The organism is Kluyvera cryocrescens NBRC 102467 (genome assembly GCF_001571285.1).
In the GTDB taxonomy this organism is placed as follows: Bacteria; Pseudomonadota; Gammaproteobacteria; order Enterobacterales; family Enterobacteriaceae; genus Kluyvera; species Kluyvera cryocrescens.
Map to the genome: position 1 here is coordinate 1 of NZ_BCTM01000032.1, position 46,336 is coordinate 46,336.

General features: G+C 53.1%; 45 protein-coding genes and 4 pseudogenes. 18 read left to right on the forward strand and 31 right to left on the reverse strand.

Features of this window, described 5'->3' with window-relative positions:
- Positions 1–489: 489 nt before the first annotated feature.
- The 7 genes and pseudogenes from KCR01S_RS19120 to KCR01S_RS24420 form a co-directional block, all read right to left on the reverse strand.
- Complete coding sequence (locus tag KCR01S_RS19120; protein WP_061284657.1) at positions 490–879, reverse strand: tail fiber assembly protein; 390 nt, start codon at positions 877–879, stop codon at positions 490–492.
- Positions 876–2,720 carry a hypothetical protein gene (locus KCR01S_RS19125; RefSeq protein WP_061284658.1) on the reverse strand — a complete coding sequence of 615 codons (1,845 nt, stop codon included), beginning with the start codon at positions 2,718–2,720 and terminating at the stop codon, positions 876–878. Before KCR01S_RS19125 ends, KCR01S_RS19120 begins: the two co-directional genes overlap by 4 nt.
- A 47-nt stretch (positions 2,721–2,767) precedes the next feature.
- Positions 2,768–6,367: a TipJ family phage tail tip protein gene (locus KCR01S_RS19130; RefSeq protein ID WP_244886219.1), complete on the reverse strand. Its 3,600-nt coding sequence runs from the start codon at positions 6,365–6,367 to the stop codon at positions 2,768–2,770.
- 55 nt (positions 6,368–6,422) lie between these two features.
- A complete protein-coding gene (locus KCR01S_RS19135; protein ID WP_061284659.1) occupies positions 6,423–7,022 on the reverse strand; it encodes a tail assembly protein in 600 nt (199 codons plus the stop codon).
- Entirely contained in the window at positions 7,010–7,741 is a 732-nt protein-coding gene (locus KCR01S_RS19140) for a C40 family peptidase (RefSeq protein ID WP_061284660.1), read from the reverse strand. The genes KCR01S_RS19135 and KCR01S_RS19140 overlap by 13 nt, the downstream gene beginning before the upstream one ends.
- Before the next feature lie 12 nt (positions 7,742–7,753).
- Positions 7,754–8,212 carry a phage minor tail protein L gene (locus KCR01S_RS19145; RefSeq protein WP_420883589.1) on the reverse strand — a complete coding sequence of 153 codons (459 nt, stop codon included), beginning with the start codon at positions 8,210–8,212 and terminating at the stop codon, positions 7,754–7,756.
- Positions 8,213–8,952: 740 nt separating this feature from the next.
- Positions 8,953–9,099: pseudogene (locus KCR01S_RS24420) on the reverse strand (bacteriophage antitermination protein Q); the annotation flags it as partial.
- Between the two features lie 849 nt (positions 9,100–9,948).
- Here KCR01S_RS24420 and KCR01S_RS25385 point away from each other — a divergent pair.
- From KCR01S_RS25385 to KCR01S_RS19175, 6 genes and pseudogenes are all read left to right on the forward strand, one after another.
- Positions 9,949–11,304 (forward strand): annotated as a pseudogene (locus KCR01S_RS25385) (PD-(D/E)XK nuclease-like domain-containing protein); the annotation flags it as partial.
- A pseudogene (locus KCR01S_RS19155) lies at positions 11,279–12,425 on the forward strand (RecT family recombinase). The pseudogenes KCR01S_RS25385 and KCR01S_RS19155, both read left to right, overlap by 26 nt.
- 34 nt (positions 12,426–12,459) lie before the next feature.
- Positions 12,460–12,888, forward strand: coding sequence for a PerC family transcriptional regulator (locus KCR01S_RS19160; RefSeq protein WP_167348840.1), 429 nt, complete (start codon positions 12,460–12,462; stop codon positions 12,886–12,888).
- On the forward strand, positions 12,885–13,127 hold the full coding sequence (locus KCR01S_RS19165) for a DUF4060 family protein (RefSeq protein ID WP_061284662.1): 243 nt from the start codon (positions 12,885–12,887) through the stop codon (positions 13,125–13,127). The genes KCR01S_RS19160 and KCR01S_RS19165 overlap by 4 nt, the downstream gene beginning before the upstream one ends.
- 61 nt (positions 13,128–13,188) lie before the next feature.
- A complete protein-coding gene (locus tag KCR01S_RS19170; protein WP_061284663.1) occupies positions 13,189–13,461 on the forward strand; it encodes an excisionase in 273 nt (90 codons plus the stop codon).
- Positions 13,430–14,515: a tyrosine-type recombinase/integrase gene (locus tag KCR01S_RS19175; RefSeq protein ID WP_061284664.1), complete on the forward strand. Its 1,086-nt coding sequence runs from the start codon at positions 13,430–13,432 to the stop codon at positions 14,513–14,515. The genes KCR01S_RS19170 and KCR01S_RS19175 overlap by 32 nt, the downstream gene beginning before the upstream one ends.
- Before the next feature lie 335 nt (positions 14,516–14,850).
- Here the strand turns inward: KCR01S_RS19175 and KCR01S_RS19180 are convergent, their stop codons facing one another.
- The 3 genes from KCR01S_RS19180 to yobA are packed head-to-tail and all read right to left on the reverse strand — an operon-like array spanning position 14,851 to position 16,448.
- Entirely contained in the window at positions 14,851–15,186 is a 336-nt protein-coding gene (locus KCR01S_RS19180; RefSeq protein WP_061284665.1) for a YebY family protein, read from the reverse strand.
- A gap of 15 nt (positions 15,187–15,201) precedes the next feature.
- Entirely contained in the window at positions 15,202–16,071 is an 870-nt protein-coding gene (gene copD / locus KCR01S_RS19185; protein WP_061284666.1) for a copper homeostasis membrane protein CopD, read from the reverse strand.
- Between the two features lie 2 nt (positions 16,072–16,073).
- On the reverse strand, positions 16,074–16,448 hold the full coding sequence (gene yobA, locus KCR01S_RS19190; RefSeq protein WP_061284667.1) for a CopC domain-containing protein YobA: 375 nt from the start codon (positions 16,446–16,448) through the stop codon (positions 16,074–16,076).
- Positions 16,449–16,586: 138 nt separating this feature from the next.
- Between yobA and KCR01S_RS19195 the strand changes: the two genes are divergently transcribed.
- The 3 genes from KCR01S_RS19195 (at position 16,587) to exoX (ending at position 18,257) form a co-directional block, all read left to right on the forward strand.
- Complete coding sequence (locus tag KCR01S_RS19195; protein ID WP_061284668.1) at positions 16,587–16,817, forward strand: DNA polymerase III subunit theta; 231 nt, start codon at positions 16,587–16,589, stop codon at positions 16,815–16,817.
- A gap of 88 nt (positions 16,818–16,905) precedes the next feature.
- Positions 16,906–17,574 (forward strand): carbon-nitrogen hydrolase family protein, encoded by a 669-nt coding sequence (locus KCR01S_RS19200; RefSeq protein WP_061284669.1) that lies wholly within the window; start codon positions 16,906–16,908, stop codon positions 17,572–17,574.
- Positions 17,575–17,597: 23 nt separating this feature from the next.
- Positions 17,598–18,257 (forward strand): exodeoxyribonuclease X, encoded by a 660-nt coding sequence (gene exoX / locus KCR01S_RS19205; protein ID WP_061284670.1) that lies wholly within the window; start codon positions 17,598–17,600, stop codon positions 18,255–18,257.
- On the opposite strand, the gene ptrB is transcribed toward exoX, so the two are convergent.
- Together ptrB and KCR01S_RS19215 are read right to left on the reverse strand one after the other, a co-directional pair.
- Positions 18,258–20,309: an oligopeptidase B gene (ptrB, locus tag KCR01S_RS19210; RefSeq protein ID WP_061284671.1), complete on the reverse strand. Its 2,052-nt coding sequence runs from the start codon at positions 20,307–20,309 to the stop codon at positions 18,258–18,260.
- 82 nt (positions 20,310–20,391) lie between these two features.
- Positions 20,392–21,033 (reverse strand): tellurite resistance TerB family protein, encoded by a 642-nt coding sequence (locus KCR01S_RS19215; protein WP_061284672.1) that lies wholly within the window; start codon positions 21,031–21,033, stop codon positions 20,392–20,394.
- A gap of 180 nt (positions 21,034–21,213) precedes the next feature.
- On the opposite strand from KCR01S_RS19215, the gene purT reads away from it, so the two are divergent.
- Positions 21,214–22,392, forward strand: a complete 1,179-nt coding sequence (purT, locus tag KCR01S_RS19220) for a formate-dependent phosphoribosylglycinamide formyltransferase (protein ID WP_061284673.1) — start codon at positions 21,214–21,216, stop codon at positions 22,390–22,392.
- A gap of 76 nt (positions 22,393–22,468) precedes the next feature.
- Here purT and KCR01S_RS19225 read toward each other — a convergent pair whose 3' ends face one another.
- The 3 genes from KCR01S_RS19225 to zwf all read right to left on the reverse strand — a co-directional run bounded on the left by KCR01S_RS19225 (position 22,469) and on the right by zwf (position 26,669).
- A complete protein-coding gene (locus tag KCR01S_RS19225) occupies positions 22,469–23,110 on the reverse strand; it encodes a bifunctional 4-hydroxy-2-oxoglutarate aldolase/2-dehydro-3-deoxy-phosphogluconate aldolase (protein ID WP_061284674.1) in 642 nt (213 codons plus the stop codon).
- A 39-nt stretch (positions 23,111–23,149) separates the two neighbouring features.
- A complete protein-coding gene (gene edd, locus KCR01S_RS19230) occupies positions 23,150–24,961 on the reverse strand; it encodes a phosphogluconate dehydratase (RefSeq protein ID WP_061284675.1) in 1,812 nt (603 codons plus the stop codon).
- Positions 24,962–25,193: 232 nt separating this feature from the next.
- Entirely contained in the window at positions 25,194–26,669 is a 1,476-nt protein-coding gene (gene zwf, locus KCR01S_RS19235; RefSeq protein WP_061284676.1) for a glucose-6-phosphate dehydrogenase, read from the reverse strand.
- A 385-nt stretch (positions 26,670–27,054) separates the two neighbouring features.
- Here zwf and KCR01S_RS19240 point away from each other — a divergent pair, with 385 nt between their 5' ends.
- Together KCR01S_RS19240 and pyk are read left to right on the forward strand one after the other, a co-directional pair.
- Complete coding sequence (locus tag KCR01S_RS19240) at positions 27,055–27,924, forward strand: MurR/RpiR family transcriptional regulator (protein WP_061284677.1); 870 nt, start codon at positions 27,055–27,057, stop codon at positions 27,922–27,924.
- A gap of 112 nt (positions 27,925–28,036) precedes the next feature.
- Positions 28,037–29,479 (forward strand): pyruvate kinase, encoded by a 1,443-nt coding sequence (gene pyk / locus KCR01S_RS19245; protein ID WP_061284678.1) that lies wholly within the window; start codon positions 28,037–28,039, stop codon positions 29,477–29,479.
- A 98-nt stretch (positions 29,480–29,577) separates the two neighbouring features.
- Here pyk and lpxM read toward each other — a convergent pair whose 3' ends face one another.
- From lpxM to znuA, 3 genes are all read right to left on the reverse strand, one after another.
- A complete protein-coding gene (gene lpxM, locus KCR01S_RS19250) occupies positions 29,578–30,555 on the reverse strand; it encodes a lauroyl-Kdo(2)-lipid IV(A) myristoyltransferase (protein WP_061284679.1) in 978 nt (325 codons plus the stop codon).
- Positions 30,556–30,685: 130 nt separating this feature from the next.
- Complete coding sequence (mepM, locus tag KCR01S_RS19255; RefSeq protein WP_061284680.1) at positions 30,686–32,005, reverse strand: murein DD-endopeptidase MepM; 1,320 nt, start codon at positions 32,003–32,005, stop codon at positions 30,686–30,688.
- Between the two features lie 12 nt (positions 32,006–32,017).
- The gene (gene znuA, locus KCR01S_RS19260) at positions 32,018–32,977 is read right to left on the reverse strand and encodes a zinc ABC transporter substrate-binding protein ZnuA (RefSeq protein ID WP_061284681.1); all 960 of its coding nucleotides are present in this window, start codon (positions 32,975–32,977) and stop codon (positions 32,018–32,020) included.
- Between the two features lie 77 nt (positions 32,978–33,054).
- On the opposite strand from znuA, the gene znuC reads away from it, so the two are divergent.
- Both znuC and znuB read left to right on the forward strand, forming a co-directional pair.
- Entirely contained in the window at positions 33,055–33,810 is a 756-nt protein-coding gene (znuC, locus tag KCR01S_RS19265) for a zinc ABC transporter ATP-binding protein ZnuC (RefSeq protein ID WP_061284682.1), read from the forward strand.
- Positions 33,807–34,592, forward strand: a complete 786-nt coding sequence (gene znuB, locus KCR01S_RS19270) for a zinc ABC transporter permease subunit ZnuB (protein ID WP_061284683.1) — start codon at positions 33,807–33,809, stop codon at positions 34,590–34,592. The genes znuC and znuB overlap by 4 nt, the downstream gene beginning before the upstream one ends.
- Before the next feature lie 110 nt (positions 34,593–34,702).
- Here the strand turns inward: znuB and ruvB are convergent, their stop codons facing one another.
- The 6 genes from ruvB to aspS all read right to left on the reverse strand — a co-directional run bounded on the left by ruvB (position 34,703) and on the right by aspS (position 39,975).
- A complete protein-coding gene (gene ruvB, locus KCR01S_RS19275; RefSeq protein WP_061284684.1) occupies positions 34,703–35,713 on the reverse strand; it encodes a Holliday junction branch migration DNA helicase RuvB in 1,011 nt (336 codons plus the stop codon).
- Between the two features lie 8 nt (positions 35,714–35,721).
- A complete protein-coding gene (ruvA, locus tag KCR01S_RS19280; protein WP_061284685.1) occupies positions 35,722–36,333 on the reverse strand; it encodes a Holliday junction branch migration protein RuvA in 612 nt (203 codons plus the stop codon).
- Positions 36,334–36,414: 81 nt separating this feature from the next.
- Complete coding sequence (gene ruvC, locus KCR01S_RS19285) at positions 36,415–36,936, reverse strand: crossover junction endodeoxyribonuclease RuvC (protein WP_061284686.1); 522 nt, start codon at positions 36,934–36,936, stop codon at positions 36,415–36,417.
- Between the two features lie 34 nt (positions 36,937–36,970).
- Complete coding sequence (locus KCR01S_RS19290) at positions 36,971–37,714, reverse strand: YebC/PmpR family DNA-binding transcriptional regulator (RefSeq protein ID WP_052283456.1); 744 nt, start codon at positions 37,712–37,714, stop codon at positions 36,971–36,973.
- A 28-nt stretch (positions 37,715–37,742) separates the two neighbouring features.
- On the reverse strand, positions 37,743–38,186 hold the full coding sequence (gene nudB, locus KCR01S_RS19295) for a dihydroneopterin triphosphate diphosphatase (protein WP_061284687.1): 444 nt from the start codon (positions 38,184–38,186) through the stop codon (positions 37,743–37,745).
- A gap of 1 nt (position 38,187) precedes the next feature.
- Complete coding sequence (gene aspS, locus KCR01S_RS19300; RefSeq protein WP_061284688.1) at positions 38,188–39,975, reverse strand: aspartate--tRNA ligase; 1,788 nt, start codon at positions 39,973–39,975, stop codon at positions 38,188–38,190.
- A gap of 266 nt (positions 39,976–40,241) precedes the next feature.
- Between aspS and KCR01S_RS19305 the strand changes: the two genes are divergently transcribed.
- The 3 genes and pseudogenes from KCR01S_RS19305 (at position 40,242) to KCR01S_RS19310 (ending at position 41,401) form a co-directional block, all read left to right on the forward strand.
- The gene (locus tag KCR01S_RS19305; protein ID WP_061284689.1) at positions 40,242–40,808 is read left to right on the forward strand and encodes a hydrolase; all 567 of its coding nucleotides are present in this window, start codon (positions 40,242–40,244) and stop codon (positions 40,806–40,808) included.
- Positions 40,805–40,900 (forward strand): annotated as a pseudogene (locus tag KCR01S_RS25690) (hypothetical protein); the annotation flags it as partial. The gene KCR01S_RS19305 and the pseudogene KCR01S_RS25690, both read left to right, overlap by 4 nt.
- 261 nt (positions 40,901–41,161) lie before the next feature.
- On the forward strand, positions 41,162–41,401 hold the full coding sequence (locus KCR01S_RS19310) for a DinI family protein (protein WP_000497460.1): 240 nt from the start codon (positions 41,162–41,164) through the stop codon (positions 41,399–41,401).
- Positions 41,402–41,486: 85 nt separating this feature from the next.
- Here the strand turns inward: KCR01S_RS19310 and KCR01S_RS19315 are convergent, their stop codons facing one another.
- On the reverse strand, positions 41,487–41,897 hold the full coding sequence (locus tag KCR01S_RS19315; RefSeq protein ID WP_048217473.1) for a hemerythrin domain-containing protein: 411 nt from the start codon (positions 41,895–41,897) through the stop codon (positions 41,487–41,489).
- Positions 41,898–42,088: 191 nt separating this feature from the next.
- Entirely contained in the window at positions 42,089–42,421 is a 333-nt protein-coding gene (locus tag KCR01S_RS19320; protein ID WP_003841689.1) for a hypothetical protein, read from the reverse strand.
- 78 nt (positions 42,422–42,499) lie between these two features.
- On the opposite strand from KCR01S_RS19320, the gene KCR01S_RS19325 reads away from it, so the two are divergent.
- Complete coding sequence (locus tag KCR01S_RS19325) at positions 42,500–42,742, forward strand: DinI family protein (RefSeq protein ID WP_008323361.1); 243 nt, start codon at positions 42,500–42,502, stop codon at positions 42,740–42,742.
- A 133-nt stretch (positions 42,743–42,875) separates the two neighbouring features.
- Here KCR01S_RS19325 and KCR01S_RS19330 read toward each other — a convergent pair whose 3' ends face one another.
- The 5 genes from KCR01S_RS19330 to KCR01S_RS25490 all read right to left on the reverse strand — a co-directional run.
- Positions 42,876–43,265, reverse strand: a complete 390-nt coding sequence (locus tag KCR01S_RS19330) for a tail fiber assembly protein (protein ID WP_061284690.1) — start codon at positions 43,263–43,265, stop codon at positions 42,876–42,878.
- Positions 43,262–45,118, reverse strand: coding sequence for a hypothetical protein (locus KCR01S_RS19335; RefSeq protein ID WP_061284691.1), 1,857 nt, complete (start codon positions 45,116–45,118; stop codon positions 43,262–43,264). Before KCR01S_RS19335 ends, KCR01S_RS19330 begins: the two co-directional genes overlap by 4 nt.
- 72 nt (positions 45,119–45,190) lie before the next feature.
- Positions 45,191–45,832: a hypothetical protein gene (locus KCR01S_RS19340; protein ID WP_061284692.1), complete on the reverse strand. Its 642-nt coding sequence runs from the start codon at positions 45,830–45,832 to the stop codon at positions 45,191–45,193.
- A gap of 1 nt (position 45,833) precedes the next feature.
- A complete protein-coding gene (locus KCR01S_RS19345) occupies positions 45,834–46,103 on the reverse strand; it encodes a hypothetical protein (RefSeq protein WP_061284693.1) in 270 nt (89 codons plus the stop codon).
- A partial coding sequence (locus KCR01S_RS25490) for a hypothetical protein (RefSeq protein ID WP_218007478.1) occupies positions 46,078–46,336 on the reverse strand: 259 nt, incomplete at its 5' end. The genes KCR01S_RS19345 and KCR01S_RS25490, both read right to left, overlap by 26 nt.

A 46,336-nucleotide genomic window follows, 5' to 3' on the forward strand; every position in this document is an offset into this window, starting at 1 on the left:
AAGTGGCACGAGGTAAAGAAAAACCCATAAATCTGACCATGTATCACTGATATCTTTTAGCTTATGAGATATTAGCGCGATTTCTTTGGTGGTGAATTGGCTCATTTTTCAGACTGTTACTTTTTCATTCTAAATTCGCAATGACATATAACATATAACATATAACATATAACATATAACATATAACATATAACATATAACATATAACATATAACATATAACATATAACATATAACATATAACATATAACATATAACATATAACATATAACATATAACATATAACATATATTACATCAATGAGTTACATTTCACCCCTATGTCAAATGGCGGGTCGCTTTCAGATTTACGTTCCGCCAGTGCCTCAAGTATTACTTTTCTACTATACCGATTTAGCGTATTGGCGTTGGAGGTGACCAGGTTTCCCTCAGTGCGAAAGCATGGGGAAAGCCATTATGATGGCGGTTCGGCAGAGTAAAGCGCTGTGGCGTTAATTTTCCGGACGCGGTGGCCACTCAATATCCGGCGCAGCGTCCAGTTCCAGCGCATCCAGCGCTTTCACATACAACCGCCAGGCTATTAGCTTTTGCTTATCCTCGTCGCTAATCAACCCCAGATTCAGATCCAAAATCCAGCCAGACATGATTTCTTCAGCCTCGGCTTTAAGCTGATTACGAACGGCCTCTGCATCGTTTACATCATCCGCATGAGTACGAACATATGCAGGATCCATCACCCACTCATCAGTAAAGCGATTATGCGTCATCGCGCCACCAGTGAAATCATCAGGAACAACCGCTGGGTAGTTCAGACCGCCGAATGATGAAGATGATGTGCTCCAGCTACGATTATCTTTCTGGCTTACGTAGATTGTTTTCATGCGGTGATCTTCCTTACATGGACACGTACAGGCAGGTTGTTCTGTGAAGTAGTTGCCGTAACTTGGTGTGCAGAACCAGTCTGGGTGCTAGTATTGCCCATCGATACATTACCGCACTGAACAACAATCCCCTGCCCTTCAACATAGCTTGCCAATACTCCGTAACCACCGTTAGCGTAAATCCAGCCTGAATTAGCCCATACGGGACCACCGGTAAGATCCACGCGCTGAATTTCAGCAATCACTTCAACTGGCTGGTTAATACCAAAGGGGTTATCAATTACCTTACGTTGGGATAGCGCCATCGTTCCGAAATCAAGCATTGCGTAATCCATACGAGCATTTGTAGCTATGATTTTCGCAAGTAATTCAGCATCACCAGCAGCGATGGCTGTCGCCAATACCAGAGCATCAATACTGCCACCGTTGGTGGCTTTCGCCGCGTAACGCACAGTCCAGCAACCTTGTACACGGTTGGGACGGATTTCTGTCACACCGTCCTGATACATTTTTTCATTACGATTCAGGTTTAAATCAAGGTCGGAACCGTAGTTAGCGTCTGCATTGTTCGCGCCGTATTGGTTTTGTCCATTAACCTGCGTATTTCGGCCAATATTAAGTGCATTTGTCGTTTTGGTATTATTCCCGTCCGTATTGCCTGCGGTTGGTGGGGTAAGCCCTCCAAGGATGCTATACCCATAGATATGCCCCTTCACGTTTGGCAGCGCAGACGCCCCCATTTTACCGTTATTTGCGGCAACTCCCCCGTCGCCAACATGCACAGGAATTTTTAAGGAGCCAGGCTGTACGCCATTATCGTCCGGCAGGCGCATTTTCCCCGGTGAAGATGTCAGCACATAGCAACCACGTTTTAATGGGTCCGACTGCCATTCTGCTTCGGTACATGTCGGGAGTTTACCGGCCACAGCTTTCGCGTACAGGTCGGCAAAGATGCCTGTCTGGTCTACTTCCTGCCCGTCGCGCGGCGCCGTGCCAGGCTCCAGCGCGGTGCGCATTTCCTGCCAGTCAATCTGGCCCAGAAAACCCGGCAGCATGTCGGCAATTTCTTCTTTCGAGAATACGTCCAGATTCTGGCGGGCCGCTGGTTTGTCGGTCAGGTCATCAAGATTGTTGGCATTCTGGAGCAAATTTTCAGGATGAACGGAAGCTGCCGAATTTGCTGCCTCCGTCGCTTTCAGGGCTGCTGTAGTGGCAAATTCCTCAGCATCGCTGGCGTGTTGCGCCGCCGAAACGTTAGATCTTCCAGCACCGGACTCTGCCGTCTCAGCTGCTAACTTGGCGGCCTGAGAATCAATTTTAGCCTGTATAGCTGTCTCGGATGCCTGTGTCGCAGTGTTCTTGTCTGTTGTCACTTGCTCGGCGTCGTTGTGAACCTGAGTCGCTAGCGCTTGCAGCGCAGACTCATCAATCGCCTCCAGCAGATCGGCAATTTTCTTCCATGATGGCCCAGAGAAGCTCGATCCGTCCGCCATTTTGATGGTTACATTGCCGTTTACTTCCAGCAGCTGATACCAATTATCAATTTCCAGAACGCGCTGACGTATAGCATAGGCCGTATCCGCTGCAATCTGCGCACTAATGCGGTTCAGCGTGTCCCGCGGCATTGCCGTCCATGCGCCGGCAGTGACTGCCGGGCCATTGTAGTTTCGTGCGAGAGTCAGCGCGGTATCGCTCTCAATCGTCTTTACCGGCAGTGTATATGTCACGCCGCCAGCCTTCGCCACAATAAAGTCACCGGCAGCCAGTTCGTTGTTAAAGGCGGTTCCGCTCCCCGTCACGGCTGCGGAGTTGTTTGTCAGGGTTAGGGTTCCTGCGCTCATGATTTCCTCACGTTATTCAAATTTGGATTTGTGACTGTTCTACCGCCTCACGCTATGACAACCCTTCCCGCGCGACTGGCTGCAACCCTTGTCCCTGAGACCTGGTACTGGAATTGAGTTTGAGTACTTCGTGGAGTCTTAACCGCCATCCTCAGGTACACCTTCTCCTCCCTTGTGGTTGTTGCCGGGATGGTGTAACCACTAAGATTGATTGGTGAAACCTGCCCACCGTTTGTGTACGAATAGCCAACCTGCTTGACTACAGTCCCGTCCTCAAGCACCAGTTCAAGTCTGATTTCAATGTATTCAGGGGAATTAACGCCTCGCAGGACCATATCTGAATCAATAACTCGCTCAAATAATTCACCGCTATAAGCGTAAATGTTGTAGTAATGCCAGGAGTTCCAGTTGACGGCGACGACAGTTGGCGAGATGGTCCGCGGGTTCATCTGTAGCGCATAAATATCCCCCTCAATTCTGTTGGCGTACACAGTGCCTTTAAACCATCCGTCAGTGCCGTAAATCGTCCCGCGGATCGTCATGTTGTTAAATTCAGCGTCACCATTCTTGTCAATATTCCATCCAGCTTCGCCAGGAGCCCAATTATCGGATCGGATGTACTGACCAATCTTCGTGTTGGTAATGCTTGCATCCCTGATAATTGCCTCACTCAGGAACGTCTGCCCGTTAATCACTGCAAACGGTGAAAACTGAGCATCCCCCTCGCCGCTCAGCAGAACAAACTGGTTAGCGTTAAACCCAATACGCGTTACAACCGGCTGCCCCGCTTCGGCGACGACCGCTACCGACATCCCCGCGCCATAGTACACATCATCAATGCGGACCCCGACTTTCAGCGTGTGAACCGCCGATGCACCATCGGCATCAACCACAGCCGTCAGCTTATCTTCCAGTGTCGCCGTCATGTTGCCGAGTTCGGCCTGCACGGTGGTAGACAGTTCAGCCATGGCGTTATCGACTTCGGCAATCGTCGTTTTCACAATCAGAATGTCCGCGCGAACTTCACCAAATTGCGCCCACTGATGCTCAATCGTCGCATTGTTAGCCAGCGCGTTTTGCAAAATACCTTCAATGTTCTGATCGATCTGGCCGGTCAACGCATCACCGTCTTTCGAGGTCATGAAATCGCCGGTAATGTCGCCCAGATAATCATCGGCGTTATCGTTCGCCATTCCCCTGATCCAGCTCGTCCAGTCGCTTTGATTGCCAATGCGGTCAACTAATCGCGCCCGGAACCAGAATTCTTGTCCTACTTTCAGCCCTAACTGGGTATATGTGTGTTGAGGGTAAGGAACACCTGCAAGCAGCAGCGGGTTATCGCCATTGCTATTCACTGAATACTGCAGTTCAGTTTGAAGAGTATCGCCACTATCTGCGGGGAAAGACCAGTCAAGCTGAATGCCCCAATTGATAGCGGTGGTACGCAGCCCAACAGGGATCGGTACATCACCAGTTCGCCCATTAAGGTGCGTTAATGCTGAAGTTGCCCATAGGCTGGATGCACCACCTGAGTTAATGGCCCGAACACGTACGAGATAATCACCTTCAAAAACATCTGGCACTTCAATATTTCTAAGGCCAGTATCGGGAAGGTTAATCCACTCATTATCTCCGCGACGCCACTGCACACGATATGAAACAACATCAGGCTGAGGTTTACCGTTTTCATCAAGGGGGGCATCCCATGTCGCAACCAGAGTAGCGGCGCGCTGCCCTTGACGCACTGAATCGTAACTCGACACACCAACATTACCTGGTTGACCAACAACACCAGTCGGTATCAGGCTGATAGGCGGCGTGTCCAGACGCGCATTGTTATCGACGGCATCATATTTCGAAGAGTTGTACTCTGCGCCGGTGATGCTGAAGGTGTTTTCCTCGTCGTTGAACGCCAGATTGGTCACACGGAAATACTGCAAACGCAACTGCCCCGCATCGATAACGAACACGGCGTTAGGCTGGGGTTGTGCAGTGAATGGCATACTCACTACAAGTTGTGCGCCGTTGACTGTCTGAATAACTCGGCTTTCAACGATGCCACCCAGAGTACGGATCATTAGCGTATCCCCAGCAACCGCACTGGTACCGCGGTCAGTCGTTACCGACCTTAGCGCAGCATCGTAGGCAACAACGCGGCCACCGTAAACTCTGCCCGACAGGCGCTCATCAGCAAAGGCAAACACAGTGCCAGGTACGTAGATATACCCGTCCAGGCCGGTCTGAAGCGTGATTATTCTGTCTAGAGAGTTCGAATATACAGCCCATCCACCGCGCCGCTGAGCTTCGCTCTCTCGAGTGCAGCCGATAGCTGTCAACTGCGTCTGTTTGAACTTGAATTGCTTCACTAGTTCAGGAAACATGACCGCCGTTGTGCGGTCCTGGTAGTGGTTGTCCGGGTCGCTGAAGTTAATAAGTGCGCTTGAATAGCGGTTTTTCTCGCTGCCGCTGGAATACGTAGGTTTCCCAACAACGGAGGCGCGAGTGAGGATTTGCAACTTTGACGTATCTGCTGGCATATCTGATATGACGTTGAACATGTTGCTGCCCCAAAACGTCATACCATTAAATCCTGCAGCTATGTCCTTGATCACCTGCCAGGCATCAGCCTGGGCCTGGATATAAACGTCGAACATAAAGCGAGGCTCTGTACCATCGCCGCCTTTACCGTCCGGTATTTTCTGATCACAGCGCTGGGCGATACGGTAAAGCTCCCATTTATCGAGCATATCAATGGTGACACGACGCCCCAGCCCAAACCGCGGCTCAGTGAGAACATCAAACCAAATCCATGCAGGATTATTCGTCCATCCCCACTTGAATGTGCCATCCCAGGTCCCGACATATGTGCGCGCAACCGGATCGTAGTTCTGCGGTATTCGGATGATTCGCCCTTTGGGCTTGCACGAAATTTTGGGGATATTGCTGAATGATTTGGCGTTAAACGACACATACAGCAGCGCAGTATGCGGATAACGCAGACGGGCATCTATGACTTCAGTGATGGCCTGCACCTGGGTTTTGTTCTGCAGCATCGCGCTAGTGCTGTCGGCTGTGTCGCGAACAACGCGAATCTGCCAGCCGGTTGTGGCTTTAGGTAAATTGATGCGGTGCGTTAGCTCATAAAGCGAACTTAGTTTTTCATTAACCGTTTTGGTCATTACGGTGCGGTAGGTACCGCCATCCGTCGCAACGTCGATATGATATCTGACGGAGGTCCCGACGATATCTCCGTTATTTTCCTGCCGTTGCAGCCCAGTGATACCGACACGCACCAGTACAGCATCAATTTGAGTATTGCTGATCGCACGAGTCCATGGTGCAGCCTTCGTCAACGGAACCCCAATGCTGGTTTCATTTTCGACGGCTGGAAAGCCAGGGATTGGCTCCTGGACCTGAGTGCCAGGGCGGAAATCCCATGACACACTCTCAAAGTTCATAGAACCATCAGTATTGCCCAAAGGCGTACCATCCAGGAAGATGCGTGTGGCGTCCAACCCACCAGCAAATTCACCCTCCCCCAGCGCCAGCAGCATGCGGCAGCGCGCCATTGACTGAGCTGAATCAGGCTGTTCTACGGGCGTGTGTTGTTTCTGGCTGCCGCCCTTTGCACCAGTAATCGTTGCCATATTGCATCCATAAAAAAAGCACCCGAATAGGTGCTAAGTGATGAGTGGGAAGCTGTTAAATATCCTCAGCCACGATCCCTGCGCTGATAATGGCGCCGCCGATCTCTCTTTCGCCGTACAGAGCAGCGACAGGGTTGCCCATCGCTAGGGTGTTTACTGAACCGCCGAACGCGTAGGAAGGTTTGTTGTCTGGATCGTCGCGACCCTGCAAGCCTTTAGGCTGGGGCGACAGCATCTGATATAACCCACCAGCCATCATTGATGCGCCGGACATTACAAGCCCAGCACCGAATGTCAAACCAGCTCCAGTCCATCCCGTCGCTACACCGATAATTACCCCAGCAACAACCATCACCGCCCCCAGAATGGTCTGGAACATGCCCGCCTTCTTCGCCCCTTCCATTATGGGTGCGATGCGAATATCACTGTCACCGGCCAGTTCTTTAAAATCACTGACGCCGATGTTTCGCCTGCCACGAAAAACCGCAAACGTCATGCCGTTTTTTTTTGCGTTCATCAGGTAGCTTTCCATCCCATCCAGATTAATGCAGAGCGCCTTCACAGCTTCCGCTGACGTCTGCACGGCCAACTTATGCACCCTCCCAAACCTGGCGCCAAGCGCGCCATAAAGTCGGATCGTAGTTAAACGCGCCATGGTTTAATCTCCCGCGGTAGGTTTTTATGGCGGACGCAAATCATCGTCCTGTCTTTGAAATAGCCGCGTGAGTACGGAGTGATGCAGGAGGGTTGTCCGTAGAGGTGATGAAGCAACTCGCCTTCTTCTGTAATGATCCCCGCGTGATTCCACTTGGCAGATTCAACCTGCATGATAACCATGCAGCCTGGCAAAGGGTCGCATTCGACAAAACCTTCTTTCTCCCAGTTATCGAAGTAGAGGTTGTCCGGGTACTGGCTTTCCCACCACGGGTAATCGACGCGAAAATCGTTAAGCATGACGCCCTGAGTGGCATGCCAGTCCATGACCAAGCCCCAGCAGTCGTGAGAGCCCAGAATGAACGGACGCCCGATAAGCGGTATGGCATCTGGCGTGATTTCGGCATATTCATCACAGTCCGGAGCATAGATGCCCCATACGACACCTGACTGGTTGCATTGCTGGTGATCGAGGTCTGATGGGATGGCCCTGGCACCATCACCAGGGTGTGAGTGAATGACTCGAATAATGGTTCCTGCATCCTCGGCATTTGCCCAATGCTCACCATCAATACGGAAGTGCTCAGTTGGATTATCGTGGCTGTTCAATACCGGGATATAACGCTGACGTCGCCCTGACTGAATGACGAAGCCGCAGCACTCACGCGGTGACTCCTCCAGCGCATGCGCCCGGATGGCAGCCATTATTGTTTTATTCATATTGATGTCCGATTATCGGGAAAAAAGCACGGTTGCGGGGAAGCCACCAAAATCGAGAACGGCGGTATTCTGCTCCGCCAGGCCAGCGCCAAATCGCTTACGACAGTCGCTAAGGCAACCACCGCATACGTCCAGAGCAGGGTCTGCGACTGCATTACCTTTCGCATCGAAATACGCCGCGCCGTTGTAGGTGCAGCCATCTCCGCTGCGATATTGCCCGCGCAATGCCCACTCACAGAGAGATGTGATCTGCCGGGATGGGATCACGAGGTTCTGCAAATCCGCAGGGCTACTGAGTGACCACGTAACCACCTCATCATCCTCGGAAGTTTTGGTGTCCAGCCAGAAGGTCTGAAGAGTGAACATTGTCGGGTCAGCGGAAGGATTGGTGCTGCCAGGGAAGTTAGCAGCATCAAGGTATACCCACGCAAAAAATTGCGTGAAGATATTCCCGGAATCGTTCATTTTCATAGTCTCTCACCTCGCTGCGTGGCGGGTGCTGTGTGTTTTAAAGGGGGCAGGCTCTCGGGTCTATATAACGGCAACACGAAGTGAAGGTTCCCGGAGCCTGATAAAGAAAAAGGCCAGCTCAGAGGAGCGGGCCCGATATTTGATGGATTATGTTGATACAGAGGTGTTGCTAATCGATATTAAAGAATAATGCGCCTGCAAGCAGAATAACAACTGCGATGAATATTAGAATAATCATTATCATTTTTCGTTGCAACCCGTAAGCAATCATAGCCAGAGCTAAGACAAGGACCGATAAAATAGGCCATGTACTTTCAAAAAAGAATAGCATCTTGGTTACTCATATAAATCACTATTAACTTTTAGACTACGGCATACCAATAATTATATCAAACCACACTCTCGCAGTGGCCACGCTCATGCCCTTGAGGTGCTGTCGCTCTATCGCCGCTGATAACCGGTGCGCGTCTGGCGTTCGCGCTGCTCTACCGGAGCTATTTTTAATACATGAACCTTAACCCATCGCTACACAGGCTCGCTCAATGGCGACTCAGTGCAGTATCATGACTGCTGCTTTGCCTTTCGGCTGCGGTCTATCCGTTTACTGATGCATTTTCTTACCCTCCAGAAACGCAAAAACCCCACGGGATTAACCGCAGGGTTTGAATGTTTGTTTCTTATCGTTTTGCCGCCATTTACATTTAAGGCAGCATATCAAAGTAGACTCAAATATGGCCTATTTAATTGACTTTTGCAATACCTTGCTGTGAAAAATCCGATTTTTGTTGCGATCGTGTTCTCACCGCGCAGAGAAGAGAATCACCATCTAGCCGCTTAAAGATGGCGCACATGGCCCGCCAATAGTCGGCGTAGTTATGGCACCAGTTACCCTGGATACGCTGGATGAAGAGATCGCACTGGCCACGTTGCCAATGGATTTCGACATCTACAATATTCCGGGTTCAATTCATCGCCGGGCTAAAGAGATCGTCAGCAAGAAAGAAAGCCCATTCAAAGAGTGGTCCGCCGCCCTACGCAAATGTGCTGGCATCCTGGACTATTCGCGCGCCGCTATCTTCGCACTTATCCGCGGCGCCGCAGAGAACGTTCACCACTTCCCGGTCAGCCTGCAGACGTATATCAACGCGAACCTGACGGAATCCAATCACCAGCACCCAACCAAAGAAACCCTGGCGGCAGCCGGTCACGTGCCAGAAAAAAGCTGGGAAAACGAGATTAACGAGAAGGTCGCAGCAGAGCAGCAGGCAGCAGCCAAACAGCCAGAAATCGCCAACGTGGGCGGAGGGATTTTCTCCATCGATGGCTTGATGAATGCCCCAGCAAAACCAACCGAGGAAACCACCAACCATGTGCAGATGGAAGAGACTGAGCGCGCCGAAGGCGAAACTAACGATGCGGTATCAGCAGGCGAAGGTGCTGTGGAAGATGATCAGCAGACAGATACCGTAGCGGAGATCGTATGTACTGGTTGCGGCGCTGTCGGTGGCGGCCACTGTCCGGAATGCGGGCCCGTTGTTGGCGATGCTACCTACGCAGCAATGGAAGCGGATTTGAAAGAAGAAGCTAATGCGCGTGAACTTGAAGGCATCAACGCGGAAATTCTGGCCGCTGCAGCGCCGAGCCTGGCGAACCATGAAGCGGCAGATGTAAACCAAAAACCGGAAAACGTGAATCAAAATGACGGTTCTGCGCATCAGGAAGACCAAAATGCGCATCAAAACAGCCCAGAAGTGAATCAGGACAAACCAGAAGGGAATCAGCCAGAGCCGGTTGCCGAATACCCTGCTTTCTTCGAGCCTGGTCGTTATGAAGGTCTGCCAAACGAGGTTTACCACGCGGCGAACGGTATCAGCTCAACACAGGTTAAAGATGCCCGCGTGTCCCTGATGTACTTCAATGCGCGCCACGTCGAGAAGACCATCACGAAAGAGCGCTCTCCGGTTCTGGATATGGGCAACTTAGTGCATGCGCTGGCGCTGCAACCTGAACAACTGGAGGCCGAATTCAGCGTTGAACCGGTTATTCCTGAAGGTGCATTCACCACAACTGCAACGATCCGCGCGTTCATTGATGAGCATAACTCCAGCCTGCCAGCGCAGCTGTCAACTGACGATATTAAGGCACTGATTGAAGCTCACAACGCTACCCTGCCGCCACTGGTAGCACTTGGCGATGACGCTACACAGACCGGTGAAAATTACATGTCTCTCCCAGCAGAGTTTCAACGTGTTGAAGAGGGGCAAAAAGTCACAGCGGCCAAAATGAAAGCCTGTATCAAAGAGTACAACGCTACCCTACCGCAGCAGGTGAAAACCAGCGGCAGCCGTGACGCTCTGCTCGAGCAGCTGGCGGTGATTAATCCTGATCTGGTTGCACAGGAAGCGCAGAAGCCTCAGCCGTTGAAAGTCTCCGGCACGAAAGCCGATCTGATTCAGGCCGTGAAGGCTGTAAATCCTGACGCTGTGTTTGCCGACGAACTGGTGGATGCATGGCGCGAAAACCCGGAAGGAAAAGTGCTGGTCACCCGCCAGCAACTGCGCACTGCACTGAACATTCAGAAAGCTTTGCTCCAGCACCCGACCGCCGGCAAGTTGCTGACGCACCCGAGCCGCGCTGTTGAGGTGAGTTATTTCGGATTCGACGATGAAACCGGGCTGGAAGTGCGTGTGCGTCCGGATCTGGAAATCGACCTGGATGGTGTGCGTATCGGTGCCGACCTGAAAACTATCAGCATGTGGAACATCAAGCAGGAAGGCCTCCGCGCCAAGTTACACCGGGAGATCATCGACCGCGATTATCACCTGAGCGCAGCCATGTACTGCGAGACGGCAGCACTTGACCAGTTCTTCTGGATTTTCGTCAACAAAGACGAGAACTACCACTGGATCGCCATTATCGAGGCATCTGTCGAGCTGCTTGAACTGGGCATGCTGGAGTACCGCAAGGCGATGCGCGCCATTGCAACCGGATTTGATACTGGAGAGTGGCCAGCGCCAATCACCGCTGATTACACCGATGAACTGAACGACTTCGACCAACGCCGCCTTGAAGCGCTGCGTACTCAGGCATAAGGGGAATGATGATGGAAAATATGAATATCGTAACTGCTGAGCAGCAGACTCCAAACACTATCTCTGCCAGTAACTCAATCTTCAATGTCCAAGCCTTGGGCCAGTTGCAGGCTTTTGCCGGTTTGATGGCTCAATCTGTAGTCACAGTGCCTGCACACCTCGCAGGAAAGCCTGCCGATTGCATGGCGATCGTAATGCAAGCCATGCAGTGGGGCATGAACCCTTACGCAGTGGCGCAAAAAACACATCTGGTAAACGGCCAGTTGGGTTACGAAGCGCAGCTTGTTAACGCCGTAATAACCAGTTCCAGCGCCATTAATGGCCGTTTCCATTATCGCTATGGCGGTGACTGGTCACGTTGCACCAGAACCAAAGAAGTGTCCCGCGAGAAAACAGGTAAGAATGGTAAGTACACCGTTACCGAACGCGTTCGCGACTGGACTGATGAAGACGAAGAGGGGCTCTATGTTGAGGTCGGCGCAATTCTTCGTGGCGAAAGTGAAATCACCTGGGACAAACCTCTATACCTGTCACAGGTAGTTACCCGAAATTCGCCATTGTGGGTTTCAAAACCAGACCAGCAAATAGCCTATCTCGGCGTGAAATACTGGGCGCGGTTGTACTGCCCGCATGTGATTCTCGGGGTTTATACACCAGATGAGGTTGAGCAACATACCGAGCGTGAAATCAACCCGGCGCCGCAGCGCGTAAACCTGAAAGAGATCGCCAGTGACACTGTCGCAACCACCAGCAGCGCGCGTGAATCCACCGTAAATGTTGATGCCATCGCTGACGAATTCCGGGACCGGATTGATTCCGCCGAAGATATCGACGCAGCGAAAGCCGTGGGCGAAGACATTAACCAGGCCAAGGCGACTTTGGGCTCAGCACTGTTCACCGAACTCAAGAACAAAGCCACGCAGCGTTATCACCGGGTGAATGCTCGGAACAAAATCGAGGCAACGATTAACTCCCTGCCGTCTGCCGGCGAACCGGATGCGGCCGAGTTGTTCACGAAGTCAGAAGCAACACTCAATGCTGCGCGCCGTCACCTGGGCGACGAATTGTATGAGCAGTTCCGCGTAACCCTCGACGATATGAAACCGGAATACGTTGGCTAACGGAGGTCGGCCCCGTATGGGGCCGGATACCAGCATGGTAAGTAAAATTGAACGTCAGAACGCGGTCGCCAATTACCTGCTTGATAACCAGCAGGCCAGCCCCGCAGAGATCAGCGAAGCCCTTTGCATGACAGACCGGGCAACACGCTACATCGTCAGTTTGATGGTGAATAACGGCATGATTATCCGCACCAAAAACATCATTGATGGTCGGTGTCATAGGCTTGCGTTAAGCGATTGGTATGCCGACGAACTCGCAAACGGCCCAGCAGCGGAACCTGCTGCAGTCAATCAATTACGGCAATTAGAGACTACCGCAACGCAACTGGAACAGCGCGGTTTATGGCGCCGGGCGGCCACTGTGTGGGCCGAATTATCCCGCATGCAGCAAACGGTCACCGGCGTCGCAATGATTGCCACACAACGCAATCGCTGCATCAGGACTGCGAGGGCGCGAGCATGAAGCTAATTAACCGCGGCAGCAAGCAATCACCTATCGCGCGTCAGGCATGCGAGATAGCGCTGGCAACACACCAGAAACGCTACGGCGACTATGGACGCAGCAAGATGACAGAGATGTACACCATCCGCGTTGAAGGGGTGAAGATCACTGTTGAAGTGGTGAACCGGAAGGCAAGCTATGTGGCCACAGCAATGACGGGGATGCGACGGTTGCGTACGCTGCCAGGCCAAGTGTCTTGATATTGAATTATCACCATATTATTACTGGCAGCTCTATAATCAGCTGCCAGCAGGAGGAAAAATGGCAAAGCTAATGAACCTGCTGGAATGGGCAAACTCTGTTTACTCAACTCCGCCCTCTTTATCAACTCTTCGCCGCTGGTGCCGCGAAGGTCGTATTTACCCCGCGCCTGAGCGCCACGGTAAAGAATACCGCCTGCTTCCGGATTCTATATATGTTGATCCAAGCAAAAAGAACTTACGCCCAAAAGCACCAAAACAAGAACTGCCAACTAAAGGCACTTTACTGGAGAGACTGAAACATGGCGAACAGGCCGGTACGTTACGACGCTAATTTGCCCCGTAATCTGACCTTTCGCAAAAGAGATAAGCTTTATTCATGGCGCAACCCGATCACCGGACAGGAAGTATCACTCGGTCGGGTTGCCCGTAAAGATGCGGTTGCTCAAGCCATAGAGGCAAACAACTACATCGACCAAAACTATCTACCATCTACGCTCCTTGAGAAAATCAAAGACGTGCCCACCTTCACAGTGTCGGCATGGCTGGAGCGTTATGTCGTAATTCTTGAGCGAAGGGAATTAAAACCCAACACCATGAAGGTAAGGAAAAATCAGATATCAACAATCAAAGAAGAGTTTGGAAGAATACCGCTTACCTCAATCACGACCAAAGATATCGCTGAGTTTCTGGAATATTACATCGTATGCGACAAGAAGAGCATGGCATCCGGGCTGAGGTCAGTATTACTCGACATTTTCAGGGAGGCTATTGTTGAAGGCCACATAGACCGTAATCCAGCTGAACCGACTCGCGCGCCAACACCGAAGGTTAAGCGGGAAAGGCTGGTCATGGAGCAATTCGTCGCAATAAGGGAAAGAGCAGATACCCACTCAATATGGGCTCCAAATGCAATGGACCTGGCTTTGGTTACTGGACAGCGAAGAGAGGACGTCGCGGGCTTCAAATTCTCTGATGTGAAAGATGGGCTTCTGTTCATAACGCAGGAGAAAACTGGCCATAAACTGGCAATCCCTCTGGATCTGAAGCTTGAGATTATGGGGCTCGTTTTACAGGATGTGATCGACCGGTGCAGAATCAACAACCCGAGCGACTTTATGATTTACTCGCCGGTCCGAAATGGGGGGAGGAAGCCGGGACCTCTGAGGCCGGATGCACTCACCCAGGCTTTTGCGGATATTAGAGACTTGTCAGGTGTAAAGTTTGGCCCCAACCCGCCACCATTCCATGAGATCAGAAGCTTGTCAGGAAGGCTTTATGAGAAGGAGCGTGGAGAGAAATTTGCGCAGCGGCTTTTGGGACACAAAAATTTAACAATGACGCAAAAATACCTGGACTCTCGAGGTGCAGAGTATGATATGGTTTAGACAGGATATCGACATTTCGGGGGATTTTCGGGGAATTTCGTGTAACACCTGAAAATAACCAATAGAATCAAGCGCATAAAAAAAGACCGAATACGATTCCTGTATTCGGTCCAGGGAAATGGCTCTTGGGAGAGAGCCGTGCGCTAAAAGTTGGCATTAATGCAGGCTCAATCGCCTTGCTTTATAAGAATAGATGACCGTGACAGGTTTTCCAGTCCGCAGGCTCTGCGAGCGGAAAATTTTCGTCGAATAAACGGCATATAATAAAAAAACCGCAGCCATTCCTGATGAATGATTGCGGTTTTTTATTGTTTATTAAGCCGTTACTTTCAGAATCAGCAAAGTTTCTCTGCGCGTTCAATAAACGGCGCCAGGCTCATTTTCACACCGGGCTGTTTAGGATCATCAACCTGGATGATACTCAGCGGCTGCGCCTGCGTTTTTCCGGCTTTGACCTGCGCCTCAGCGACATCATTTAACGGATACTGCACCAACGTGCTCGGATTGATGACGTACAGCGCCTTATCCGCACGGCAGGTCAACATCACCTCTTCACGATTAAACGCCCACTTATCCTTACCGACTTCAAAGCGACTGACGGTGATTATCTGTGCCGCTAGCGCGGAACCAGAGACCGTGAATAACAACAAAGAGAGAATAATTTTTTTCATGGTTTCGCCATTTCATTAAAAGGGTTCCCAGGTAGCAAACGTGCTCACGCACGCCAGAACTAAAGCCCCCAAAACAATTTCAGCCTGCGTGGTCCGCATAAAAACGGTTTGTACCCGCGTATTGGTCGCCGACATTCTCGGTACCAGAACATAGCGGTTCACCAGCGCCATCAGGACCATTAAACCGACAATTCCGCATTTCACCCACAGTGCAAGACCGTAGGCCGTGGCGGTGGTTAGCCCCCCCTGAATCAGCCACGCGTTAACCAGCCCGGTGGCGATCGCCCCGGCAACAGCAAGATGACCGTAGCGGGAATAACGCATCATCGTGGTGATGGCAAGCTGTCGCCAGCGGCCTTTGGCTAAGCGTAAACAGTACAGGAACGGCACCAATCCGCCGACCCATGCCGCGGCACAGAGAAGATGGAACGCATGATTGACGCGCTGTAATGCGCCCAATGCGCCATCAGACATCGCGGCGTGGCCGACCCCGGCCAGCAGGATAAACTGTGCGACGCACAGAAGCAAAAGCCGCCGCATCATCTGTCGCGGCCGTACCCACAGCACGCCAAGGGTGACCCAGGCCAACACAATCTGCCACAGCCAAACGCTGCCGAACTGAGTTTGCAGCACCGCCTGCCAGATTTCCGGGCGCCAGGTATCCGACCAGCCCCCGCCCATCAGACCGCCTTGCACCACCAGCATCAGCATTGCGGAGACCGCCCCCGCAATAAGGGAGGCGCGAAGCAAACCCGAAAAGCGCTGGATTAGCAGGCGCCGTAACGCAGCAGGCGCCCACCAGCCGGCATACAGCGTGCATCCAAACGCCATCATCAGCGCGGCAAAATGAATAAAACGGAGTCCGATATAGAGCACGCTTAGCATGATTACTTCACGCTAAACTGATACTGGCCTTTGGTTTTATGCCCGTCGACGGAAACGACATGCCATTCGACGGTATAAATGCCGGATGCCAGCGCTTCAGGCAAAGGCACGATGAGCTGCGTTTTATCGCTTTCGCTGCGCGTCGCTTTACCCGTCTTTAGCGTCTTCCCATCAGCCCCTTTTAAGGTCACACCGCTAAAATTCGCTTCAATACCTTCGGAGAAATTCAGCGTTAAGGCCTGGGGTGCGGGACTGACCTCAGCATCAGCCGGCGGCGTTTGCTGCTGTAGATGCGCGTGAGCCCAGACCGGCGATGCACTGAAGGCGCTCAGCAGGAACAGCGTGGTGCAGAGTGCGCGAGGCGTGGTGAATTTCATTTCCATCATTCCTTTTTGTTATCAATCTATCTCAAAGAATAACGCTGTATAATGTACGAGTCGAGATGAGCACCCTCCGGACTTGCCATTTTGCGATACTCTTAGTAACTTTTGCGCCGGTAATCGAAGGAGAACATCATGCAAACTAATCTGGCTAACCTTCCGCAAGACGAAATGGACAAAGTGAACGTTGACCTGGCCGCCGCCGGCGTGGCTTTCAAAGAGCGTTACAATATGCCTATCGTCGCTGAAGTGGTCGAACGCGAACAGCCTGAACATTTGCGGGGCTGGTTTCGCGAACGATTGATTGCCCATCGCCTCGCGTCGGTCAATCTTTCCCGACTTCCGTACGAGCCGAAAGCCAAATAATCATTACCCTTGGTGACATTTTCTTACAGAGAATCAAGTACCATTACGCAGGATAAAAGGCCAATTCAACGTGTTGAGGGATGCAACTATGCTGACATGGACTATTGCTGCAGCGCAATATGCGCCTCGTAAGGGAGATGTTGCTGAGAACATCACCCACCATCTTCGTTTTATCGATGCCGCCGCCGAACAGGCATGCAAAGTTATTATTTTCCCGGAGCTGTCGCTGACCGGTCCTGATGACAACCAAACGCTTCCCACCCCACCGCCAGATAGTGAACTTCAGCCGCTCAGCGATGCCGCTCAGCGTTATCAGATGACCATTATTGCCGGCCTGCCGGTGGATAAAAACGGCGCGCGGATTAAGGGGATTGTTATTTTCAATCCTGATAGCGGCCACCCCACTAAGCACCAGCAGGGACACGGAACCTGCCTGGCGCCGGAATCCAGCCAGATTAGCGTGTTTGAGCTTAATAACGATGGCTGTGAGCTCTCCTCCCAGGCTTCACTGCTGGCGACCGTCAGTTCGATGGCGGAGCCCCAACAGCAGCGCACTACCGATCGTTTACAGCGCTTTGCCCACAAGTACGCGATCGCCGTCTTGAAATCCAACTATGCCAGCGGCCGCTTTTCCGGCGGAAGCGCCCTGTGGGATGAAAACGGTCAGCTCATCGTTCGCGCCGACGGCGGAGAACTGCTGCTTACCGGCAGAAAAAGTGCTCAGGGTTGGCAAGGCGAGATCATTCCTTTACGCTAGTCGTTTTTGGCCGGGAGTTCGCCATGCTGCGCGTAATCGATACTGAAACCTGCGACCTACAGGGAGGCGTCGTTGAGATAGCCTCCGTCGATGTGGTTGACGGTAAAATAGTTAATCCCATGAGCCATCTGGTTCGCCCCGATCGCCCAATCAGCGCGCAGGCGATGGCCATCCACCGAATTACCGAAGAGATGGTGGCTGACAAGCCGTGGATTGAAGAGGTTGTGCCGTTTTATCAGGGCAGCCCGTGGTACGTCGCGCATAATGCCAGCTTCGATCGCCGCGTCCTTCCGGAGATGGACGGCGAATGGATCTGCACCATGAAGATGGCGCGCCGGCTGTGGCCGGGAATTAAATACAGCAATATGGCGCTGTATAAATCACGTAAGCTGAGCGTCGCCACGCCGCCGGGTCTGCATCATCACCGCGCGCTGTACGACTGCTATATCACCGCCGCGCTGCTCATCGACATCATGCAAGTCTCTGGCTGGAGCGCGGAGCAAATGGTGGATGTCACCGGGCGTCCAGCCCTGCTACGCACCTTCACCTTCGGCAAATATCGCGGTCAGGAAGTGGCGGAGATCGCCAAAGACGATCCGGGCTACCTGCGCTGGCTGTTCAACAACCTCGATCGCATGAGCCCGGAACTGAGACTGACGTTAAAACACTATCTGGATAAGTAGCTAGCGCTCGGTGCGTCCGGGTAGCGTTCCTTGCGCCAGGGCAATCAGGAAGGCGAATTCCAGCGCTACACCCTCATAGCTTTTATAGCGCCCGGACTTGCCACCGTGCCCGGAATCCATATCGGTACACAGGAGCAGAAGGTTGTCATCGACCTTCTGCTCGCGCAGTTTTGCCACCCATTTCGCCGGTTCCCAATACTGCACCTGAGAATCATGCAGCCCGCTGGTGACCAGAATGTTGGGATACGCCTGCGGCCGTACGTTATCGTATGGACTGTAGGACTTCATGTAACGATAGTAGGTTTCGTCCTCAGGATTTCCCCACTCTTCGAACTCCCCGGTGGTCAGCGGAATCGACTCATCGAGCATCGTGGTGACAACATCCACAAACGGGACCTGCGCCACGACGCCATGAAACAGCTCTGGACGCTCGTTAATGACCGTTCCCATCAGCATCCCGCCCGCGCTACCGCCCATGCCGTAGCACAAGGTGGGATTGCCGTACCCCTGCGCCAGCAGGGCATCGCAAACATCGATGTAATCGTTAAAGGTATTTTTCTTCTTCAGGAACTTGCCGTCTTCATACCACTGTTGCCCCAGCTCCCCACCGCCACGGACATGGGCAATCGCGAAGACAAAACCGCGGTCCAACAGGCTCAGACGGCTACTGCTAAAATCGGCGTCCATGCTGGCGCCGTAGGAACCGTAGCCATACACCAGCAGCGGATTATTGCCGCGGCGAAAATGTTCATGGCGATAAACCAACGACACCGGCACCTTAACGCCATCGCGGGCAGCGATCCACAGACGCTCGCTGCGATAGCGGCTGCCGTCAAATCCTTTCACTTCCTGCTGCTTAAGTATCTGCCGTTCACCGCTGTCCATATCCAGCTCGAACAACGTATCCGGCGTGGTCATCGACGAGTAGCCGTAGCGTAGACAGGCGGTTTCGGGTTCCGGGTTATAAGCTATCCACGTCACATAGGTCGGATCATCGAAAGCAATCTGCGTTTCCCGCTGGCTTTGGCGGTGAATCTGCCGTAAACGCAGCAAGCCATGTTCGCGCTCTTCAACCACCAGCCAGTCGCGGAACAGAGTGAAATCCTCCAGCATCACCGACTCACGCGGTGCAATCAGCGTTTGCCATGCCTGCTCATCCCAGCTGTCGCTGCGATATAAACCAAAGTTCTTGCCCTCACGGTTTGAGCGCAGGTAGAACTGCTGCTGGTAGTGATCAAGGCTATATTCATGGTCTTTGCGGCGCGGTAAAAAGACCTGCGGCTGTGCGTCGCGCATATCGGCGTCAACCAGCAGCATTTCACTGGTCGTTGCGCTGGAAAGCGCGATAACCACATATTTTCTGGAGGACGTTTTGTGCAGGCTGACGTAGAACGCGTCATCGGCTTCTTCGTAGATCAGCTCATCCTGGGCCGTCGGCGCACCAACGTGATGACGCCACACCTGCCATGGCAACAGCGTGACGGGATGCTGGCGTACATAATAGAGCGTCCGCGAGTCATTCGCCCAGACCACGCCCGGCGAAACATCTTCAATCACTTCCGGCAGCCAGGTTTCGTTGCCCAGATGACGGATGCGCAGCCCGTACTGCCGACGAGAGAGAAAATCCTCGGTCACCGCCAGCAGAATATTATCCGGTGCTACGTTGAGCCCGCCGAGCGTATAAAACTCGCTGTGCGCCGCGCGTTTATTCTCATCAATCAGTAATGACCAGGTTTCTTCGCCGAGGGGCTGGCGCTGATAAATCGCGTACTCGCGGCCCGGTTCATAGACCTGGCGATAGCGGTAGCCGTTTTTGATGTACGGCGCTGAAACTTCTTTCGGCGGTATACGGTCGATAATTTCTTTCAGCACGCGATCCTGCAGGCTGCGCTGAGAAGACATCGCCTCTCGTCCGTAGGCGTTCTCCTGCTGCAAATAGTCAAGCACCGCAGGCTGGGATCGCGAATCATCCCGCAGCCAGTAGTAGTTATCAACGCGCGTATCGCCATGCAAAGTCATGACGTGGGGTATCCGTTTTGCTTTAGGTGGCATCTGATTATTCTTCTGTTTTAGTCACACCCTATAAGGGTGGACAAATTAGACGACGATGCAAGCAAAACCTGAAATTTGACCTTTAAAGTTGCTGTTTTTGCTGCTGTAAATCCTGTTCAATGCCCTCACGCACCTCAACGGGCAGCTTCAACGCATCGCCCAGCGCATTCAGGTAACTGCGTTCCATAAAGTGATCGATCTCGATCGCCGCGCAGCTAATAAAATAAAGCTCCAGCGCCTCTTCTTCGTTATGAACATCACGCGCCAGGCGCTGCGGGTCGAGCGGCTGTTCAATCGCCTGGGCGACAAGCGCCCGTACCTGCTCTTCGACCCCCGCTTCCCGAAGCTGCTGCTCAATAGCCGCCTGTTCTTTGGCATCAATATCTCCATCGCTCTTTGCCGCAAACACCAGCGCCAGAATCAGCCGTTCGGTACGCACATCAAGCGGCGCTGCGGGCGCACCATATTTCATCTCCGTCTGCGGATCGCCGCGCATTTTATCTTTGTACTTGTTCCACAATACGCTCCCGGCTACCGCACCGCCGCCGACCAGCAGCGCGCCGGTACCGTATTTCGCCAGCATTTTTCGCGATGACTTGCTGGCGATCAGCAGCCCGGCCAGCCCCCCCAGAGCACCGGGCACCAGCATTTGGTTGAGGCCGCTTTTCCCCTCGTCCGATTTTTGCCCCAGCAATGATTGCAGTTGATTGAGCCAGCCTGACATAGAACCTCCAGTAGAATGTGTACGTAGTTCAGACTAGGCGAGCGGATGTCAGAATATGTCTGCGCCGCATAAAGATGCGAAAATTTAACGCGATACCTTCTCTTGTCTGTTGAGCCCAAGACAGACGCAAACGTTTTCGTTTATAATGCGCCAAACTTTGGATAGACGGTGGAATAGGTAATGACGTTATTAGGCACAGCTCTGCGTCCTGCTGCGACGCGCGTAATGCTTCTGGGTTCGGGTGAATTGGGTAAAGAAGTGGCCATTGAATGCCAGCGGTTAGGAATCGAAGTAATCGCCGTCGATCGTTATGCCGATGCCCCGGCAATGCACGTCGCGCATCGTTCCTATGTCATTAATATGCTTGACGGCATGGTGCTCAAAGCGCTGGTTGAGCAGGAAAAACCCGACTTTATCGTACCGGAAATCGAAGCCATCGCCACCGATATGCTGATTGAACTCGAGCAGGCAGGCCAGCACGTGGTGCCATGCGCACGCGCAACCCAGTTGACCATGAACCGCGAAGGTATCCGCCGCCTGGCGGCAGAAACGCTGAAATTGCCAACGTCGGCCTATCATTTCGCCGACAGCGAAGCGCAGTTCCGTGAGGCGGTGGCGGATATCGGCCTGCCGTGCATCGTGAAACCGGTAATGAGTTCTTCCGGTAAAGGGCAGACTTTTATTCGCCATGAAGATCAGCTTGCGCAGGCGTGGCAGTATGCGCAGCAGGGTGGCCGCGCCGGGGCCGGTCGCGTGATTGTTGAAGGGGTAGTAAATTTTGATTTTGAGATAACCCTACTCACCGTGAATGCGGTTGATGGCGTTCATTTCTGTGCGCCGGTGGGGCATCGTCAGGAAGATGGCGACTACCGCGAATCGTGGCAGCCGCAGCAGATGAGTGAACTGGCGCTGGCGCGCGCGCAGCAGATTGCCCGTGATGTGGTGCTGGCATTAGGTGGATATGGGCTGTTTGGCGTCGAACTGTTTGTCTGCGGCGATGATGTGGTGTTCAGTGAAGTGTCACCGCGGCCACACGATACCGGGATGGTGACGCTGATTTCGCAGGACGTCTCCGAATTTGCGCTGCACGTCCGGGCGTTCCTTGGATTGCCGGTCGGCGCGATTCGCCATTACGGCCCTTCGGCTTCCGCGGTGCTGCTGCCGCAGCTGACCAGCCGTAACGTGACCTTTGATAATGTACAGAATGCGCTCGGCGCTGGGGTGCAACTGCGCCTGTTCGGCAAGCCGGATATCGACGGCTCCCGCCGCATGGGCGTGGCGCTGGCAACCGGCGATAGCGTAGAACAAGCCGTAGAGCGGGCGAAAATCGCCGCGGCTGCGGTTATCGTTCAGGGGTAATAAAAAAGGCGGGCTGCTTACGCATACCCGCCCTTTTTTACTGCTACCCGGTCAGACGGCCGGGAGAACAGTCACCTTACAGCTTAGCACCTTCAACCGCTTCACGAGCCAGTTTGGTGATGCGATCGTAATCGCCAGCTTCCAGCGCGTCAGCCGGAACCAACCAGGAACCGCCGATGCACAGGACGCTTTTCAGCGCCAGGTAGTCACGGTAGTTAGCCGGGGAGATACCGCCGGTTGGGCAGAAACGAATCTGAGAGAATGGACCTGCAATTGCCTGCAGCGCTTTCACGCCACCGTTGGCTTCAGCCGGGAAGAATTTGAACTCTTTCAGGCCGTGTTCCATACCCAGCATCAGTTCTGAAACGGAGCAGATACCTGGGATCAGCGGGATAGTCCCTGCGGTTGCAGCTTTCAGCAGATTGTCGGTCAGGCCCGGGCTGATAGCAAACTGTGCGCCAGCTTCGGTCACTTCTTTCAACTGCTGTGCGTTGGTCACGGTACCCGCGCCGACGATAGCATCCGGAACTTCTTTTGCAATGGCGCGGATCGCGTCCATTGCACATGCGGTACGCAGCGTAACTTCCAGTACGCGTACGCCGCCCGCTACCAGCGCTTTCGCCATCGGTACTGCGTGCTCAAGCTTGTTAACCACGATGACCGGAACTACCGGGCCAGTGGTCAGGATTGCTTCTGCAGTTGTTTTCCAGTTTTTCATCAGAAATTCTCTCTCGCCAGATCTACAAAACGTGTCATCTTAAAAGGTAATACAGGTTGCGCCCTGCTCTGCACCGGACAGTTTTTCCCGTAATGCACCGAACAGTTCACGGCCTGTTCCCACGCGCGAAGCGCTCAGATCAGGAATATGCGGTTGACGCGCAGCCAGTTCGGCTTCATCGACCAGCAGCGTCAGCTCACCGGTCTGGCCGTTTACGCGAATCATGTCACCGTCGCGCACTTTCGCCAGCAGTCCGCCGTCATAAGCTTCAGGGGTCACGTGAATCGCTGACGGTACTTTACCGGATGCACCAGACAGTCGGCCATCAGTGACTAACGCAATTTTGAAACAGCGGTCCAATAATACACCAAGTGGCGGCATAAGTTTATGTAATTCTGGCATGCCGTTCGCTTTTGGTCCTTGATGACGCACAACAACGACACAATCTTTGTCCAGCAGGCCCGCTTCAAACGCCGGTAACACATCGTGCTGACTTTCGAAAATCACCGCTGGCGCTTCAATCACCTGGTTTTCAACCGGTACGGCGGAGGTTTTCATCACCGCGCGTCCCAGGTTGCCGCTCAGCACTTTAGTGCCGCCATGTTTAGAGAAAGGCTTGTCGAAGGTGGCGATAATGTTGTCATCTAACGACGCCGTTGCGCCTTCACGCCAGTCCAGTTTGCCCTCATTCAGCCATGGCTCCATGGTGTAGTGGGATAAACCGAAGCCCGCGACGGTGTTGACGTCCTCATGCAGCAGGCCGCCTTTCAGCAGTTCGCGTACCAGTACCGGCACGCCGCCCGCAGCCTGGAAGTGGTTGATGTCGGCTGGGCCATTTGGATACAGACGCGCCATCAGCGGCACAACGTCGGACAAATCAGAGAAGTCATCCCAGTTAATGATGATCCCCGCCGCGCGAGCCATCGCCACCAGGTGCATGGTGTGGTTAGTCGACCCGCCGGTTGCCAGCAGTGCGACGATCCCGTTGACCACCACTTTTTCGTCAACCATTTTACCCAGCGGCATCCACTCATTGCCGTTACCGGTCATACGCGTCACCTGACGCGCCGCAGCGGCGGTCAGTTCAGCACGCAGCGGCGCATCCGGGTGAACGAATGACGAACCCGGCAGCTGCATGCCCATGAATTCGATAACCATTTGGTTAGTATTGGCGGTGCCGTAGAAAGTACAGGTGCCCGGCGCGTGATAAGAGGCAGCTTCAGACTCCAGCAGCGCGTTACGGTCAACCTTGCCTTCAGCATACAGCTGACGAATACGCACTTTTTCTTTGTTCGGCAGGCCGCTGGCCATTGGGCCTGATGGGATAAACACCGACGGCAGATGGCCGAAGGAGAACGCGGCCATCGCCAGCCCTGGGACAATTTTATCGCACACGCCGAGGTACAGCGCGCCGTCGAACATATTATGAGACAGGCCAACGGCTGCGGACATGGCGATCACTTCGCGGCTCAGTAAGGAGAGCTCCATGCCATCCTGACCCTGAGTCACGCCGTCACACATCGCAGGAACGCCGCCCGCCACCTGACCAACCGCATTCACGCTATGCAGCGCTTTACGGATTTGGTCCGGGTAATATTCATACGGCTGGTGGGCAGAAAGCATATCGTTATAGGAGGTGATGATCGCGATATTGTTACGCAGCATGCTTTTCAACGACGCTTTATCATCTGGCTGGCAGGCGGCAAAACCGTGCGCCAGGTTACCGCAGGCCAGTTCCGAGCGGTGAACCGTTTCAGTTTTTGCCTGCTCGATGCGCGCCAGATAGGCTTCACGCGTGCTGCGAGAGCGTTCAATAATGCGATTTGTTACCCGTAACATTACAGAGTTCATAAAGGCTCCTCAAATTTTTCTGTCCAGGCCGCTGTCCAATGGGGCGAATATATTGGTCTGTCTTATCTAAAACGCCCGTGTAACGCAGCTCAGAGGCAAGTATCTACCGCTAGTGTAATAAAAAAAGCCCCGGGAGTGAATCCGCCCGGGGCTTAAATGCGCAAAAATAGCACTACATGCTGTGTTAGATCATGTTACCGGTAAAATAACCCTTCTGGATTATCGCTGCGGCTTACTCGAACTCGTTCCAGGAACGACCATCACGGGTGATCATGGCAACGGAAGCCACCGGCCCCCAGGTGCCTGCCTGGTACGGTTTCGGCGCATCTTTATCGCTGGCCCAGGCTTCGGTGATGGAGTCGACCCACTTCCACGCTTCTTCAACTTCATCACGACGAACGAACAGCGCCTGGATCCCACGCATGGTCTCCAGCAGCAGGCGCTCGTAAGCGTCAGCCAGGTGCGTCTGATTAAAGGTTTCGGAGTAGCTCAGATCCAGTTTCGTCACCTGCAGATTATGCTTGTGCTCAAGACCCGGAACCTTGTTCAGGATCTGGATATCGACACCTTCATCCGGCTGCAGACGAATGGTCAGCTTGTTCTGCGGCAGTTCAGGCCAGGTTTCTTTGAACAGATTCAGTTCCGGATTCTTGAAGTACACGACGACTTCAGAACATTTGGTCGGCAGACGTTTACCGGTGCGCAGGTAGAATGGAACCCCCGCCCAGCGCCAGTTATCAATATCGACGCGAATAGAAACGAACGTTTCGGTGCTGCTGGATTTATTAGCCCCCTCTTCTTCAAGGTAGCCAGGAACTTTCTGCCCTTGCGCAAAGCCCGCGGTGTATTGCCCACGCACCGTTTTGTCACGCACGTTGCTGCGGTCAATGCGGCGCAGGGATTTCAGTACCTTCACCTTCTCGTCACGAATGCTGTCGGCGGTCAGGTCTGACGGCGGCGCCATGGCAATCATGCACAGTATTTGCAGCAGGTGGTTTTGGATCATGTCGCGCATTTGGCCGGCCTGATCGAAGTAACCCCAGCGGCCTTCGATACCCACCTCTTCCGCCACGGTAATTTCCACGTGATCGATAGTGCGGTTGTCCCAGTTGTTCACAAATAGGGAGTTAGCAAAGCGCAGCGCCAGCAGGTTCAGTACCGTTTCTTTACCCAGATAGTGGTCGATACGGTAAACCTGGCACTCTTCAAAATATTCGCCAACCTGGTCGTTAATTTCACGTGAGGTTTCCAGCGAGGTGCCCAGCGGTTTTTCCATGACCACGCGCGCAGGCTTCGCGTTCAGTTTTGCCTCACCCAAACCGCGGCAAATCGCGCCAAAGGTGCTTGGTGGCATCGCGAAATAGTTAATGGTGATACGATTTTTCTGGTCAAGCATTTCGCCAAGGCGTGAAAACGCAGGAGCATCATTCACATCAAGGTTACAAAAATCGAGACGCGCACTGAGGGTGTCCCACAAACCTTCATCAATCTTCTCTTTCATGAAGGTTTCCAGCGCTTCGCGGACCACTTTGGTGTACGCCGCTTTGTCCCAGTCAGCACGGCCTACGCCGATGATACGGGTGTCAGGGTTAATTTGACCGGCTTTTTCAAGCTGATACAGGGAAGGCAGCAGTTTCCGGCGGGCCAAGTCGCCCTTCGCGCCGAAAATGACCAGATCGCATGCCTGGGCCGTTTGCGTTACCGCCATGTCATTCTCCTCAGTTAAAGATCCCGGCTTTCTACACTTCATCCTTCAGGTTTTCCTGAAAAATGCCGGATATCATTGTAATTTTCTTACGGTGCACTGTACTGTGTTTACCAAATTGCCGAAACCCTTTAACGTCCTTCTCGCCTGTCGATCGCACAAATCGGAACCGTTACGGCCGCAGCGTTAGGCAATCCGCCAATTTTGTTCGTTCTTTCGCCTGAACGACGTCAGTTAAAATACGACGTCGATCATGTAATGAAAAAAAACAACATCTTTTGCTGTTCCTATTCACTTTTCACTCGGCTTCAAGCGTATATTCTTGCTAAAACGCCTGCAGATTTCACCCATTAATGGAATCGTTTCAATCTATGAGCGCCTTGTCACGATGAACATGCTGGAAAGAATCCAGACCCAACTGGAAAACCTTAGCAAATCCGAGCGAAAAGTCGCGGAAGTTATTCTCGCGGCCCCGGAAAAGGCAATCCATTCAAGCATTGCCGCCCTCGCCCTTGAAGCCGACGTCAGCGAGCCCACGGTTAACCGTTTTTGCCGCAGCATGGACACCCGCGGGTTTCCGGATTTTAAACTCCATCTTGCCCAAAGTCTGGCTAACGGTACACCGTATGTTAATCGTAATGTCGATGAAGATGACAGCGTAGAAGCCTATACGGCAAAAATTTTTGAGTCCGCCATGGCGAGTCTGGCCCATGTTCGTCAGTCGCTTGATATGTCGGCCGTGAATCGGGCGGTCGATCTGCTGACCCAGGCTAAGAAGATTGCCTTCTTCGGTCTCGGTTCATCGGCGGCGGTGGCGCACGATGCAATGAACAAATTTTTCCGCTTCAACGTCCCTGTCATCTATTCTGATGACATCGTTTTGCAACGAATGAGCTGTATGAATTGCAGCGACGATGATGTGGTGGTGCTCATTTCCCATACCGGCAGAACCAAAAGTCTGGTGGAAGTTGCGCAGGTGGCAAGGGAAAACGATGCCATGGTCATCGCTATCACTTCCGCCAGCACGCCGCTGGCGCGGGAAGCCACTCTCGCTATCACGCTGGATGTTCCAGAAGACACCGATATTTACATGCCGATGGTTTCAAGACTCGCGCAGCTTACCGTGATCGATGTCCTGGCCACCGGGTTTACCCTGCGCCGGGGAGCAAAATTCAGGGATAACTTGAAGCGAGTCAAAGAAGCATTGAAAGAATCGCGGTTTGATAAAGAGCTATCGACACACAGCGATAACCACTAAAAGCGATAAGTACGGCATCATTTATTCAATCATTCGGTAGCGCCAGGTTGGCGACATTGCCGAATTCCTGTTCACGCAACACCTTAAGTTGTATTAGTCAACGGAGTATTACATGTCCAGAAGGCTTCGCAGAACCAAGATCGTTACCACGTTAGGCCCAGCAACTGACCGCGACAATAACCTTGAGAAGGTGATTTCCGCCGGCGCTAACGTTGTACGCATGAACTTTTCTCATGGTACGCCAGAAGATCATCAGCTTCGTGCCGATAAAGTACGCGAAATTGCAGCAAAACTTGGGCGTCATGTAGCCATCCTCGGTGATTTACAAGGGCCAAAAATCCGCGTATCGACCTTCAAAGAAGGCAAAGTATTCCTCAATATCGGTGACAAATTCCTGCTAGACGCCAACCTGGGTAAAGGTGAAGGCGATAAAGAAAAAGTCGGCATCGACTATAAAGGGCTGCCGGCCGACGTGGTGCCTGGCGATATCCTGCTGCTGGATGACGGCCGCGTTCAGCTGAAAGTGTTGGAAATTCAGGGCATGAAAGTGTTCACCGAGGTGACCGTCGGCGGCCCATTGTCCAACAATAAAGGCATCAATAAGTTAGGTGGCGGCCTCTCCGCTGAAGCACTGACCGAAAAAGATAAAGCGGATATCGTGACGGCGGCTAAAATTGGCGTCGACTACCTTGCCGTCTCCTTCCCTCGCTGCGGCGAAGATTTGAACTACGCGCGCCGCCTGGCCCGTGAAGCCGGTTGTGACGCGAAAATCGTGGCCAAAGTGGAACGCGCTGAAGCGGTTTGCAGCCAGGATGCCATGGACGACATCATTCTCGCTTCCGATGTGGTGATGGTAGCGCGTGGTGACCTGGGTGTGGAAATCGGCGATCCTGAGCTGGTCGGCATCCAGAAAGCGCTGATTCGTCGCGCGCGTCAGTTGAACCGTACCGTCATCACCGCAACCCAGATGATGGAATCCATGATCACCAACCCAATGCCTACCCGCGCCGAAGTTATGGACGTGGCAAACGCCGTGCTGGATGGTACCGATGCTGTCATGCTGTCTGCGGAAACCGCAGCCGGTCAGTACCCGTCTGAGACCGTCGCCGCCATGGCGCGCGTATGCCTGGGTGCAGAAAAAATCCCCAGCATTAACGTCTCTAAACACCGTTTGGACGTTCAGTTCGATAACGTGGAAGAAGCCATTGCCATGTCGGCAATGTATGCGGCAAACCACCTGAAAGGCGTAACCGCCATCATCACCATGACCGAGTCCGGGCGTACCGCGCTGATGACCTCCCGTATCACTTCCGGTCTGCCAATCTTCGCCATGTCTCGTCATGAGCGTACGTTGAATCTGACTGCGCTGTATCGTGGCGTCACCCCTGTGTTCTTCGATAGCGCCTGTGATGGCGTGGCGGCAGCGCACGATGCGGTCAATCTGCTGCGTGACAAAGGCTACCTGATGTCGGGTGACCTCGTTATCGTGACCCAGGGCGACGTGATGAGCACCGTAGGCTCTACCAATACCACGCGTATTCTGACCGTTGAGTAATACGTAAAGTGTGAAAAAGCCCGGGCATGCCCGGGCTTTTTTCTTGCTCATACCCGGATGAAATGAACGCGCTTACGCTTCGTCCGGGTTTTCCTGTTCTATTTCTTTTTCTTCGGATACAGCTCTTTACGCTGATACGGTTCCGTTTCACCCGGCTTACGCGTTTTCAGTAGTTTCAAAATCCACGTGTACTGCTCGGTGTGTGGCCCAACAAAAATCTCAACTTCCTCGTTCATCCGCCGGGCGATGGTATTGTCGTCTGCCTCCAGCAGGTCATCCATGGGTGGGCGCACCAGAATCGTTAAGCGATGCGTTTTACCGTTGTACACCGGGAATAACGGTACCACCCGCGCACGGCACACTTTCATCAAACGGCCAATCGCCGGCAGCGTAGCTTTATAGGTGGCAAAGAAATCGACGAACTCGCTGTGCTCCGGGCCATGATCCTGATCCGGCAGATAGTAGCCCCAGTAGCCCTGGCGCACCGACTGGATAAACGGCTTAATGCCATCATTACGCGCGTGCAGACGGCCACCAAAACGGCGGCGCACCGTATTCCACACAAAGTCGAACACCTTGTTGCCCTGGTTATGGAACATCGCCGCCATTTTTTGCCCCTGGGAGGCCATCACCATTGCCGGAATATCGACACCCCAGCCGTGCGGTACCAGGAAGATCACGTTCTCGCCATTGCGTCGCATTTCATCGATGATCTCCTGTCCCTGCCAATCGAGACGAGGCAGAATTTTCTCCGGCCCTTTCAGCGCCAGCTCCGCCATCATCACCATTGCCTGCGGCGCGGTTGCGAACATGTCGTCAATAATCGCTTCACGCTCGGCTTCGCTTTTCTCAGGGAAGCAATAAAGCAGGTTAATCTGCGCGCGACGGCGAGCGCTTTTCCCAAATTTGCCGGCCAGGCGGCCGAGTTTCCCCAACAGCGGATCGCGAATTTTTGCCGGTATGTAGGCGATACCGGCAAAGGCCAGCACGCCTAGCCAGGCGCCCCAGTAGCGCGGCTGGCGAAAAGATTTCTCAAACTCGGGAATGTATTCACTATTATTTTTCTTCGTTTCCATGCCTGTTCCTGGTTCGAATCATCGGGCGGTGCGGATAATCAGATAGTGTAGCGAGCGTGGGTGCTTCACACAAAAGAAAAAGCCGGTGCAAGGAAAGCACCGGCTCTGAACGTCTGTTTCTTAGGCGATATCAGTCAAAACGCAGCTGCGGTAGAACCTGTTTAACCTGGGCCAGGTAGTCGGTACGGTCGGAGCCGGTCAGCCCTTCGGTACGCGGCAGTTTGGCCGTCAGCGGATTCACCGCCTGCTGGTTGAGCCATACTTCATAGTGCAGGTGCGGCCCGGTTGAGCGGCCGGTATTGCCTGACAGTGCGATACGGTCACCGCGTTTCACCTTCTGACCCGGTTTTACCAGCAGCTTACGCAGGTGCATATAGCGGGTGGTGTAGGTACGACCATGCCGAATCGCCACATAGTAACCCGCCGCGCCGCTACGCTTCGCGACCACCACTTCACCATCGCCAACCGCCAGAACCGGCGTCCCCTGCGGCATCGCAAAATCGACGCCACGGTGTGGCGCAACGCGCCCGGTAACCGGATTCAAACGACGCGGGTTAAAGTTAGACGACACGCGGAACTGGCGCGCGGTTGGGAAGCGCAGGAAGCCCTTCGCCAGCCCCGTACCGTTACGATCGTAGAACTTACCGTCTTCGGCACGAATGGCGTAGTAATCCTTGCCGTCTGAACGTAAACGCACGCCCAGCAGTTGGCTTTGCTCGCGTTTGCCATCCAGCATCTCACGCGACATCAGCACAGAGAATTCGTCGCCTTTCTTCAGCTTACGGAAATCCATCTGCCACTGCATGGCTTTAATCACGGCGCTGGCTTCAACGCTGGTTAAGCCCGCATTCACGGCGCTAGAGACAAAGCTGCCGCCGACGGTGCCTTTCACCAGGCTGTTCACCCAGTCGCCCTGCTGCATCTCGCTGCTCATTTTAAAACCGTTGGCAACGCGATCGTAAGTGCGGGTTTCACGGCGCGACACTTCCCACGTCAAACGCTGGAGATCGCCATCATCGTTCAGCGTCCAGGAGAGCTGCTGGCCGACTTTCATATTGCGCAGTTCTTTATCCGCTGCCGCAAGCTGGCTGATATTCCCCATGTCAATGCCGTACTGATTCAGGATGCTGCTTAGGGTATCGCCCGTGGATACCACATATTCATGCACGCCCGTTTCGTTGTCGGCTTTGTCATCGAGTTCATCCTGAGGGATGGCTTCGTCTTCCTGAGCGGACTGATCGATAGGCTCACTGGCTTCTGGCAGCAGAGAGCGAATCTCTTTTTTCTCCAGCTCGATAGTACGAATGACTGGCGAAGAAGTTGGGTGGTAAACGTATGGCCGCCAGACAGCGACGGCCAGTGTGAGAACGGTGAGTGACCCCAGCATAACGCGATGAGGTCGCGGCAAATTATTAAATGCCAGAGCGACAGAGCGGGCTATCTGCTGCACGTATTCACTTCCTTACTTATCTCCTTTCAGGCAGCTCGCATACTGGGTCGCCAGTTGAGTCAGAAATGCCGGATAGCTCTCTTTACTCAGCTGTATATTGGTGCCAAGCGGATCCAGCGTTCCCATACGGACGGTGGTTCCCCGCGCAACAGATTCAACGACAGCGGGCCTGAATTGTGGCTCAGCAAAAACGCAGGTTGCTTTTTGCTCAACCAACTGTGTTCTTATTTGATGTAAACGCTGCGCACCGGGTTGGATCTCAGGATTCACGGTAAAGTGCCCAAGCGGGGTCAAACCGTAATGTTTTTCGTAGTAACCGTAGGCGTCATGAAAAACGAAATACCCCTTTCCTTTCACCGGCGCCAGCTCGTTCGCAACCTGTTTGTCGGTCGTGGCCAGATTGGCCTCAAAATCCTTCAGGTTGGCGTCAAGCCGGGCTCGACTCTGGGGCATAAGTTCCACTAATTTGTCATGGATTGCAACCGCTGACAGCCGCGCTATCTCTGGGGAAAGCCACAAATGCATGTTGTAGTCGCCGTGATGGTGATGTGCGTCACCTTTTTCCGCGTGAGCATGATCATGTTCACCCTCGGCCGCATGATCGTCATCGTCGTCATCTGCCCCTTTCATGAGTAACGGTTTCACCCCGTCAAGCTGGGCGATAGTCACTTTTTTAGCCTCAGGAATGCTTTGCGTTGACTTGTTCATAAACGCTTCCATCTCAGGACCAATCCAAACAACTAAGTCCGCGTTTTGTAAGCGTTTTGCATCAGAAGGACGCAGTGAATAGTCATGTTCAGAGGCGCCGTCGGGCAGTAAAACCTGGGTCTCGGTAACCCCGTCAGCGATCGCCGATGCGATGAATCCAAGTGGCTTAAGTGACGTGACAACGGCGGCGTCAGCACGCTGTGCTGCCGTTCCCCAAAGTGCAGCGGATAAAGCTGCGAAAAGAAGCGTATTTTTCTGTAACATTATGCGTCTGATAATCGAAATGAATAAGAGATGTGTGATATTATAACATTCACTATCTTGTGCAAGCCCTAATTGTTATGACTAATCTTGTATCTCTGGAAAATGTCGCAGTCTCGTTCGGTCAACGCCGAGTGCTCTCTGACATCTCGCTGAATCTCAAGCCAGGCCGCATTCTGACGCTGCTTGGCCCTAATGGCGCGGGCAAATCAACGCTGGTGCGCGTGGTCCTCGGCCTGGTAGCACCTAGCGAAGGCGTTGTCATCCGCGATAAGCATCTGCGCATTGGCTATGTACCGCAGAAGTTACACCTCGACGCCACATTGCCGCTGACCGTCAAGCGTTTTTTACGTCTCCATCCCGCGACGCGTAAAGAGGATATCCTCCCTGCGCTGATGCGCGTGCAGGCCGGTCATTTGCAGGATGCGCCCATGCAAAAACTTTCCGGCGGCGAAACCCAACGCGTACTGCTGGCTCGCGCATTACTGAATAAACCCCAACTTCTGGTGCTTGATGAACCGACCCAGGGCGTTGACGTAAACGGCCAGGTTGCGCTGTACGACTTGATTAACCAGCTACGCCAGGAGCTCGACTGCGCGGTGCTGATGGTGTCGCATGACCTGCATTTGGTGATGGCAAAAACCGACGAAGTGCTGTGTCTGAACCACCATATTTGCTGTTCCGGCACGCCGGATGTCGTCTCCATGCATCCCGAATTTATCTCGATGTTTGGCCCGCGTGGCGCCGAACAACTGGGCATCTATCGTCATCAGCATAACCACCGCCATGATTTACAGGGCCGGATTGTTTTACGTCGGGGAAATGGGCAGTCATGATTGAAATTTTACTTCCCGGCTGGCTTGCCGGAATGATGCTGGCGTGCGCTGCCGGCCCGCTGGGCTCGTTTGTGGTCTGGCGTCGAATGTCCTATTTCGGCGATACCCTCGCCCATGCTTCTTTGCTCGGCGTGGCCTTTGGTTTACTGCTGGATGTGAATCCGTTTTACGCAGTCATTGCGGTCACCCTGCTGTTGGCAACCGGGCTGGTGTGGCTGGAGAAACGCCCACACCTGGCAATTGATACGCTGCTGGGGATTATGGCACACAGTGCGCTCTCGCTAGGTCTGGTGGTGGTCAGTCTGATGTCAAACGTGCGCGTCGACCTGATGGCGTATCTGTTTGGCGATCTGCTCGCTGTGACGCCGCAGGATCTTATCTCTATCGCCCTGGGTGTGGTTGTCGTGCTGGCCATTTTGTTCTGGCAATGGCGCAACCTGCTGTCGATGACCATCAGTCCGGACCTGGCTTTTGTCGACGGTGTAAAACTGCAGCGCGTGAAGCTGCTGTTGATGCTGGTTACGGCGCTGACTATCGGCGTAGCGATGAAGTTCGTCGGGGCGCTGATTATTACGTCTCTGCTGATTATTCCAGCAGCCACGGCGCGTCGTTTTGCCCGGACACCGGAGCAGATGGCGGGGATCGCGGTCGGGATGGGAATGATTGCCGTCACCGGGGGGCTGACCTTCTCAGCGTTTTACGATACCCCTGCGGGCCCTTCGGTGGTGCTGTGCGCGGCGCTGCTGTTTATTTTCAGCATGATGAAAAAACAGGGTAGCTGAAGAAGTGGTATCGTCGGGTAAGCGGCGCTGACCCGACCATCACATCGTACAAGATAACGAATATGCGCTGAGGCGAAGATGAGGCATCAGCATCGTCTTCGCCTGCAGGCTCAAGGCATTTCTGGCGGCGTAATGCCGAAATGGGTCCACGCGCGCGGTGTCGCCATACGGCCACGCGGTGTACGCTGTAAGAACCCTTGCTGAATCAGATAGGGCTCCAGTACGTCCTCAATGGTTTCCCGTTCTTCACCAATTGCGGCGGCCAGGTTATCGAGCCCTACCGGGCCACCAAAGAATTTATCAATCACCGCCAGCAGTAGCTTACGGTCCATATAGTCAAATCCTTGCGCATCCACGTTCAGCATATCCAGCGCTTGCGCGGCAATATCCGCCGAGATGGTGCCATCGTGCTTCACTTCGGCAAAGTCGCGTACCCGACGCAGCAGGCGGTTGGCGATACGCGGTGTACCGCGGGCACGGCGAGCAACTTCCAGCGCCCCTTCTTCGCTCATCTCCAGCCCCATAAAGCGCGCGCTACGGCCTACAATGTGCTGAAGATCGGGCACCTGATAAAACTCAAGGCGCTGCACAATCCCAAAGCGGTCTCGCAGCGGCGACGTCAGAGAGCCGGCGCGAGTGGTCGCGCCAATTAGGGTGAATGGCGGCAGGTCGATTTTGATTGAGCGCGCGGCCGGGCCTTCCCCAATCATGATATCGAGCTGGTAATCTTCCATAGCCGGATAGAGCACCTCTTCCACCACCGGTGACAGACGGTGGATCTCATCGATAAACAGCACATCGTGAGGCTCAAGGTTGGTCAGCATCGCCGCCAGATCGCCCGCTTTTTCAAGCACCGGGCCGGATGTGGTGCGTAAATTCACCCCCATCTCATTAGCCACGATATTGGCTAGCGTCGTTTTACCCAGCCCCGGCGGGCCAAAAATCAGCAGGTGATCGAGCGCGTCGCCGCGCAGCTTGGCCGCCTGGATGAAAATCTCCATCTGCGAACGCACCTGCGGCTGGCCAATATACTCGGTCAGTAATTTTGGGCGGATGGCGCGATCCGCCACCTCTTCCGCCGTGGTACTGCCTGAAGCTATCAGGCGGTCTGCTTCAATCATCCTTTACCTCATAGCGCCGCGCGCAGCGCTTCGCGGATCAATGTTTCGCTGCTGGCATCCGGACGGGCAATTTTGCTGACCATTCGGCTGGCTTCCTGAGGTTTATAGCCCAGCGCCACCAGCGCGGCAACCGCTTCCTGCTCCGCATCGTCCGTCGCCGGGCCGGCCGGTGAGGTCAGAACCAGATCGGCTGCAGGCGTAAACAGATCGCCGTGCAGACCTTTAAAGCGGTCCTTCATTTCAACAATCAGGCGCTCTGCGGTTTTCTTGCCGATACCCGGCAGCTTCACCAGCGCGCCGAGCTCTTCGCGTTCAACCGCATTAACGAACTGTTGTGCCGACATTCCGGAGAGAATTGCCAGCGCCAGTTTCGGCCCCACACCGTTGGTTTTAATCAGCTCTTTGAACAACGTGCGCTCTTGCTTGTTATTGAAGCCATACAGTAGCTGAGCGTCCTCACGCACCACAAAATGGGTGAAGATAATGGCTTCCTGCCCGGATTCCGGCAGCTCGTAGAAACAGGTCATCGGCATATGCACTTCATAGCCTACCCCACCCGTTTCCAGAAGAACCAGCGGGGGTTGTTTTTCGAGAATGATGCCTCTGAGTCTGCCTATCACATGACGCTCCTGCGTTAAGGGCTAAAAAGGTAATGCGCTATCATAAAAAAAGGCTGGATGTTTATCCAGCCTGATTTGTCATTATCGTAATCGCCCGCGCGCTAAATTCAGCCGCGTATCGCTCATTTGCATGGCGTTCTGGCTGACGTGGCAGTGGGTAATGGCGATAGCCAGCGCATCGGCGGCATCCGCCTGTGGGTTGGCGGGCAGCTTTAACAGCGTACGCACCATATGCTGAACCTGACTTTTTTCGGCGCTACCGATCCCGACAACGGTCTGTTTAACCTGACGAGCGGCATACTCGAAAACGGGAAGATCCTGGTTGGTGGCGGCAACAATCGCCACGCCGCGAGCCTGCCCCAGCTTAAGCGCTGAATCGGCGTTTTTCGCCATAAAGACCTGCTCAATGGCGAAATAATCCGGCTGGAACTGAGTGATGATTTCCGTCACGCCCGCATAAATCAGCTTCAGGCGCGACGGCAAATCGTCAACTTTGGTACGGATACACCCGCTACCCAGGTAAGTGAGCTGGCGACCAACCTGACGAATGACACCATAACCGGTGATGCGCGATCCCGGGTCAATGCCGAGAATAATAGACATCACACATCTCCTGTTATGTTAGGGATCAACCACCTCATTCTAAGGTAGCAGCAACCTCGTCAGAGATTTCGCCGTTGTGGTAGACTTCCTGCACGTCGTCACAGTCTTCCAGCATGTCGATGAGGCGCATCAGTTTTGGTGCAGTCTCTGCATCCATATCCGCTTTGGTCGACGGGATCATAGACACTTCAGCCGCATCGGCTTTCAGGCCGGCCGCTTCCAGCGCGTCACGCACTTTGCCCATCTCTTCCCATGCGGTATAGACATCAATCGCGCCATCGTCGAAGGTCACAACGTCTTCCGCACCGGCTTCCAGCGCGGCTTCCATGATGGTGTCTTCGTCGCCCTGTTCAAAGGAGATAATCCCTTTTTTGCTGAACAGATAAGCAACGGAACCGTCGGTACCCAGGTTGCCACCGGTCTTGCTAAATGCATGACGCACTTCGGCAACGGTACGGTTACGGTTGTCGGACAGGCATTCGATCATCACCGCTGTGCCGCCAGGACCGTAGCCTTCATAGATGATGGTTTCCATGTTGGAATCTTCATCACCGCCCACACCACGCGCGATGGCGCGGTTCAGGGTGTCACGCGTCATGTTATTGGACAGCGCTTTATCTACCGCTGCACGCAGACGTGGGTTCGCATCCGGATCGCCGCCGCCCAGTTTGGCCGCCGTCACCAGCTCACGAATGATCTTGGTGAAGATTTTGCCGCGCTTAGCATCCTGCGCCGCTTTACGATGTCTGGTGTTGGCCCATTTACTATGACCTGCCATAAAAATATCTCCAAAAAACTATGCCTTTTCAGGCAGCGTTAATGACAAATTCTTCAATCGCCTGCCGATTGCTCCACGATTTGGTGAGCGCGGCCGCAGCGGGTGCGTCAAGCCATTGGTAGGCCAGGTGTTCAGTGAACACAATTTCCCGCTCGTGAGGAAGCGCAAGGCAGAACCAGGATTCTGTGTTGCACTCAATGCCTGGGGCATAGCGATGTCGTAAATGTTGAAAAATTTCGAACTCCACCGTGCGCTGACAGTCCATCAAGGTCAGTTGCTCAGAAACAACATCAATAGTGACCTCTTCCTTTACTTCACGCAGGGCGGCCTGCGACGCGGTTTCACCCTCTTCCAGGCTGCCGGTAACCGACTGCCAGAAATCAGGATCGTCGCGTCGCTGCAACATCAGCACCCGTTGACTATCCTGGGCGTAAATCACTACCAGAATAGAGACGGGCCGCTTGAATAGCATATTACTTGTTCTCCGCCGACTCTTTTGGCTCTTTCGCAATAACCTGAATGCCCAGCTCGCCCAGCGATGCCGGGTTCGCGAAGCTTGGCGCTTCGGTCATCAGGCAGGCTGCTGCAGTGGTTTTCGGGAAGGCGATAACATCACGAATGTTGTCGGTGCCGGTCAGCAGCATGGTCAGACGATCCAGACCAAATGCCAGGCCTGCGTGCGGAGGCGTACCGTATTTCAGTGCGTCCAGCAGGAAGCCAAACTTCTCGCGCTGTTCCTGTTCGTTAATGCCCAGGATACCAAACACGGTCTGCTGCATGTCGCCACGGTGAATACGCACGGAACCGCCGCCCACTTCATAGCCGTTGATGACCATATCGTAAGCGTTCGCCACGGCCTCTTCCGGTGCTGCTTTCAGCTCCTCGGCGGTCATATCTTTCGGCGAAGTGAACGGGTGGTGCATTGCGGTCAGACCGCCTTCACCATCGTCTTCAAACATTGGGAAGTCGATAACCCACAGCGGTGCCCACATGTTTTCGTCGGTCAGGTTCAGATCTTTACCCAGCTTCAGACGCAGTGCGCCCAGCGCGTCGGCAACCACTTTCTTGTTGTCTGCGCCGAAGAAGATCATGTCGCCGTCTTGTGCGCCGGTGCGCTCAAGAATCGCGTCCACGATGTCCGCAGTCAGGAACTTCGCCACTGGGCTGTTGATGCCTTCCATGCCTTTCGCACGTTCGGTCACTTTGATGTAAGCCAGGCCTTTCGCACCGTAGATCTTCACAAAGTTGCCGTATTCATCGATAAGCTTACGGGTCAGCGCAGCACCGCCAGGAACGCGCAGCGCAGCAACGCGGCCTTTCGGGTCGTTCGCCGGGCCGGAGAATACCGCGAACTCGACGGATTTCAGCAGGTCAGCAACGTCGACCAGCTCCATCGGGTTACGCAGATCCGGTTTATCAGAGCCGTAACGACGCTCAGCTTCAGCAAAGGTCATGATTGGGAAATCGCCCAGATCCACACCCTTCACTTCCAGCCACAGCTGGCGAACCAGCGCTTCCATCACTTCACGAACCTGTGGGGCCGTCATGAAGGATGTTTCGACGTCGATCTGGGTAAATTCAGGCTGACGGTCAGCGCGCAGGTCTTCGTCACGGAAGCATTTTACGATCTGATAGTAGCGGTCAAAACCGGACATCATCAGCAGCTGTTTGAACAGCTGAGGAGACTGCGGCAGCGCGTAGAATTTACCTTTGTGTACACGGGAAGGTACGAGGTAGTCGCGCGCGCCTTCCGGCGTTGCTTTCGTCAGCATTGGGGTTTCGATATCAAGGAAACCGTGGTCATCCATAAAACGACGCACGAAGCTGGTAATTTTCGCGCGGGTTTTCAGACGCTGTGCCATTTCCGGACGACGCAGATCGAGGTAGCGGTATTTCAGACGCGCTTCTTCGGTGTTGACGTGATTGGAGTCCAGCGGCAGTGATTCTGAACGGTTGATGATGGTCAGATCGGACGCCAGAACTTCGATCGCGCCGGTTGCCATATCCGCGTTGATGTTTTTCTCATCGCGCGCACGCACGGTGCCGGTCACCTGAATGCAGAATTCATTACGCAGTTCAGAGGCTAACTTCAACGCATCCGCACGATCCGGATCGAAGAATACCTGAACGATACCTTCACGGTCGCGCATGTCGATAAAAATGAGGCTGCCGAGATCACGACGACGGTTGACCCAACCACACAGAGTCACCTGCTGCCCAACGTGGGACTGTCGAAGCTGTCCGCAATATTCTGTACGCATGAGATATCCCTTAACTTAGCCGTCGGCGGATTGTCACCTGCCGTGCAGGCTTAACTGTCGCAGCTTTAGCTGAATGTCACTACTGGATGAAAAAAGGGGGCTATTATACTGGAAATTCTCGCTCACGATAAGCCCAGTGCGGTTTATACGCCTGTTTGCTGAACGCTTATTGCTCATGCTCACAAAAATTAACAATAATTATCCCTTCAATAACCTGTCGACGATTGTAAGGTATGCGCCAACAGCCCGTTGAGAGAGGAAAAACCATGCTGAATTTAGACGCTAAAAAAACCGCCCTGGTGGTCATTGACCTGCAAGAAGGCATCCTGCCGTTTGCCGGTGGCCCCCACACGGCAACCGCAGTGGTCGAACGCGCTGCGCGCCTGGCGCAAAAATGCCGCGCCGCTTCGGCACCGGTGGTGATGGTTCGCGTCGGTTGGTCGGCCGATTTCGCCGAAGCGCTAAAACAGCCCGTTGATGCCCAAGCGCCAGCCCACGCGCTGCCGGACAACTGGTGGACCTATCCTTCTACGCTCGGCAAGCAGGACAGCGACATCGAAGTGACCAAGCGTCAGTGGGGCGCGTTTTACGGTACCGACCTGGAAATGCAGCTGCGTCGTCGCGGTATCGACACCATTATTCTGTGCGGTATCTCGACCAACATCGGCGTAGAGTCCACCGCCCGTAATGCCTGGGAACTGGGCTTTAATCTGATCATTGCCGAAGACGCCTGTAGCGCCTCCTCCGCCGAGCAGCATCAGGGGAGTATGACGCACATCTTCCCGCGCATCGCTCGCGTGCGTAGCACCGACGAAATCCTCGCGGCACTATGATTTACCTTGGTCTTCCCCAATGGTCGCACCCCAAATGGGCGCGGCTGGGGATCGCTGGCCTTGAAGAGTATGCCCGCCACTTTAACTGCGTGACGCGGTAATTTTTAAAATCACTAAAGAACGCCCAAGAGCATGTGTTTTCTTTAGGTTAATCAGTGTATTATAAGACGCCTCCATATGAAATTCGGTTAAGTTCATATGAGTTAAAATGTCCCAACCATGCCCCAAAACTGGCATTTATGCCCCATACATGCCCCAAAAACCTTCCTTAAAAAGCTACGTGCCCAACCGTTGATGCTGTATAAATAAACAGTATAAATTGCGTGCAAAATCATTGTTGCTTTGGAGGCGGTATGTTCGTTGAGTTGGTGTACGACAAACGGAATGTTGAAGGATTAACAGGTGCCAGAGAAATAATTCTGAATGAGTTAACAAAGCGAGTGCACCGGATCTTTCCGGATGCAGAAGTGAAGGTTAAGCCGATGCAGGCGAACGGCTTAAACAGCGATGCCAGCAAAAGCGATCGGGAGAAGCTGAACCGCATGCTGGAGGAAATGTTTGAAGAATCCGATATGTGGTTAGTTTCGGAGTAGTGCCAGCTTTTACCAAGTCCTTTTCATACCTTTCTGGATACGGGAAACCAAATTCCCGTATTGGATGAACCATTGCCGCCCTTTTTTAAAGCTGCTCTACCAGCGGATAAAAATTATGATCCTCGCGCTGCATTCGTTCATGCACCTTGCGCAACACTACATTCGCGTCGCGGCGAAATGCCTCGTCACAATTGATAAGCTTATTTGCCGTATTCCAGCGACGGGAAAACTTTTCATACTCGGCAACAATATCAGCCATCTCGCGCTGAAAATTTACGCTCATTGTTTTTAGCTTTTGATCGTTCACCTTTTCCAGATAAGGATATAAAAACTGATCTTCGGCAGAAAGGTGTACTTTAATCACAGAACTCATACTGATAACGGTTTGAGCGATTTCTTGCGCATGAGCCGTCACACCCGCCCGGCTAAGCTCCCTGAGGCGGCTAATTTTATGGATAATCTCGGCATGCTGGATCTTCATTTTATCAATATTCACTGGGGAATCCCTTAATGAGCTTTGCAATTTATAACATATATATTAAATACATCTTTAAAAATAAGCAATCTGAGTTGTTTTTATTAAATTTTATAAATTTACGTTATGTAAATACATAATAAACAAAATTTGAATGCAAATATAAAGAGATCTATTGCCAATCTTCGGAATTTTTCTATCGTACATATGTCTCAAAACTGCGCCAATGCCGCCTCAAGAGATATCGCAGCATCAGTGCTGTTGATAAAGTGCGTCACCCGCCTCATAACCTCAGCCTCTTCAGCTGCATCACCTTCGATCGCTTCGCCGTCATCCGTGATTAACGCTTTCCCCCTAAGCTTCGCAAACTGCGTCCGACCTCCGGACAGAATCAACAGCGCATCACCCTGCTGTGGGCGCGTGACCGGGACGATGATCGCATAACCCGCCGACGTCTCGAGGATGCGACTGTCGGGAGTCATGCAGACACTGGCTGGCGTAACCCGCTGCTCTATATAGTCGGTAGCTGGTGAAGGAAAGCCCATGTTTACGCCCTCTCTTGAATGCTGGATAAAAACACAGTATAAATACTGTATACCCATCCAGTAAAGGAGCAATGAGCAATGTTCGTGGAACTCGTTTATGACAAAAGGAATTTTGATGGTCTGCCCGGGGCAAAAGATATCATTCTGGGCGAATTGACCAGGAGGGTTCACCGGATCTTTCCCGATGCTGATATTCGGGTTAAACCGATGATGACACTGCCCGCGATCAACACTGACGCCAGCAAGCACGAGAAAGAACAGATAAGCCGTACTGTTCAGGAAATGTTTGAAGAGGCTGATATGTGGCTGGTTTCAGATTAAACGCCTTGAACCGTCATATTGCTTAAGTACAATCCGCCGTGACTGGCAATCATTCAATACTCGCACTATCAAATGTTCGCCAGCCCGCGGCAGCCTGTGCTTGCATACCACAGGCTGCTGCAACCCATTGATGTTACGCCTCTGGTTTTGTCGGCCACTCGATATCCGGTGCAGTATCCAGATCGAGCGCATCCAGCGCTTTCACATACAACCGCCAGGCGATTAGCTTTTGCTTGTCCTCGTCGCTAATTAGTCCCAGATTCAGATCTAAAACCCAGCCAGACATAATGTCATCAGCCTCGGCTTTCAGCTGATTACGAGTCGCTTCCGCATCGTAAACATCATCTGCATGGGTACGAACATAAGCCGGGTCCGGCACCCATTCATCGGTGAAACGATTATGGGTCATCGCACCGCCAGTGAAATCGTCGGGTACTATTACGGGGTACGTTTGCCCATCAAAAGACACGGGGGTTGTGCTCCAGCTTCTGTTATCTGCTTGATTAACGTAAATTGTTCTCATGCTGTGATCTTCCTTACGTGAACGCGGACAGGGAGCGACGTGGCCCCCGTTCCCGTATTCGTGGTTTGCATAGGCATCCCCGTATTTACACTGGTGTTTGCTAATTCTGCGCTACCGCACTGAACAACGACGCCAACGCCCTCTAAATATCCCGCTTTTGTCCCAAACGATGTGCCATTCCCACTGTTATAAATCCAGCCTGTTTCCGTCCATCTAAGGACTCCCGCTAAATCAGTACGCTGTATCTCGGCGACAACCTCAACCGGGGTGTTAGCCCCAAACGGGTTATTTAATACCTTGCGCTCACTGCGGGCCATTGTTCCGAAGTCCAGTAACGCATAATCCAGGCGCGCGTTAACCGCTGCGATCGCCGCTGCGTTCGCAGAGTCCCCCGAAGCGATAGCGGTCGCCAGTGCCAAAGCATCAATACTGCCGCCGTTAGTGGCTTTCGCAGCAAAGCGTACGGTCCAGCAACCTTGTACGCGGTTCGGGCGAATTTCTGTTACGCCGTCCTGATACATTTTTTCGTTGCGACTCAGGTTTAAATCAAGGTCGGAACCATAATTAGCGTCTGCGTTGTTCGCGCCGTATTGGTTTTGACCGTTAACCTGCGCATTACGCCCTATATTAAGTGCGTTTGTCGTTTTGGTATTATTTCCATCTATGTTTCCGGCGGCGGACGGAATGAGTCCCCCGAGAATACTATATCCATAGATATGCCCCTTGACGTTCGGCAGTGCAGACGCCCCCATTTTACCGTTATTTGCGGCCACTCCTCCGTCACCAACATGTACCGGAATTTTTAACGAACCAGGCTGTGTACCATTATCGTCTGGCAGACGCATTTTCCCCGGGGAAGATGTCAGCACATAGCAACCACGTTTTAGCGGGTCCGCCTGCCATTCTGCTTCGGTACATGTCGGGAGTTTACCGGCCACAGCTTTCGCGTAGAGATCCGCAAAAATGCCGGTCTGGTCAACTTCCTGTCCATCGCGGGGTGCCGTGCCTGGCTCCAGCGCGGTGCGCATTTCCTGCCAGTCAATCTGTCCCAGGTAACCAGGCAACATGTCAGCAATTTCTTCTCTCGAGAATACGTCCAGATTCTGGCGCGCAGCTGGTTTGTCTGTCAGGTCGTCGAGGTTATTGGCGTTCTGCAGCAGATTTTCAGGATGGACCGACGCCGCAGAATTGGCAGCTTCCTTCGCTTTTTGCATTGCAGTAGTCGCAAACTCCTCTGCATCGCTGGCGTGTTGCGCCGCCGATTCGTTAAAACTTCCTGCATCTGAGGCCGCCGCTTCTGCTGCTGACTTAGCGGTCTGTGAATCGGTTTTAGCCTGTGTAGCTTCCGCAGCGGCCTGTGTTGCAGTGGTCTTGTCTGTTGCCACTTGTACAGCATCGCTATGTACCTGAGTCGCTATCGCCTGCAGCGCAGACTCATCGATCACCTCCAGCAGACCAGTGATTTTCCTCCATGATGGTCCTGTGTAGGTCGAGCCGTCGGCCATTTTAATAACAACGTCGCCGTTTACCTCCAGCAGCTGATACCAGTTATCAACTTCTAAAACGCGCTGTCGAATTATGTACGCCGTATCCGCTGCAATCTGCGCACTGATGCGATTCAGAGTGTCCCGCGGCATAGCCGTCCATGCGCCGGCGGTAACCGCCGGGCCGTTGTAGTTTCGGGCAAGAGTCAGTGCGGTATCACTCTCAATCGTTTTCACCGGCAGCGTATATGTCACCCCACCAGTCGTTACAACGATGAAATCACCAGCAGAGAGATCGGTGGTAAAAGACGTATCAATCCCTGCTACCACATCTGAATTATTCGCCAGGGTTAAAGTGCCTGCTGACATAGTGGCTCCTAAATTTTTGACAATAAAAAAACCCGCCGGAGCAAGGTTTAGAAATTTGGATGGGAGTGAGGTTTATGGATAAAGGCGTGTGTCGATGTAAATAAAGTCTTTCCTGAATCGTGGCGATGGTGGTTGTGAGTTAATCTGTGTTCCATCCCATACGTGCGCGCCGACAATATTTCCATAAGCTCGCGCCACCATTGAGCCATAAATGTAGATATGCTCAGATGAACTAAGGATGAGAAGGTAATTAGAGCAAATCCCAGGCATTATCGCCGCCGGCAGCCCTACATCGACATCAATTTTCACCGTAGATGAATTTATCGGCGCTCCGTTCCATGGGTTAGGCGTTGCGTTGATATCCAGCGGCAGGCAATCCGTATTCCAGGTCATTTTCCCATTCGAGTCATATACAGCCAGCCCATATCCGTGCTCTACGGTGACAATCGTTGCAAAAACATAAACCCACCCAGCGCCAGTGGTGTTTACATTTATCCACCACTTTCCACCCGATACTGTCCACGTTAAATGCGTTGCTCCGTTCACATCATCATTACGCAGGAATGGCATGATGCTTGCGGTGTCGGGAATATCCAGTTGAATAGTTCCATTACCTGTATATCTGTATTTTCCCACATAGTTCATCGGCGTTACGTCTGGGCTGATAAACAAACTCCCGTCGTCACGGTAAATCTTTAATCCATATCCGCTCATTTTATTTATACAAGATGATTATAGGTTGATCGGTGGACGCTCCTGACCAGGTAACCGTATTGCCGCTCACCGTTGCAGATGCGCCAGGTACGTTAGGATTTGATGGCGCAGTCAGCCGCTGCGCTTCCGCTATTAGCGTCTTACCTTCAATGGGAGGAAATACCCGCGAGCCTGACGCGGGAGTACTGATAAATGCGGCGACAAATGCTGGGATAAATCGCCCAACCAGCTCATTCCCGTTAGCGTCAAATAGCTGCACTCCGTAGGCCATAATCATTCCCCTTACATTGATAGTCCGTTAAATGTTCCGTTGATTTCCAGCCCGGAAAGAATCGCACATGCAGATTATTAACAGGCCGAATCCAGTACATTCCATTTTTATCAATGCGGATCTGTTTGATAGCAACGGTTGCTGTACGCAACTCAGCACCAGCCCCTAAATGAGAGGAATATGTAGCTGTACAATCCACCAATTTAACGCCATCATTCAATGCGCTAGAGATA

Coding starts and splice junctions, on each gene's coding strand:
- KCR01S_RS19125 (WP_061284658.1), bottom strand. CDS start 2,720: ATGAGCGCAGGAACCCTAACCCTGACAAACAACTCCGCAGCCGTGACG.
- KCR01S_RS19200 (WP_061284669.1), top strand. CDS start 16,906: ATGCTGACATGGACTATTGCTGCAGCGCAATATGCGCCTCGTAAGGGA.
- KCR01S_RS19140 (WP_061284660.1), bottom strand. CDS start 7,741: ATGAATAAAACAATAATGGCTGCCATCCGGGCGCATGCGCTGGAGGAG.
- KCR01S_RS19130 (WP_244886219.1), bottom strand. CDS start 6,367: ATGGCAACGATTACTGGTGCAAAGGGCGGCAGCCAGAAACAACACACG.
- KCR01S_RS19345 (WP_061284693.1), bottom strand. CDS start 46,103: ATGGCCTACGGAGTGCAGCTATTTGACGCTAACGGGAATGAGCTGGTT.
- KCR01S_RS19135 (WP_061284659.1), bottom strand. CDS start 7,022: ATGGCGCGTTTAACTACGATCCGACTTTATGGCGCGCTTGGCGCCAGG.
- ruvB (WP_061284684.1), bottom strand. CDS start 35,713: ATGATTGAAGCAGACCGCCTGATAGCTTCAGGCAGTACCACGGCGGAA.
- pyk (WP_061284678.1), top strand. CDS start 28,037: ATGTCCAGAAGGCTTCGCAGAACCAAGATCGTTACCACGTTAGGCCCA.
- KCR01S_RS19120 (WP_061284657.1), bottom strand. CDS start 879: ATGAAAACAATCTACGTAAGCCAGAAAGATAATCGTAGCTGGAGCACA.
- KCR01S_RS19195 (WP_061284668.1), top strand. CDS start 16,587: ATGCAAACTAATCTGGCTAACCTTCCGCAAGACGAAATGGACAAAGTG.
- KCR01S_RS19170 (WP_061284663.1), top strand. CDS start 13,189: ATGGCAAAGCTAATGAACCTGCTGGAATGGGCAAACTCTGTTTACTCA.
- znuA (WP_061284681.1), bottom strand. CDS start 32,977: ATGTTACAGAAAAATACGCTTCTTTTCGCAGCTTTATCCGCTGCACTT.
- KCR01S_RS19165 (WP_061284662.1), top strand. CDS start 12,885: ATGAAGCTAATTAACCGCGGCAGCAAGCAATCACCTATCGCGCGTCAG.
- nudB (WP_061284687.1), bottom strand. CDS start 38,186: ATGCTATTCAAGCGGCCCGTCTCTATTCTGGTAGTGATTTACGCCCAG.
- KCR01S_RS19215 (WP_061284672.1), bottom strand. CDS start 21,033: ATGTCAGGCTGGCTCAATCAACTGCAATCATTGCTGGGGCAAAAATCG.
- KCR01S_RS19320 (WP_003841689.1), bottom strand. CDS start 42,421: ATGGGCTTTCCTTCACCAGCTACCGACTATATAGAGCAGCGGGTTACG.
- copD (WP_061284666.1), bottom strand. CDS start 16,071: ATGCTAAGCGTGCTCTATATCGGACTCCGTTTTATTCATTTTGCCGCG.
- ptrB (WP_061284671.1), bottom strand. CDS start 20,309: ATGCCACCTAAAGCAAAACGGATACCCCACGTCATGACTTTGCATGGC.
- edd (WP_061284675.1), bottom strand. CDS start 24,961: ATGAACTCTGTAATGTTACGGGTAACAAATCGCATTATTGAACGCTCT.
- KCR01S_RS19310 (WP_000497460.1), top strand. CDS start 41,162: ATGTTCGTTGAGTTGGTGTACGACAAACGGAATGTTGAAGGATTAACA.
- KCR01S_RS19330 (WP_061284690.1), bottom strand. CDS start 43,265: ATGAGAACAATTTACGTTAATCAAGCAGATAACAGAAGCTGGAGCACA.
- KCR01S_RS19180 (WP_061284665.1), bottom strand. CDS start 15,186: ATGAAAAAAATTATTCTCTCTTTGTTGTTATTCACGGTCTCTGGTTCC.
- KCR01S_RS19290 (WP_052283456.1), bottom strand. CDS start 37,714: ATGGCAGGTCATAGTAAATGGGCCAACACCAGACATCGTAAAGCGGCG.
- KCR01S_RS19325 (WP_008323361.1), top strand. CDS start 42,500: ATGTTCGTGGAACTCGTTTATGACAAAAGGAATTTTGATGGTCTGCCC.
- znuC (WP_061284682.1), top strand. CDS start 33,055: ATGACTAATCTTGTATCTCTGGAAAATGTCGCAGTCTCGTTCGGTCAA.
- KCR01S_RS19225 (WP_061284674.1), bottom strand. CDS start 23,110: ATGAAAAACTGGAAAACAACTGCAGAAGCAATCCTGACCACTGGCCCG.
- KCR01S_RS19175 (WP_061284664.1), top strand. CDS start 13,430: ATGGCGAACAGGCCGGTACGTTACGACGCTAATTTGCCCCGTAATCTG.
- exoX (WP_061284670.1), top strand. CDS start 17,598: ATGCTGCGCGTAATCGATACTGAAACCTGCGACCTACAGGGAGGCGTC.
- KCR01S_RS19160 (WP_167348840.1), top strand. CDS start 12,460: ATGGTAAGTAAAATTGAACGTCAGAACGCGGTCGCCAATTACCTGCTT.
- ruvC (WP_061284686.1), bottom strand. CDS start 36,936: ATGTCTATTATTCTCGGCATTGACCCGGGATCGCGCATCACCGGTTAT.
- KCR01S_RS19240 (WP_061284677.1), top strand. CDS start 27,055: ATGAACATGCTGGAAAGAATCCAGACCCAACTGGAAAACCTTAGCAAA.
- purT (WP_061284673.1), top strand. CDS start 21,214: ATGACGTTATTAGGCACAGCTCTGCGTCCTGCTGCGACGCGCGTAATG.
- KCR01S_RS19145 (WP_420883589.1), bottom strand. CDS start 8,212: ATGAAAATGAACGATTCCGGGAATATCTTCACGCAATTTTTTGCGTGG.
- yobA (WP_061284667.1), bottom strand. CDS start 16,448: ATGAAATTCACCACGCCTCGCGCACTCTGCACCACGCTGTTCCTGCTG.
- zwf (WP_061284676.1), bottom strand. CDS start 26,669: ATGGCGGTAACGCAAACGGCCCAGGCATGCGATCTGGTCATTTTCGGC.
- znuB (WP_061284683.1), top strand. CDS start 33,807: ATGATTGAAATTTTACTTCCCGGCTGGCTTGCCGGAATGATGCTGGCG.
- KCR01S_RS19335 (WP_061284691.1), bottom strand. CDS start 45,118: ATGTCAGCAGGCACTTTAACCCTGGCGAATAATTCAGATGTGGTAGCA.
- KCR01S_RS19305 (WP_061284689.1), top strand. CDS start 40,242: ATGCTGAATTTAGACGCTAAAAAAACCGCCCTGGTGGTCATTGACCTG.
- aspS (WP_061284688.1), bottom strand. CDS start 39,975: ATGCGTACAGAATATTGCGGACAGCTTCGACAGTCCCACGTTGGGCAG.
- lpxM (WP_061284679.1), bottom strand. CDS start 30,555: ATGGAAACGAAGAAAAATAATAGTGAATACATTCCCGAGTTTGAGAAA.
- KCR01S_RS19340 (WP_061284692.1), bottom strand. CDS start 45,832: ATGAGCGGATATGGATTAAAGATTTACCGTGACGACGGGAGTTTGTTT.